This window comes from Nonomuraea sp. NPDC049714 (genome assembly GCF_044465295.1).
Classification (GTDB): Bacteria; Actinomycetota; Actinomycetes; order Streptosporangiales; family Streptosporangiaceae; genus Nonomuraea.
Genome location: NZ_JBITLM010000017.1, coordinates 167,936 through 222,085 on the forward strand (window position 1 = coordinate 167,936; position 54,150 = coordinate 222,085).

56 protein-coding genes, 1 tRNA gene, 3 pseudogenes and 1 riboswitch (2 of these 61 only partly in view) are annotated in these 54,150 nt (G+C 68.4%); of the genes and pseudogenes, 32 read left to right on the forward strand and 28 right to left on the reverse strand.

Translation table 11 applies throughout. From position 1 onward, the window contains the following. Positions 1 to 487 carry the 3' portion of an Fpg/Nei family DNA glycosylase gene (locus tag ACIBQX_RS44825; RefSeq protein ID WP_397015824.1) on the forward strand. 392 nt of this gene lie to the left of the window's left edge, so the window shows 487 of its 879 coding nt (coding positions 393–879); its start codon lies beyond the left edge, outside the window; the stop codon is at positions 485 to 487. 3 nt (positions 488 to 490) lie between these two features. Here the strand turns inward: ACIBQX_RS44825 and ACIBQX_RS44830 are convergent, their stop codons facing one another. Further along, positions 491 to 1,894 (reverse strand): MFS transporter, encoded by a 1,404-nt coding sequence (locus ACIBQX_RS44830; RefSeq protein WP_397015826.1) that lies wholly within the window; start codon positions 1,892 to 1,894, stop codon positions 491 to 493. A gap of 79 nt (positions 1,895 to 1,973) precedes the next feature. On the opposite strand from ACIBQX_RS44830, the gene ACIBQX_RS44835 reads away from it, so the two are divergent. After that, positions 1,974 to 2,411, forward strand: coding sequence for a winged helix-turn-helix transcriptional regulator (locus ACIBQX_RS44835; protein WP_397015828.1), 438 nt, complete (start codon positions 1,974 to 1,976; stop codon positions 2,409 to 2,411). Continuing rightward, the gene (locus tag ACIBQX_RS44840; protein ID WP_397015830.1) at positions 2,408 to 2,731 is read left to right on the forward strand and encodes a rhodanese-like domain-containing protein; all 324 of its coding nucleotides are present in this window, start codon (positions 2,408 to 2,410) and stop codon (positions 2,729 to 2,731) included. Before ACIBQX_RS44835 ends, ACIBQX_RS44840 begins: the two co-directional genes overlap by 4 nt. Positions 2,732 to 2,879: 148 nt before the next feature. Here the strand turns inward: ACIBQX_RS44840 and ACIBQX_RS44845 are convergent, their stop codons facing one another. Beyond that, positions 2,880 to 3,326, reverse strand: coding sequence for a hypothetical protein (locus tag ACIBQX_RS44845; RefSeq protein WP_397015832.1), 447 nt, complete (start codon positions 3,324 to 3,326; stop codon positions 2,880 to 2,882). Between the two features lie 1,097 nt (positions 3,327 to 4,423). Beyond that, positions 4,424 to 4,954, reverse strand: a pseudogene (xerC, locus tag ACIBQX_RS44850) (tyrosine recombinase XerC); the annotation flags it as partial. 663 nt (positions 4,955 to 5,617) lie between these two features. Beyond that, positions 5,618 to 5,730: riboswitch (TPP riboswitch) on the forward strand. On the opposite strand from xerC, the gene ACIBQX_RS44855 reads away from it, so the two are divergent. Then, positions 5,721 to 7,073: a purine-cytosine permease family protein gene (locus tag ACIBQX_RS44855; RefSeq protein ID WP_397015834.1), complete on the forward strand. Its 1,353-nt coding sequence runs from the start codon at positions 5,721 to 5,723 to the stop codon at positions 7,071 to 7,073. (Overlaps the previous riboswitch by 10 nt.) Here the strand turns inward: ACIBQX_RS44855 and ACIBQX_RS44860 are convergent. After that, positions 7,039 to 7,608 carry a methylated-DNA--[protein]-cysteine S-methyltransferase gene (locus ACIBQX_RS44860; protein WP_397015836.1) on the reverse strand — a complete coding sequence of 190 codons (570 nt, stop codon included), beginning with the start codon at positions 7,606 to 7,608 and terminating at the stop codon, positions 7,039 to 7,041. The genes ACIBQX_RS44855 and ACIBQX_RS44860 overlap by 35 nt on opposite strands. A gap of 142 nt (positions 7,609 to 7,750) precedes the next feature. Between ACIBQX_RS44860 and ACIBQX_RS44865 the strand changes: the two genes are divergently transcribed. After that, positions 7,751 to 9,574: a PAS domain S-box protein gene (locus ACIBQX_RS44865; RefSeq protein WP_397015838.1), complete on the forward strand. Its 1,824-nt coding sequence runs from the start codon at positions 7,751 to 7,753 to the stop codon at positions 9,572 to 9,574. Positions 9,575 to 9,716: 142 nt separating this feature from the next. Then, a complete protein-coding gene (locus tag ACIBQX_RS44870; RefSeq protein WP_397015840.1) occupies positions 9,717 to 10,148 on the forward strand; it encodes an ATP-binding protein in 432 nt (143 codons plus the stop codon). On the opposite strand, the gene yidC is transcribed toward ACIBQX_RS44870, so the two are convergent. The 3 genes from yidC to ACIBQX_RS44885 are packed head-to-tail and all read right to left on the reverse strand — an operon-like array spanning position 10,132 to position 11,211. Continuing rightward, positions 10,132 to 10,776 carry a membrane protein insertase YidC gene (gene yidC, locus ACIBQX_RS44875; protein WP_397015842.1) on the reverse strand — a complete coding sequence of 215 codons (645 nt, stop codon included), beginning with the start codon at positions 10,774 to 10,776 and terminating at the stop codon, positions 10,132 to 10,134. The genes ACIBQX_RS44870 and yidC overlap by 17 nt on opposite strands. Before the next feature lie 43 nt (positions 10,777 to 10,819). Continuing rightward, positions 10,820 to 11,041, reverse strand: coding sequence for a DUF6412 domain-containing protein (locus tag ACIBQX_RS44880; RefSeq protein WP_397015844.1), 222 nt, complete (start codon positions 11,039 to 11,041; stop codon positions 10,820 to 10,822). Beyond that, positions 11,038 to 11,211, reverse strand: a complete 174-nt coding sequence (locus ACIBQX_RS44885) for a hypothetical protein (RefSeq protein ID WP_397015846.1) — start codon at positions 11,209 to 11,211, stop codon at positions 11,038 to 11,040. The genes ACIBQX_RS44880 and ACIBQX_RS44885 overlap by 4 nt, the downstream gene beginning before the upstream one ends. Before the next feature lie 94 nt (positions 11,212 to 11,305). Here ACIBQX_RS44885 and ACIBQX_RS44890 point away from each other — a divergent pair, with 94 nt between their 5' ends. Further along, entirely contained in the window at positions 11,306 to 12,004 is a 699-nt protein-coding gene (locus ACIBQX_RS44890; RefSeq protein WP_397015848.1) for a response regulator transcription factor, read from the forward strand. Then, entirely contained in the window at positions 12,001 to 13,110 is a 1,110-nt protein-coding gene (locus ACIBQX_RS44895; RefSeq protein ID WP_397015850.1) for a sensor histidine kinase, read from the forward strand. The genes ACIBQX_RS44890 and ACIBQX_RS44895 overlap by 4 nt, the downstream gene beginning before the upstream one ends. Here the strand turns inward: ACIBQX_RS44895 and ACIBQX_RS44900 are convergent. Further along, complete coding sequence (locus ACIBQX_RS44900; protein ID WP_397015852.1) at positions 13,093 to 13,494, reverse strand: hypothetical protein; 402 nt, start codon at positions 13,492 to 13,494, stop codon at positions 13,093 to 13,095. The genes ACIBQX_RS44895 and ACIBQX_RS44900 overlap by 18 nt on opposite strands. A gap of 288 nt (positions 13,495 to 13,782) precedes the next feature. On the opposite strand from ACIBQX_RS44900, the gene ACIBQX_RS44905 reads away from it, so the two are divergent. The 3 genes and pseudogenes from ACIBQX_RS44905 to mptB form a co-directional block, all read left to right on the forward strand. Beyond that, on the forward strand, positions 13,783 to 14,130 hold the full coding sequence (locus ACIBQX_RS44905) for an STAS domain-containing protein (protein ID WP_189137419.1): 348 nt from the start codon (positions 13,783 to 13,785) through the stop codon (positions 14,128 to 14,130). Next, a complete protein-coding gene (locus ACIBQX_RS44910) occupies positions 14,127 to 14,855 on the forward strand; it encodes a glycosyltransferase family 2 protein (RefSeq protein ID WP_397015854.1) in 729 nt (242 codons plus the stop codon). Before ACIBQX_RS44905 ends, ACIBQX_RS44910 begins: the two co-directional genes overlap by 4 nt. A gap of 169 nt (positions 14,856 to 15,024) precedes the next feature. Beyond that, a pseudogene (mptB, locus tag ACIBQX_RS44915) lies at positions 15,025 to 16,107 on the forward strand (polyprenol phosphomannose-dependent alpha 1,6 mannosyltransferase MptB); the annotation flags it as partial. A gap of 466 nt (positions 16,108 to 16,573) precedes the next feature. On the opposite strand, the gene ACIBQX_RS44920 reads toward mptB, so the two are convergent. Continuing rightward, a complete protein-coding gene (locus tag ACIBQX_RS44920) occupies positions 16,574 to 19,153 on the reverse strand; it encodes a hypothetical protein (protein WP_397015856.1) in 2,580 nt (859 codons plus the stop codon). A 438-nt stretch (positions 19,154 to 19,591) separates the two neighbouring features. On the opposite strand from ACIBQX_RS44920, the gene ACIBQX_RS44925 reads away from it, so the two are divergent. From ACIBQX_RS44925 to serS, 3 genes are read left to right on the forward strand one after another with little or no spacing between them, the layout of a single operon-like run. After that, positions 19,592 to 20,881: a glycosyltransferase 87 family protein gene (locus tag ACIBQX_RS44925; protein WP_397015858.1), complete on the forward strand. Its 1,290-nt coding sequence runs from the start codon at positions 19,592 to 19,594 to the stop codon at positions 20,879 to 20,881. Next, positions 20,827 to 21,747, forward strand: coding sequence for a prephenate dehydratase (gene pheA / locus ACIBQX_RS44930; protein ID WP_397015860.1), 921 nt, complete (start codon positions 20,827 to 20,829; stop codon positions 21,745 to 21,747). Before ACIBQX_RS44925 ends, pheA begins: the two co-directional genes overlap by 55 nt. 41 nt (positions 21,748 to 21,788) lie before the next feature. Next, the gene (serS, locus tag ACIBQX_RS44935) at positions 21,789 to 23,051 is read left to right on the forward strand and encodes a serine--tRNA ligase (RefSeq protein ID WP_397015862.1); all 1,263 of its coding nucleotides are present in this window, start codon (positions 21,789 to 21,791) and stop codon (positions 23,049 to 23,051) included. On the opposite strand, the gene ACIBQX_RS44940 is transcribed toward serS, so the two are convergent. Then, entirely contained in the window at positions 23,044 to 24,423 is a 1,380-nt protein-coding gene (locus ACIBQX_RS44940) for a hypothetical protein (RefSeq protein WP_397015864.1), read from the reverse strand. The genes serS and ACIBQX_RS44940 overlap by 8 nt on opposite strands. Positions 24,424 to 24,626: 203 nt before the next feature. Beyond that, entirely contained in the window at positions 24,627 to 24,830 is a 204-nt protein-coding gene (locus ACIBQX_RS44945) for a cold-shock protein (RefSeq protein ID WP_043619750.1), read from the reverse strand. A 223-nt stretch (positions 24,831 to 25,053) separates the two neighbouring features. Between ACIBQX_RS44945 and ACIBQX_RS44950 the strand changes: the two genes are divergently transcribed. Further along, positions 25,054 to 25,860, forward strand: coding sequence for an HAD family hydrolase (locus ACIBQX_RS44950; RefSeq protein WP_397015866.1), 807 nt, complete (start codon positions 25,054 to 25,056; stop codon positions 25,858 to 25,860). Here the strand turns inward: ACIBQX_RS44950 and ACIBQX_RS44955 are convergent. Together ACIBQX_RS44955 and ACIBQX_RS44960 are read right to left on the reverse strand one after the other, a co-directional pair. Next, positions 25,851 to 26,366 carry a bacterial proteasome activator family protein gene (locus ACIBQX_RS44955; protein ID WP_397015868.1) on the reverse strand — a complete coding sequence of 172 codons (516 nt, stop codon included), beginning with the start codon at positions 26,364 to 26,366 and terminating at the stop codon, positions 25,851 to 25,853. The genes ACIBQX_RS44950 and ACIBQX_RS44955 overlap by 10 nt on opposite strands. 5 nt (positions 26,367 to 26,371) lie before the next feature. After that, positions 26,372 to 27,328: an NAD(P)H-quinone oxidoreductase gene (locus ACIBQX_RS44960; RefSeq protein ID WP_397015870.1), complete on the reverse strand. Its 957-nt coding sequence runs from the start codon at positions 27,326 to 27,328 to the stop codon at positions 26,372 to 26,374. 114 nt (positions 27,329 to 27,442) lie between these two features. On the opposite strand from ACIBQX_RS44960, the gene ACIBQX_RS44965 reads away from it, so the two are divergent. Beyond that, entirely contained in the window at positions 27,443 to 29,656 is a 2,214-nt protein-coding gene (locus ACIBQX_RS44965) for an AAA family ATPase (RefSeq protein ID WP_397015872.1), read from the forward strand. Position 29,657: 1 nt separating this feature from the next. Here ACIBQX_RS44965 and ACIBQX_RS44970 read toward each other — a convergent pair. Next, positions 29,658 to 29,744: transfer RNA gene (locus ACIBQX_RS44970), tRNA-Ser, on the reverse strand. Positions 29,745 to 29,795: 51 nt separating this feature from the next. Between ACIBQX_RS44970 and ACIBQX_RS44975 the strand changes: the two genes are divergently transcribed. Continuing rightward, complete coding sequence (locus tag ACIBQX_RS44975) at positions 29,796 to 30,122, forward strand: STAS domain-containing protein (RefSeq protein ID WP_397015874.1); 327 nt, start codon at positions 29,796 to 29,798, stop codon at positions 30,120 to 30,122. On the opposite strand, the gene ACIBQX_RS44980 is transcribed toward ACIBQX_RS44975, so the two are convergent. Beyond that, on the reverse strand, positions 30,105 to 30,950 hold the full coding sequence (locus ACIBQX_RS44980) for an NUDIX hydrolase (protein ID WP_397015877.1): 846 nt from the start codon (positions 30,948 to 30,950) through the stop codon (positions 30,105 to 30,107). The two genes, ACIBQX_RS44975 and ACIBQX_RS44980, sit on opposite strands and share 18 nt — an antisense overlap. Positions 30,951 to 31,197: 247 nt before the next feature. Between ACIBQX_RS44980 and ACIBQX_RS44985 the strand changes: the two genes are divergently transcribed. Further along, a complete protein-coding gene (locus ACIBQX_RS44985; RefSeq protein ID WP_397015879.1) occupies positions 31,198 to 31,491 on the forward strand; it encodes a hypothetical protein in 294 nt (97 codons plus the stop codon). A 107-nt stretch (positions 31,492 to 31,598) separates the two neighbouring features. On the opposite strand, the gene ACIBQX_RS44990 is transcribed toward ACIBQX_RS44985, so the two are convergent. After that, positions 31,599 to 31,940 carry a VOC family protein gene (locus tag ACIBQX_RS44990; RefSeq protein ID WP_397015881.1) on the reverse strand — a complete coding sequence of 114 codons (342 nt, stop codon included), beginning with the start codon at positions 31,938 to 31,940 and terminating at the stop codon, positions 31,599 to 31,601. 164 nt (positions 31,941 to 32,104) lie between these two features. Here ACIBQX_RS44990 and ACIBQX_RS44995 point away from each other — a divergent pair, with 164 nt between their 5' ends. Further along, positions 32,105 to 32,713, forward strand: coding sequence for a DUF4352 domain-containing protein (locus tag ACIBQX_RS44995; protein ID WP_397015883.1), 609 nt, complete (start codon positions 32,105 to 32,107; stop codon positions 32,711 to 32,713). Between the two features lie 128 nt (positions 32,714 to 32,841). On the opposite strand, the gene ACIBQX_RS45000 is transcribed toward ACIBQX_RS44995, so the two are convergent. Continuing rightward, entirely contained in the window at positions 32,842 to 33,225 is a 384-nt protein-coding gene (locus ACIBQX_RS45000; RefSeq protein WP_397015885.1) for a hypothetical protein, read from the reverse strand. Positions 33,226 to 33,426: 201 nt separating this feature from the next. On the opposite strand from ACIBQX_RS45000, the gene ACIBQX_RS45005 reads away from it, so the two are divergent. Further along, positions 33,427 to 34,461, forward strand: a complete 1,035-nt coding sequence (locus ACIBQX_RS45005) for a hypothetical protein (RefSeq protein WP_397015887.1) — start codon at positions 33,427 to 33,429, stop codon at positions 34,459 to 34,461. Then, entirely contained in the window at positions 34,458 to 35,366 is a 909-nt protein-coding gene (locus ACIBQX_RS45010) for a glycoside hydrolase family 43 protein (protein WP_397015889.1), read from the forward strand. The genes ACIBQX_RS45005 and ACIBQX_RS45010 overlap by 4 nt, the downstream gene beginning before the upstream one ends. On the opposite strand, the gene ACIBQX_RS45015 is transcribed toward ACIBQX_RS45010, so the two are convergent. The 7 genes from ACIBQX_RS45015 to ACIBQX_RS45045 form a co-directional block, all read right to left on the reverse strand. Beyond that, positions 35,367 to 36,764, reverse strand: a complete 1,398-nt coding sequence (locus tag ACIBQX_RS45015) for a hypothetical protein (protein ID WP_397015891.1) — start codon at positions 36,762 to 36,764, stop codon at positions 35,367 to 35,369. Between the two features lie 204 nt (positions 36,765 to 36,968). Then, positions 36,969 to 37,331: a beta/gamma crystallin domain-containing protein gene (locus ACIBQX_RS45020; RefSeq protein WP_397015893.1), complete on the reverse strand. Its 363-nt coding sequence runs from the start codon at positions 37,329 to 37,331 to the stop codon at positions 36,969 to 36,971. Positions 37,332 to 37,407: 76 nt separating this feature from the next. Then, entirely contained in the window at positions 37,408 to 37,893 is a 486-nt protein-coding gene (locus ACIBQX_RS45025; protein WP_397015895.1) for a hypothetical protein, read from the reverse strand. 286 nt (positions 37,894 to 38,179) lie between these two features. Then, the gene (locus ACIBQX_RS45030; protein WP_397015897.1) at positions 38,180 to 38,908 is read right to left on the reverse strand and encodes a M15 family metallopeptidase; all 729 of its coding nucleotides are present in this window, start codon (positions 38,906 to 38,908) and stop codon (positions 38,180 to 38,182) included. A gap of 63 nt (positions 38,909 to 38,971) precedes the next feature. Further along, complete coding sequence (locus ACIBQX_RS45035) at positions 38,972 to 39,214, reverse strand: hypothetical protein (RefSeq protein ID WP_397015899.1); 243 nt, start codon at positions 39,212 to 39,214, stop codon at positions 38,972 to 38,974. After that, a complete protein-coding gene (locus tag ACIBQX_RS45040; RefSeq protein WP_397015901.1) occupies positions 39,211 to 39,621 on the reverse strand; it encodes a hypothetical protein in 411 nt (136 codons plus the stop codon). The genes ACIBQX_RS45035 and ACIBQX_RS45040 overlap by 4 nt, the downstream gene beginning before the upstream one ends. A gap of 60 nt (positions 39,622 to 39,681) precedes the next feature. Next, positions 39,682 to 41,484 (reverse strand): MDR family MFS transporter, encoded by a 1,803-nt coding sequence (locus ACIBQX_RS45045; RefSeq protein WP_397015903.1) that lies wholly within the window; start codon positions 41,482 to 41,484, stop codon positions 39,682 to 39,684. A gap of 66 nt (positions 41,485 to 41,550) precedes the next feature. Between ACIBQX_RS45045 and ACIBQX_RS45050 the strand changes: the two genes are divergently transcribed. From ACIBQX_RS45050 to ACIBQX_RS45065, 4 genes are all read left to right on the forward strand, one after another. Continuing rightward, a complete protein-coding gene (locus ACIBQX_RS45050; protein WP_397015905.1) occupies positions 41,551 to 42,141 on the forward strand; it encodes a TetR/AcrR family transcriptional regulator in 591 nt (196 codons plus the stop codon). A gap of 122 nt (positions 42,142 to 42,263) precedes the next feature. Next, complete coding sequence (locus tag ACIBQX_RS45055; protein ID WP_397015907.1) at positions 42,264 to 43,382, forward strand: S1 family peptidase; 1,119 nt, start codon at positions 42,264 to 42,266, stop codon at positions 43,380 to 43,382. Positions 43,383 to 43,495: 113 nt separating this feature from the next. Beyond that, a complete protein-coding gene (locus tag ACIBQX_RS45060; protein WP_397015909.1) occupies positions 43,496 to 43,873 on the forward strand; it encodes a VOC family protein in 378 nt (125 codons plus the stop codon). Positions 43,874 to 43,885: 12 nt separating this feature from the next. Continuing rightward, the gene (locus ACIBQX_RS45065; RefSeq protein ID WP_397015911.1) at positions 43,886 to 44,254 is read left to right on the forward strand and encodes a VOC family protein; all 369 of its coding nucleotides are present in this window, start codon (positions 43,886 to 43,888) and stop codon (positions 44,252 to 44,254) included. 21 nt (positions 44,255 to 44,275) lie between these two features. Here ACIBQX_RS45065 and ACIBQX_RS45070 read toward each other — a convergent pair whose 3' ends face one another. Together ACIBQX_RS45070 and ACIBQX_RS45075 are read right to left on the reverse strand one after the other, a co-directional pair. Continuing rightward, positions 44,276 to 45,034 (reverse strand): PIG-L family deacetylase, encoded by a 759-nt coding sequence (locus tag ACIBQX_RS45070; RefSeq protein WP_397015913.1) that lies wholly within the window; start codon positions 45,032 to 45,034, stop codon positions 44,276 to 44,278. Between the two features lie 33 nt (positions 45,035 to 45,067). Further along, positions 45,068 to 46,237 carry a glycosyltransferase family 4 protein gene (locus tag ACIBQX_RS45075; RefSeq protein ID WP_397015915.1) on the reverse strand — a complete coding sequence of 390 codons (1,170 nt, stop codon included), beginning with the start codon at positions 46,235 to 46,237 and terminating at the stop codon, positions 45,068 to 45,070. A 129-nt stretch (positions 46,238 to 46,366) separates the two neighbouring features. On the opposite strand from ACIBQX_RS45075, the pseudogene ACIBQX_RS45080 reads away from it, so the two are divergent. From ACIBQX_RS45080 to ACIBQX_RS45105, 6 genes and pseudogenes are all read left to right on the forward strand, one after another. Further along, positions 46,367 to 46,664 (forward strand): annotated as a pseudogene (locus tag ACIBQX_RS45080) (VOC family protein). Positions 46,665 to 46,897: 233 nt separating this feature from the next. Continuing rightward, a complete protein-coding gene (locus ACIBQX_RS45085; RefSeq protein ID WP_397015917.1) occupies positions 46,898 to 47,329 on the forward strand; it encodes a hypothetical protein in 432 nt (143 codons plus the stop codon). Next, positions 47,310 to 48,329, forward strand: coding sequence for a GNAT family N-acetyltransferase (locus ACIBQX_RS45090; protein ID WP_397015919.1), 1,020 nt, complete (start codon positions 47,310 to 47,312; stop codon positions 48,327 to 48,329). The genes ACIBQX_RS45085 and ACIBQX_RS45090 overlap by 20 nt, the downstream gene beginning before the upstream one ends. Before the next feature lie 109 nt (positions 48,330 to 48,438). Beyond that, positions 48,439 to 48,681 carry a hypothetical protein gene (locus ACIBQX_RS45095; RefSeq protein WP_397015921.1) on the forward strand — a complete coding sequence of 81 codons (243 nt, stop codon included), beginning with the start codon at positions 48,439 to 48,441 and terminating at the stop codon, positions 48,679 to 48,681. 122 nt (positions 48,682 to 48,803) lie between these two features. After that, positions 48,804 to 49,436, forward strand: coding sequence for a DUF6879 family protein (locus ACIBQX_RS45100; protein WP_397015923.1), 633 nt, complete (start codon positions 48,804 to 48,806; stop codon positions 49,434 to 49,436). A 9-nt stretch (positions 49,437 to 49,445) separates the two neighbouring features. Continuing rightward, positions 49,446 to 51,743 (forward strand): tetratricopeptide repeat protein, encoded by a 2,298-nt coding sequence (locus ACIBQX_RS45105; protein WP_397015925.1) that lies wholly within the window; start codon positions 49,446 to 49,448, stop codon positions 51,741 to 51,743. Between the two features lie 28 nt (positions 51,744 to 51,771). On the opposite strand, the gene ACIBQX_RS45110 is transcribed toward ACIBQX_RS45105, so the two are convergent. Together ACIBQX_RS45110 and ACIBQX_RS45115 are read right to left on the reverse strand one after the other, a co-directional pair. Next, on the reverse strand, positions 51,772 to 52,686 hold the full coding sequence (locus ACIBQX_RS45110; protein WP_397015927.1) for an alpha/beta hydrolase: 915 nt from the start codon (positions 52,684 to 52,686) through the stop codon (positions 51,772 to 51,774). Between the two features lie 29 nt (positions 52,687 to 52,715). Beyond that, positions 52,716 to 53,312 (reverse strand): GNAT family N-acetyltransferase, encoded by a 597-nt coding sequence (locus ACIBQX_RS45115; RefSeq protein WP_397015929.1) that lies wholly within the window; start codon positions 53,310 to 53,312, stop codon positions 52,716 to 52,718. 130 nt (positions 53,313 to 53,442) lie between these two features. Here ACIBQX_RS45115 and ACIBQX_RS45120 point away from each other — a divergent pair, with 130 nt between their 5' ends. After that, a protein-coding gene (locus ACIBQX_RS45120; protein WP_397015931.1) for a GntR family transcriptional regulator crosses the window boundary here: on the forward strand, positions 53,443 to 54,150 show its 5' portion. Its footprint extends 384 nt past the window's final position; 708 of the gene's 1,092 nt are visible here — the first part of the coding sequence; its start codon is at positions 53,443 to 53,445; its stop codon lies off the right edge, out of view.

The window sequence follows — 54,150 nt, forward strand, 5'->3', positions numbered from 1 at the left end:
AAATCCGGATGATGTGCCGGGTGTCGCCGCGCTCGGCCCCGACCCGCTCGACGACTCCTTCGACGTGGCCGCGCTCAAGCGCATCGTGGGCGGAAACCGTACCCAGATCAAGGGTCTGCTGCGCGACCAGAAGGTGATCGCCGGCATCGGCAACGCCTACTCCGACGAGGTGCTGCACGCCGCGAAGATGTCCCCGTTCAAGATCGCGGCGACGCTCACCGACGACCAGATCGCCGACCTGCACGAGGCCATCATCACCACGCTGCGCGAGGCGGTGGAGCGGGCGCACGGCCTGGCGGCCAAGGACCTCAAGGCGGAGAAGAAGTCCGGCCTGCGGGTCCACAACCGGGCCGGGCAGCCCTGCGACGTGTGCGGTGACATGATCCGCGAGGTCTCCTTCGCCGACTCCTCGCTGCAGTACTGCCCCACCTGCCAGACAGGCGGCAAGCCGCTGGCCGACCGCCGCCTGTCCAAGCTGCTGAAGTAGCCCCTACACGCGGGCGGGCACCGGGGCGGGGGTCCGCGCGCGCAGACCGAAGGCGACGATGACCGCCGCGAGCAGCGTGGCCGTCACGGGCACCACCAGGGCGGCGCGCAGGGCGTCGATCCCGGCCGAGCCCCCGGTCAGCGCGGCCACGTTGACGGCGGTGACCGCCGACAGCCCGAGCGCGGCCCCGAACTGGAAGGACGTGTTGATCAGCCCGCCGGCCAGCCCCTGCTCGTGCTCGGCGATCCCCTCGGTCGCGACGATCGTCAACGGGCCGTAGACGAAGGCGAACATCAGCCCGATCAGCAGCATCGACGGCAGCATGGCCGCGTACGTCCAGTCCATCCCGACGCCCAGGAACAGCGCGAAGGCCACCAGCCCGGACACCAGGCCGCCGAAGATCACCCGGGCGTTGCCGAACCGGTTGACCAGCAGGGGCGTGAGGGTGGGCGCGAGGATCACGTCGGCGGCGGCGGCCAGCAGCGCGAGACCGGTCTGGATCGCCGACCAGCCACGCAGTTCCTGCAAATAGAGGGTGATCAGGAACTGGAAGCCGAAGAAGGCGGCGGTGAGCAGGATCGCCGCCAGGTTCGCCCGCACCAGCGGCCCGGATCGGAACACGCCGAGGCGGATCAGCGGCTCGGCCGAGCGCCGCTCGATGGCCACGAACGCCGCCACCAGCGCCAGCCCGCCGGCGAACGCGCCGACGGTCCAGGGCCAGCCCTCGGCCGGATGCTCCAGCCGTACCACGCCATAGACCAGCAGCATCATCGCGCCGGTGATGGTCACCGCGCCCGGCACGTCGAACCGGCCGCCGGCGGGCGGCGGCGCGGCGGGCTCCTTGATCAGCGGGACGGCGACGAGCAGGATCGCCAGCGCCAGGATCACCGGCGCGAAGAACACCCACCGCCAGCCGATGGCGGTCAGCAGACCGCCGATCACCAGGCCGAGCGCGAAGCCGGCGGCGGCCGTCCCCGCGTAGATCAGCAGTGCCTTGTTGCGCAGCCTGCCCTCGGCGAAGCTGGTGGTGATCAGCGAGAGCCCCGCCGGGGTCATGAACCCCGCGGCCACCCCGGTGACGAACCTGGCGACCAGCAGCACCCAGCCCTCGTTCGCGAAGCCGCCCAGCCCGGAGAAGACCAGGAACACGGTCAGCCAGATCAGGAACATCCTGCGCCTGCCCAGCAGGTCGGCCGCCCGGCCGCCGAGCAGCATGAATCCGCCGTAGCCCAGCACGTAGGCGCTGACCACGCCGCTCAGCATCGTGGTCGACAGGCCGAGGTCGGCGCGGATGGCGGGCAGGGCGACGTTCAGCATGGCGACGTCGATGCCCTCAAGGAAGATCGCTCCGCACAGCACCATCAGCACGCCCAGCGGGCGGCCTCTGAGTCGTTCGGCAGTAGGCATATCGGAAAACCCCCGGTTACGTTCTCGCATATCAGTTACCTCTTGTAACCGTCCACATCATGGGGCAGCATGAACAGACATGGAAGACGGCACTTCAAAGTCACCCGGTTACTGCGACAGCACCGTCCCCGACGACGACTACGACGTCCGCCAGTGGGACGTCAGGGAGGGCTGCGAGGTCCGGCAGATCCTGGACCGCGTCGCCGACAAGTGGTCGCTGCTCGTCATCGCCCTGCTCGACTGTCAGAGCCTGCGCTTCACCCAGCTGCGCCGCGAGATCGACGGCGTCAGCCAGCGGATGCTCAGCGTCACGCTGCGCCAGCTCGAGCGCGACGGCCTGGTGACCCGCACCGTCCACCCCGTGGTGCCGCCGCGCGTCGACTACGCGCTCACGCCGCTCGGCCGCACCCTGCACGAGACGATCAAGTCGCTGGTGACCTGGACCGAGCAGCACCAGCGGGAGATCGCCGAAGCGCGTGCTGCGTACGACTCGCGACGCGAGATGATGGAGGCATGACGGTTCCCGAAGTCGAGGCGCGAGACGTCCCCGCCGACGCATACCTCTTGGACGTGCGCGAGCAGGACGAATGGGTGGCGGGTCACGCCCCCGAAGCGGTGCACATCCCCATGACGCAGATCCAGTCCCGCCTCGACGAGGTGCCCGGCGACCGGACTGTTTACGTCGTCTGCCGGGTGGGCGGCCGCTCGATGCAGGTCGCCGCCTGGCTCAACCAGGTCGGCCGCGAGGCGATCAACGTCGACGGCGGCATGCGCTCCTGGGAGCACGAGAAGCGTCCGATGGTGAGCGAGACGGGTCAGCAGCCCTTCGTCGCCTGAACGAACTTGTCAGGATCGTGCCGTCATCGGCCGGTACTGCTTTAAGACGCAGGTCAAGGGCCACCCGCACGGTTGCGGATGGCCCCGCGAACTCGCCAGTGTCAGCAAGCCCTGTACGCCGACCAGCTGAAGCCCGAGCGTCAGCGGCTCAGACGTACTGGTTGCGTCGCCACTTGCCATCCTTGCAAACCAGGTGTTGGCCTCGTTTGTTGGAGATGCACACCCTTACGTAGACGAACTTTATGGACTTGGAGCCGGTGCGGACGAAGTTTCCAAAGTTGGTGCCGTGGGAGCCGCAGCTGGTGTCCTTCTTCCAGGCGCCGTACCCCCTGGTTCCGTCGGTGTGTATCCACTCAATCCGGGCCCGCACCCCATGGTTGTCAGCGGGACAGATGTCGCGCACCTTGAAGTTCCGAAAGATGACCTTCTTCCGGTTGACGAAGTCGACGGTCGTCTGGGCGTACCCGGCGCCGGCACGGTCAGGGTTTGACACGCGGGCGGAGGACACTCCGTCTCTCGCCTGCGCCGGGCTTGCCACCAGCAGCCCGCTCAACGCTGCGATGCCCAGCACGGCGCCCAGAATGCGTGTCTTCAACAGTCCTCCAGCAAGAGATGTCGCGGTTCGCCTTGGAGTGAACTCCAGCGCGCGGAGTGATCATTGCACTCGTCGGCAGCACTGTGGAATACGCCGGGAATACGCCTGGTCACCCGGAGTCGAGAGATGACTTCGGGCGAGACGGTCGGTCCGTACAGCCCCCGGTGGTGGCCGATCTAGGACGAATGGTGCATCATGGGGGCGCGAGCTGGGATGATCCCGGCTTCGTGTACCAACCCCCCGCGGGAGCTTGGGGCAACCAGGCTGAGAGGGTAGCTACTGCTGCTGCCGACCGCATGAACCTGTCCGGATAGTGCCTCTACGGCGCGTACTTCCGCTCCGGTGCAGGTCAAAGGCCACCCACGGGGTTCGTAGGTGGCCTCTTTGACCCTCGTACAGCTACGAAGTACAGCAGTAGGCCTCTAGGCTCTGCGCCTGCTCAACGAGAATGACCCCAGCAGTTGGGGGAGTCACTGCCAGGAGCGGTAGTCGCGAGGTTGCGGCGCTGAGTTCCCCCGCACCGATCTGTTCCGCGCACAGTCACTGGGTGTCCCCGGCGTCCCCGCTGACTCCGAGCGCGTGTTTGGTGCTCACGCCCCGTGCGCATCACACCGAACGGTCCTACGTAACCCTATACAGGTGATAGGGAGGGTTTTGCCAATGGAGTCCGCGCTTGCAGCGGTAGGCGTGCTCAGTGAGCGCTGTGTAAGCCGCATCGCCTGCCGCGCATTTCTTCAAGGTGCTGTAGGTAGCTACGCGGACATCTGCGCTGGCCGGGGATGCGCTGACGAACAGCGTCAAGCAACTCGCTCCTACCAGCACAGTCGCCGTCAAGAATCGCTTCATAAAACACCTTTCTCTACTTCGCCACATACGGGGGTGCGGCGAATTGTCTTGTGCCTCAGCTGAAACGGGCATCGGGTTACTCCGAAGTCGGTTCCACTACTGTTCTAGTAGGCGCCGGTATGTTTCGGGTATGTTGTGCCTGCGCGTCAGGCTCAGTTGCGAGACCAGCACCATCGTGGCCGTCAGGTGGCCGGGGGCGTAGGTCGTTGACGCTGGACGATGAGTTCCCTGCGCATCACTATTCGCGGTGGTCAGAGGCCTGGCTCCGGAAGGCCGTCCAGCGCTCCACCGAGTTTCCTCAGGGCCTCACAGGTGGCTTCGTCAGTAGCGTCGGTGTAGACCTCCATCGTCATTTTGATGTTGCTGTGGCGCAGAATCCGCATGGCTACGCGGGGGTGTACGTCCAGTGCGGCCAGCAGCGTGGCGCACGTCCCTCGGGTGCCATGGACGGTGATTCGGCGTATGCCCGATTTAGCGATGCGGGCATCGAATCGGGCGTTGAACTTGGTGGGGTCGAGGGCCTTGCCCAGGGGTGAGGTGAAGACCAGGCCGGTCTCCTGCCAACGCTCCGCAGCTTCCTCGCGGTCGTGGTCCTGTTGCTGCTTGTGGAGTCGGAGGGCGGCGGTGCAAATTCCCGGCAGGGGTAGCGGCGCCTCGGAGCCTTCGGTCTTCACGGCCCGTCGCAGGAGTTGGTCACCGACCCGTTGGAGTTGCTCGCCGACGTAAAGTTCGCCAGCGTCGAGGTCCACGTACTTCCAGTCGAGTCCGAGCACCTCCCCCTTGCGGAGCCCGTGTAATCCGCCAGTCGATTGGCTCTGCTGTCCGGTGTGAAGGGTGGAACGGGTCGGAAGAGTGACACGTCTTTCGCTCCGAGTGTCCTAGCGGATGATGTTGGTCGTGAACGCTTGATCTCATAGTGTGCGCCCTTCGTACAAGATCGGACAGAGATGAGAGCTACCCAAGCGTGACAAACCCGGTTGGAGCTCCGGCTGCCTCGCTGGCAGGGTAGGCGGTTCTAAGCTCTGGACTATAAGGATGCTGGCCGACAGTTTGTTCGAAAGGCTATCGGCTTGCACCTTTGACCTGCTGGTTCGCAACTTCGTGTTACGAAGAGGCGTTGGAGATCGGCTACTTCGCGGTGCCTTTGAAGGATGAGAAGCTCGGCAGGGGCTCGCTTTCGCGATGAGTGTCGACGCCCTCACTTGGCGGAGCTCGCGTGTAGCGGTGCGTTGCAAGAGAACACAACGCTGCATGTCCGCATGACCAGCATCAGCGTGCACGGTTGTACAGCCACCAAGTACAGCTACCGCCACGCACGTAGCTGTACTCCTGCGGACCTGCACGGACTCTCCCGAGGGCGCGATGGCAGCTACCCCGGTGGTGGCCGATCTAGGACGAATGGTGCATCATGGGGGCGCGAGCTGGGATGATCCCAGCTTCGTGTACCAACCCCCCGCGGGAGCTTGGGGCAACCAGGCTGAGAGGGTAGCTACTGCTGCTGCCGACCGCATGAACCTGTCCGGGTAATGCCGGCGTAGGGAGTGCGCGATGTCGCATGCCGTCCACGACGACGAAGTCCCCCTCACCCTCGAAAGCGCGGCGCCCAAGACGCTGGGCGTGCTCGACCAGGGCGCGCTCTGGGCCAACCTGGCCGTCAGCCTGCTGGGCTTCTCCGGCGCGCTGTTCCTGATCGACCCGCTGGGCGGCGCCCCGCTGACGCTGGCCGCCGCGCTGACCGCGACGGTCGTGGGCAGCCTGATCGGCACCGCCATGGTGGGGCTGTCGGCCATCCCCGGCACGCAGACCGGGCAGCCCGCGATGGTGCTGCTGCGCGGCCTGTTCGGGGCCCGGCTGTCCTACATCCCGACGGCGCTCAACATCATCCAGATGATCGGCTGGGGCGCGTTCGAGCTCTGGGTCATCTCGATGGGCGCGATGGCCATCTTCGGCGACACCGTCCCGTACGCGGTGTGGGTGATCGTCGCCGGGGTGCTGACCACGGTGCTGACCATCTGGCCGCTCGGCGCGATCAGGCTGCTGCGCCGCTACATCACCATCGCCGTGATCATCGCGCTCATCTGGTTCGCCGTACGGTTCCTCGGCGACGCGCCGCCGCAGACGGGCGGCAGCTGGACGGCGTTCATGCCCGCGGTCGACTACGTGATCGCGCTGTCGGTGTCGTGGGTGCCGCTCGCCGCCGACTTCGCCCGGCACTCCAGGTCCAGCCGGGCCGCCTTCACCGGGGTCGTCGGCGGCTACACGCTGGCCCAGGTCGCCTGCCTCGGGCTCGGTGTCTACGCGGTGGCCATCGCGGGGGCCGGGGCGGTGGCGGCCGACAGCACGGCGGTGTTCGTGCCCTTCGTGGCCGCGCCGCTGGGCGCGCTGTTCTTCGCCATCCTCGTGCTGCGCGAGGCCGACCAGTCCTTCGCCAACGTCTACTCCACGACCGTCTCGCTGCAGAACCTCATGCCGCGGGTCGACAGGCGGATCCTCAGCACCGTCATCGGCGTGCTCACCGTCGCCATCGCGCTCGTGGTCGACGTGACGTCCTACGGCGCGTTCCTCGGCCTGATCGGCGCGGTCTTCGTGCCGATGTTCGCGGTGCTCGCCGTGGACTACTTCCTGCTCGGCGGCTCGACCCGCTGGAACACCGCCGAGAACGCGCCCGCCCGCTGGTCGATGCTGCTGCCCTGGGCGCTCGGCTTCGCCGCCTACTGGCTGACCACCTCGACCCCCACGATCGCCCAGTGGGACGGGATGTGGGCCGCGGTCCGCGAGGCGATCGGCTTCACCAGGGAGCCGTGGATGAACGGCGCGCTGGGCGGAGCCATCGTGGCGGCCCTGGTCACGCTGGCGGTGGGCGCGCTCAGGCGCCGCGCGACTCGCGACGCTCGACGTTGAGCAGGTGGCGCTTGGCGGCCGCGCCTCCCGCGTAGTCGCCGAGCTCGCCGTCCTCCCGCACGACCCGGTGACACGGCACGACCACGCACACGGGGTTGGAGCTGAGCGCGTTGCCGACCGCGCGCAGCGCGCGCGGCCGGCCGATGAGCTCGCCGATCCGCTCCATGGTGGTGGTCGTGCCGTACGGGACCGCCATCGTCTTCTGCAGCACCGTGCGCGCGAACGACGTGGCGAGGGCCAGGTCGACCGGCGTGGCGAAGGCCCGCAGCCGGCCGGAGAAGTAGGCGTCCAGCTCCCTGCGCACCGGGTCCAGCCGCCGGGCGTCGGTGCCGATCATGCTGCCGACGTGCTTGGCGACGCGCTCGTACACGATGTTCTCGTCCTCGAAGCTGCACGAGGCGAGGCCCCTGGAGGTCACCGCGAGCACCAGCCGGCCGACCGCGCCGTCATAGGTGCCGAAGGCGACATCGAGCGGCCGATCGTCCCGATAGGTGTCGGACGTCACCCGCAGCAGGGCTTCGAGGTCGCCTGACATGCTTTCACCCTCTTCAGCCAGCCACGGAAATGCCGTGACCGCAGCGTATCGGACGGATCGCCCGGCATGAGCGCCACGCCACAGGCACTATGGAGATGTGGGGGACCTAAGGGCTGGGAGTGACGATGAGATAGCCCGCGCTGTGCTCGACAGCTCGCCCAACGCCGTGGTGGCCTTCGACAGGGACCAGAGTGTCCTGGTCTGGAACGCGGCGGCGGAGCGGCTCTTCGGCTGGACCGCCGAGGACATGCTGGGGCGCAGGGCGCCGATCGTGCCGGAGGAGCTGACCGCCGAGCACCACGCCGTGCTGGAACGGGTCCGTACCGGCGAGCAGGTCTCGCTGCGCACCAAGCGCGTGCGCGGCGACGGGGAGCTGCTCGACGTGCGGGTGGACATCAGCGCGCTGCTCACGGGCAGCGCGGTGGCCGGCTACGTCTGCGTCTACCACCTGGTCCGGATGGACGACGCCGCCAAGAACCGGATGGCGCGCCGGGCCAGGCTGGTGCGCCGGCTCACCGACGTGGTGGGCGACATCAACGCCGAGCTGGACCTGCCCGCCGTGCTCGAACGGATCACGGCCAGCCTCACCGAGCTCACCGGCGCGGACGCGGGCGGGTTCGTGCTCATCGACGGGGAGCGGCTACGGCTGGTCAGCACCTACCAGCTCCCGCGCACGCTGCAGGGCACCACCACCGACCTCCACTCCAGTCTGGTCGGCAAGCTGCTGCGCACCGGCAAGACCGTCATGCTGGAGTCACAGGGGCTCGACGGGCTGGTGTGGGCCGAGCTGAAGGGGCTGCACACGATCGCGCTGGGCCTGGCCGCCGTCGGCGGACGCCCGTACGGCGCCCTCTACGCGCTGTTCGCCAAGCGTAAGCCGGGGCATCTGGAGCTGGAGCTGCTGGAGCTGCTCGCCGGTCACGCGGGCATCGCGGTCGGCAACGCGGTCGCCTACCAGGACGCGGTGCGGCAGCGGGCGCACGAGCGAGCGGTGTTCGACGCCAGCGCCGACGGCATCGCGGTGCTCGACGGCGATGGCCGGGTGCTCAGGTGGAACCCGGCGGCGGCCGAGCTCACCGCCGTCTCCGCCGAGGAGGTCATCGGGCAGAAGCCGCCGTTCCCACTGCCCGCCCCCGGCGAGAAGCTCACCTTCCAGCTCGGCACCGGGCGCTGGCTCGACGTGGTCAGCGCGCAGATCGAGGAGACCGGCGAGCTGGTCGTCGACTTCCGTGACGTGACCGCCGCCAAGGAGCTGGAGGAGGCCAAGGACCTGTTCCTGGCCACGACCAGCCACGAGCTGCGCACCCCGATCACCATCGTGCGCGGCTTCGCCAGCACTCTGGACACCCGCTGGGACAAGCTGAGCGACGCCGAGCGGCGGTCGGCCGTGCACACCATCGCCGAGCGGTCCCGGTCGCTCGGGCAGCTCATGGACCACCTGCTGCTGGGGGCCAGGGCGGGCGCGGAGGAGCAGGTGGTCAGGGACGAGCCGTTCGACCTCGCCGAGCGGGTGCACGCGGCGACGTTGGGGCTGCCGGTGCTGTCGGACAAACATCGGGTCGAAGTGAGCATCGGCGCCGGGCTGCCGCAGGTGAGGGGGGACGCGCTCGCCACCGACATCGTCCTCGGGCAGCTGCTGGAGAACGCCTTCAAATACTCCCCCGAAGGGGGGCTGATCCGGGTGGCGGCCTGGTCGGAGAACGGCGGGGTTACCGTGGTCGTCGACGACGAGGGCGTCGGCATCGCGGAGCCGGACCGGGAGCGCGTCTTCGAGCGGTTCGTGCAGGTGGACAGCGGTGACCGCAGGAGGTTCGGCGGCGTCGGCCTCGGCCTCTACATCGTGCGCAGCCTGGCCAGGGCGCAGGGCGGCGACGTGAGCGCCCATCCGCGACCGGACGGAGGCACCCGGATGAAGCTCAAACTGAGGTGCGCATCTTCTATCGGATCCGACACACCGATGCGGTAACGAGGTGGTCACAGTTGAGCTGATCTATCGTCCGATGTGTACAAGCTGTGATCGAGATGCGGTTTCTGGGATCGAGTAACGGGGCATTTCGGTCGTACCGGGGAGTGTTCCCGCGGGGGGCACTGGGAGCGGGGAGGTGGGTGTGTCAAGCGTCGTGCTGCTGCCGTACGCGCCGTCCAGCGTCGCCGTTGCCCGCCAGCGTCTGAGCACTGACCTGCAGGATTGTGGGGTGTTCAGCACCGCGATCGACGACGCCGTCCTCGTGGTGAGTGAGCTGATGAGCAACGCGCTGAGGCACGCGCATCCATTGCCTTCAGGCATGGTGAAGGTCACCTGGATGCGCAGCGATGATCACATTGAGGTCGCCGTGAGCGACGGGGGCGCGGCGACCGAGCCGCGCGCGGGCCGCCCCACGCTGTCCTCGCTGGGCGGCCGTGGCCTCGGCATTGTCGAGTACGTCGCGGAAAGCTGGGGTGTGCGGCACGAAGGTGACACGACGACGGTGTGGGCGATCCTGCCCGCCCCTCATGGATCGATGAACGGGCAGGTCCACGCACTCAGAGAGGCCGGCTAGCCAGCACCGCTCGTTCGCCGGCCGTCCAGGCCGTGGAGACCAGCAGGTAGAGTCCCGCCGCCAGGGGGAGCACGGCGGCGGCGAGCACCGAACCGTACGGCAGCAGCGGCATGATCCTTCGCAGGAGCTCGGGCTGCTCCGCCGGGAGCGTCGACGTGATCTGCCGCGAGGTCAGCCAGGCCACCACCAGGAGCAGCACGATGACCAAGGCGAAGACCGAAACCGGCAGGCTGACCAGACCGTAATGAGCGATCACGCTCGCCACCTGCTGACCCAGCGGAGCCCCCAGAAGGTCATGGCCGACGAGCGCGGTCGGATGCGTGGCGACCCGGAACACCAGCCACATGACGGGAAGCTGCGCCAGACCCGGCAGGATCCCCGCGAACGGCGAGCTGCCCTCGGCGGCGAAGAGCGCGGACGTCTCCTTGGCCAGCCGCTGCGGATCACGCTCGAACTTCTTCCGCAACGCGCGCAGCTTGGGCGCCAGACGCTCCCTGATCCGCGCGGTACGCGCCTGACGGATGCCCAGCGGCAGCAGCAGGAGCCGCACGGCCAGGGTGAACAGCACGATCCCGAGAGCGGCGTCGCCGCCGGCCATGCCGATGACAAAGGTGACAAGAGAATCCATCGAGAGCCCATCTCACTCAGAGGTCAGGGCTTGACAGCCCCGCTTAACCGGAAGCGGGGCGTGACGATGGAGCTCGTGAGCGCGGCCGTCCCGCCGCGTCGGGATCGCGCTGGCGCAGGAACGCCGTACGCCGCGCGTAGACCAGCGGGAAGCCGGCCGGCTCACCGCCGACGACGGGCAGCAGCCTGGCGGCCCAGGAGGCCAGCAGCAGGACCGCCATCATCGTCACGGCGATGAGCCACGGATCGAACAGGAAAAGCGTCACTGGGATGAAGACGACCTGCTGACCAGGGTGACCGCGATGAAGACGAAGAGAGCGACCACCCCGATGATGAGCGCGATCTTCAGCAGCCCCAGAACCATGGGAATGATGAACGTGAACAGCACGAAGAGCGCCAGCACGGCACCCAACACGAGCATGATGACTCGACTCATGGAGCCACCGTACGTCCTGACACCTAGATCCGCGAGGCTTACGAACCCATGACGTGGGTGTCGATCGAGCCGGGCCGCGCCGTACCGTGAGGTCGTGAAGACCCGCATCCTGGTCGTGGACGACGACCCCACCGTGTCCGAGGTGGTCGCCCGCTATCTGGAGCGGGACGGACACGAGGTGGAGTGCGTCGGGGACGGCGCGGAGGCACTGCGCCGGGCGCTGGCCCGGCCGCCCGACCTGATGGTGCTCGACCTGATGCTGCCCAAGATCGACGGACTGCAGGTGTGCCGGAAGCTCAGGGAGCGCTGGCCGGTCCCGGTGATCATGCTGACCGCGCTGGGCGAGGAGATCGACCGGGTGGTGGGCCTGGAGACCGGCGCCGACGACTACGTGACCAAGCCCTTCAGCCCCCGCGAGCTGGCACTCCGGGTGCAGTCGGTGCTGCGCAGGGCGCGTGGCGCCTCCGTCACCGGAGGCACCGGGGTGCTGCGCGATGACGACCTGGTGGTCGACGTGGGCGCGCACGAGGTGCGGCTGGCCGGCGGCGAGGTGATGCTCACCGCCCGCGAGTTCGACCTGCTGGCCTACCTGATGCGCAACCCGAGGCAGGCCTTCAGCAGGGCCGCGCTGCTCGACCAGGTGTGGGGATGGTCCTTCGGCGACTCCTCGACCGTGACCGTGCACGTCAGGCGGCTGCGGGAGAAGATCGAGCCGGACCCCACCGAGCCGCGCAGGATCGTCACGGTCTGGGGAGTCGGATACCGGTACGAACCGCTTGAGGGCCCGGCATGACGGACGAACTCGGCATGATCGTGGCCGTCACTGCCGGGCTCGGACTCCTGGTGGCGGCCCTGGGCATCGGGGCGATGTGGTGGCTGCGCACCCGGTCGATCGGCGTGATGCTGGCCGTCGTGGTGGTGGTCGCGGTCGTCGCGACCCTGGCGGGCGTGGTGGCGATCACCATGAGGATGATCATCGAAGGCCCGGCGAGGGACATCGTGCTCAGCGTCGTGGCCGTGGGCGGCCTGGTCGGGCTGGGCGTCGCCTTCGTGCTGGCCCGGCGGGTGGTGGGGGAGAGCAGGCGGCTCGTCGCCGCCGTGGGCGAGCTGCCGTTCACCGCGCCCCGCAAGCTGCCGGCCGAGCTCCAGACGATCGCCAACACGCTGGAGGAGGCGTACGCACGCGAACGCGCCCTGGAAGGAGCGCGGCGCGAGCTCGTCGCCTGGGTCAGCCACGACCTGCGCACGCCGCTGGCCGGGATGCGCGCCATGGCCGAGGCCCTGGAGGACGGCGTGGTGACCGACCGCGAGACGGTCGGCCGCTATCACGGCCAGATCAGGCTGGAGGTCGAACGTCTGTCGGCCATGGTCGACGACCTGTTCGAGCTGTCCAGGATCCACGCCGGGGCCCTGCGGCTCTCGCGGGCCCGGGTCGGGCTGTCGGACCTCGTGGCCGACACCCTGGCCGGGGCCGAGCCGCTGGCCAGGGCCAAGGGAGTGCTGCTGACCGCCGAAGCGACCGCCGCGGTGCCGGTGGAGGCCGACGCGGGCGCGCTCAGCCGGGCCCTGGGCAACCTGGTGATCAACGCGATCAAGCACACGCCGTCGGACCGCTCGGTCGTGCTGCGGACACACGTGGACCAGGGCATGGCCTGCCTGTCGGTCACCGACTGCTGCGGCGGCATCCCGGACGAGGACCTGCCACGGGTGTTCGACGTGGCGTTCAGGGGTGAGGCGGCCCGGACCCCGACGGCGGACGGCGGGGCCGGGCTCGGCCTGGCGATCGCTCAGGGCATCGTGGAGGCGCACGACGGGATGATCGGCGTGGTCAACGACGGGCCCGGCTGCCGGTTCGAGATCCGGCTGCCGCTGGACGACCCATCAGGCCGACTCCGGTAGGGGAGACTCCTGGCTTGCTCCGAACGACTCCGACATCGCACGAAATGTCGGGCAGGGCCAGCGCCACATGCAGCTCCGGCACCGCAGGATCGGATGCGCGGCGTCGCTGGTGATGCCCCCCGCGTCGCGCGGCTGGTGCAGGTCCAGCAGCCGGAGCCCGAGCTCGGAGAACCTGAGCAGCTCGTCGCGGGCGCCGGCGAGGAAGTCGAGGTCCTCGCCGGCCAGCTTGGCGCGGACGGGGACGTACCCCTCGTGATTCACCAGGGCGCGCAGGCGCTCGGCCTCGTCATGCCAGGGAGCGGCTTTCTCCGTGCGGATGAAAATGGCCTCCAGCTGCTCGCGGAGCCTCTGACGCTGAGGATCTTCGGCTTGGTCTGTGTTCATCGGTGATCGGGCCCACGAATCTCGCCCAGCCCCTCCTCCTGAGTGAAGTGGTGACCGGCGCGGAGGCGCCGGCGCCGGTGTCACAGTGTCAAGCTTCGCGTACTCTCCGTCTCCGTGATGCCGAAACAGGGACTCTCATCGCCGGATCGCTACCAGGGGCTCCCGATGGCAAAATGTGTCGCCAGGTCACGCCAAGAACCGGTCGTTTCGCCTCGTCGCTTCATACCCGTCGTTCTCCTATCGGCGTGACAACGTGACCCGAGGCCGTCTCGCCGCTAGCCTGCCCATGTGGAGCTCAAGGTCTCGACTCGATCACATGCCGGCCATGCACTCGTTGCGATCACCGGCGAAATCGACCTCTATACGGCACCCCACCTGCAGTCGGAGTTCACCCGCCTGCTGCAGGAAGGGCCCAGCCGCGTGGTCATCGACATGTCCGCCGTGGATTTCTGTGACTCCACGGGGATGAACGTGCTGCTCTCAGCACTCAAACGGATGAAGGAGCAGGGAGGCGCGCTCGACGTGGCCGCCCCCCGTCCCGCCGTGCGCAAGATCCTTCAGGTGACCGGCCTGGACTCGGTGTTCACCGTGCACGATGAGGTGCCGCAGGAGTTCCTCATCACCGAGGGCTCATGACGAGTCCTGACACAGCGGTCGTCATACCGGCCAAGAACGAGGCCGATCGCATCGGCCTCACGGTCAGGTCCGCGCTCGCCCTGCCCGGCGTCGACCTCGTCGTCGTGGTCGACGACGGCTCGACCGACCAGACGGGCAAGGTCGCGCGGGCCGCGGGAGCCAGGGTCGTACGCCACAGCCGCAACCGCGGCAAGGCCGCCGCCATGGAGACCGGCGCGGAGGCGGTCCGGCTCCTGGACGCCGACACCCCGCGCCACCTGCTCTTCCTGGACGCCGACCTGGCCGGCACCGCTCAGGCCGCGGCCCCCTTAGTCGAGCCCGTCCGCGCCGGCGAGGCCGACATGACCATCGCGGTCTTCCAGACCCGGGTGAAACTGGCCGGCCACGGCATCGTGGTGCGCCTGTCCCGCGACGGCATCCGCCGCGCCACCGGCTTCCAGGCGTCCCAGCCCCTCAACGGGCAGCGCTGCCTCACCCGAGCCGCCTTCGAGGCGGCCCGGCCGCTGGCCCACGGGTTCGGCGTGGAAACCGCCCTGACCATCGATCTGCTGCGCAAGGGGTATCGGATCGCCGAGGTCGAGGTCGAGATGGCGCACCGTGCCACTGGGTCTGACTGGCGGGCCCAGTTGCACCGCGCCAAGCAACTGCGGGACGTGGCGCTGGCGCTGGCCAGCCGCGAGCCGGTGGTCGTCGAGAACCTGGCCAAACTACGTCCCAGACGCTGACGGGCTCGGGGGCGGGCGGCTTGGCCTTGTCGGGTTATCGGCAGGGAGGCGGTTATCCACAGGCTGGGGATCGGCGGCCGAAGCCCGGTGCGGAGTGTGCTGGAATTTGCGGGTGACTTCCGAGACGCGGAGCGACAGACTGCCTGGCCGGCTCGTGGCGCCGGCCACGGTGTTGATCGGCGCCTCGATCACGCTGACGATCGCCCTTGGTCTGCTCGGCCCGTCAGCCATGATCCCAGCGCTGGGAGGCCCGGGCTGGCACCCGCCCTACTCCCTGGACGCCCACCCTCACCCCTACCTGGCGGTGGCGATGGCCGCCGCCGCACTCGTCCTCGGCGGTCTCGGACTGCTGGCGGCCCTGACGGCGCTCCCCGCAGCGGCCACCTCCGCCCGCCTGCCCCGCATGCTCGTGATCGCCGGCAGCCTGGCCGCCGGTCTCCTGGCGTTCCTGCCCCCGGCGGGGTCAGGCGACCATCTCAACTACGCCGCCTACGGCCGCATGGTCACCCTGGGCCTCGATCCTTACACTCACGGCGCGCACACCCTGCCCGGCGACCCCATCGCCGACGCGGTCGAAGCGCCGTGGCGCGAGGAGCCCAGCGTCTACGGTCCCGTGGCAACGGCCGTGCAGGCCCTGGCCGCCTGGATCGGCGGCGACTCGCTCCGGCTCACCATCTTCGTCCTCGCTCTGGCCAACGCCGCCGCCTTCATCGCCACCGGCCTGCTGATAGACCGCTTCACGAGAGCCGACCCGGCCAGGCGCACGCGGGCCGCCCTACTGTGGACGGCCAACCCGCTGCTGCTCTACCACCTCGTCGCGGGCCTGCACGTGGACACCCTGGTCATCGCCTGCATGGTGGCGGCTCTCCTCGCCAGAGGACGGCCTGCGGCCGGAGGAGCGCTGCTCGGCCTGGGGGTCGCCCTCAAGCTCAACGCCGGGCTGGTGGCTCTCGGACCGGCCTGGGAACTACGCCGCCGCCCGGCCCGCCTGGCACTGATGGCCGGGGTCGCCTTGACGGTGGTGGCCGTCGGCTACGCCATCGTCGGACCGGCCGCGCTCGAACCCGTGACCCGGACGAGCAAATCCGTCTCCAACGCCTCGTTCTGGAAACTGGTCCAGGGCTGGCTGCAGTCACTGGTCGGCACGGGCAGCGCCTACCGAGCCGAGATCCAGATCGGCTCCCTGCTCGTCCTCGCCCTCGTAGCCTGGTCCCTCTTCCGCCTGACCACCCACCGCCAACCCCTCACCGCCAGGCTCTTCACCTTCGGGGCCCCACAAGGCGCCGTTGAGCGCCCGCTGGGCGGCGATCCCGAGCACCCGCCAAGCGGGCACCGGCAAGCCCAGACAGGTGCCAAGGGGGCCGGCAGCGCGGCGGCGGTCGGCCGTGTAACGGTCGCATCCACCTCCAAGGTGCCTGACCCAGCTCTTCGGCAGGCGGACGGGGTGCGTACCGACAGGGGGTCTGGGGGCCGGGGGCGCCTTGGGGGCGGCGGAGGCGGCGGTGGCGATGAGGCGACGGTTGTGGCCTTGGTGCTGGTGGTCGCCTACCTGTTCGCCTCGCCGTACGTGCTGCCCTGGTACGACGGGCTGGCGTTCGGGCTGCTGGCCCTGGTCGCGGCGTCCGCCGTGGACCGCTTCATGGTCCTACACCTGATCGTGCTGTCGCTGGCCTACCTGCCCGCGCGCGTCGCCGGGCAGCCGCCGGAGCTCGAATGGCTCAGGACCGTCGTACGGGGTGAGCTGGCTCCGTGGGCGCTGCTTGCGTTGACGGCGGCTCTGGTGGCGTGGACTTGGCGAGCTGCAGGGAGCGTACGCAAGCGGCCAGGGTTAGGGGCACCGCGACCGTGAGCGCCATCGACGGGATGGCGATGCCCGAGTCGTTCATTAGGAAGCCGATGAAGGCGCAGGTCAGGGCGCCGATCAGGCCTGCGCGAAGTGCGGGGGCGAGCGCGTAGGTCTGGCCGAGTGCCGAGGCGCCCCAGCGGGAGGGCCTGTTGAGCACCAGGAAGAGGAAGGCCAGCGCGACCAGGGAGAGGAGCGTCAGTGACCAGTTCCCGACGGTTACGCCCACCATCGCAGTGAACTTACGGACGACGACGGTCAACGCCTGACCGTCGATGACCTGTTGCACGAAGGTGCCCAGGTGGGTGCGCTGTGTTGCGGGGCGCAGCCAGTCGAACAGGGCGATGGCGCTGATGAGCCCGCCTCCGGCCAGGCCGACCAGCAGCAGCTTCACCACCGAGACGCGGCGGCCGGAGAGCAGGATGAGGAAGACGGCCAACCCCACCACGAACGCGGGCACCCCGCCGAAGTCCGCGCCCCAGGAGGGCCATCCGTCCGCGAACACCGCCAGACCGCCGTACAGGCCGCACACCAGCATCGTCACGAACCTCGACGTACCCCTGCCCGTCAGCCACTGCGCGACCCCGGCCAGGCCCAGGATGGTGCCGGTGGCGTAGATGGCGAAGGCGATGTTGCTGAAACCGTAGAACCGGCCGCCGGTGACGGGCTCGTACCCGGAGACGGCGTTGACCTGAAGGGTGGAGCCGGTCATCACATCGACCAGCATCGAAACGGAGGTGACGGCCGCGACCACGGTCAGTGGGCCGAGCACGTGCGTACGCCAGGGGCCGGCGAAGGCCAGGGCGGTGATGAGGCCGGCGATCGCCAGGATGGTGACGATCAGGGCGGTCATCGGCGCGGGCAGGCTCCACCAGGGCACCAACTGCGCGAGGAACGTGGCGACGGCGATGCCCCCGCTCACCACAGAGACCACCTGCACGGCCACCAGCAGTCGAGAGGCGCTCGCCACGTCGAACCCGGCCCGGTTCGCCGGGAGGTCGGCCCTCTCGGCGTGCGGCTGAGTCCGGTTGTCGACTCCGTTGCCGTTGCCGTTGCCGTTGGGCGAAGTAGCGGGCTCCGTCGGCTGTGCTGGGCCCGTGCTCTTGTGGGAGTCAGTGAGCCCTGTTCCAGGCACTGGACTGGGGCTTGAGGCTGTGGGGTCTTCACCGTGTGCCGGGCTGGTGCCGGACGCGGTGGGGTCTTCTGCGTCTCTGCGGGGGATTTCCTGTGTGGGGGTGGGGGCTGCTGGTGGCGGGGCGGATGGCGTACTGGCTGGTGAGGAGGATGCGTCGCGGGCGGGCGTCGGGGAGGCGGCGCGGCGGCGGCGGAGGGCCAGTGCGGCGAAGGCGTAGAAAAGGAGTTGGACCGTCACGAATATGGCGAAGAAGGGGCCGCGGACCGTGACGAGGACCTGGCTGGCCAGGTCGGCGTCGGCCAGTTCGGTGACCGTGTCGATGGGCGGGGCCGGGGTGGCGGCGGATTGCCACGCGCGGCCGACGACCTGGGGTGCGGGTTCGGCGCCGGCCAGCTGGATGGTGGTGGCGGTCAGGTCGGGAAGGGTGACCAGGGCGTCCTGGCGGGTGGAGGTTGCGGTCAGGTGGCCGTGGCCGTACGGGCGGCCGGTGGCGGACGGGCCGACGGCGATGGCGACGTGGAGGTGGGCGCCCGGGGTGACGTCCGAGACGCCCGCTACCAGGACCGTCGTGTCGGCGGGGAGGGTGGTGAGGAGGGCGCCGATTCGGTGGTCGGCCGCTGCGACCGCTGCTTGGCGGGTGGTCGAGGGCATGGAGGTGGGGATGCCGTACTCGTCCTTGGGTTGTTCGGCCCAGGCGTTGGCGAGGTCGGGGGCCTCCATGACGATCAGGGTGTAGCGGGCCGGGTCGCCCAGGGCCTCAGGCTCCGTGGCGTATTTGGCGATATTTCCGGATTTGTCGGCGGCGGCAAGGGCTGCTCCTGGGCCGATCGCGGCCACCGTTCCGCCGGAGTCGGTGATGGTTTGGCCGAGTGTGCCCAGCTGGGCGGCGTACCCGGTGGTGGACTGGTGTGTCACCAGGTCGCGCCAGCCTGGGATCGCCGCGCCCTCGCCGTTGGGCTGGGGGGTGGGGGTGGCCTGGCAGCCCTTGCCCGGTGTGCCGGCCCGTTGGCCTGCCGACACGGTGAGCCAGCCGCCGACGGGGCAGGTGATGCCGCGGCCCTGGGGCGGCACGGTCCGGGTGGACATCGAGGCGGAGCCGCCCTGGGTGACGAGCTTCCAGACGTTCGGGGTGCGGGACCGGTGGATGTCGCTCCACACGAGGCCGGGCACGCCGACGAGCGCCACGCGGCCCTGGCCTGGGGCGGTGAGGCTCTGGGTGAAGGTGCTTGAGCTCTGGGTGGCGGCTGAGGCGGTGGCTGGGGTGGGGATGCAGAGGACCGTGAGCATCATGGCCAGCAGCAGGGAGGTGAGGGTGCGCATGGCTGGGCGCCGCACTTGTTGCGCCGGACTCCGCCGTACCTTGTGCCCGCCGTACCGGCGCCTGAGAGGAAGGGCGCTTCGCTGCAGAATGTGGGTGGTTGGCCTGAGAGGAAGGCCGCTTCGCCCAAGGCCGGTCCCCCTGAGGGGAAGGGCGGTGAGCCTGACAGGAAGCGTGCTTCGCCCAAGGGCGGTTCGTCTGACGGAACCGGTGCTTCGGTCAAGGGTGGTTGGGGTGGTGGGGAGGGTGGTTGAAGGTTGGGTGAGGGGTAGCGGGGGCCGTGGGATGGCGTCGGAGGCAGCGTTGGCCGATGCGCCGGTAAATGCATGGGCGGCGGTGGGGGGTGGGGTGGTGAGCGCGCCGGAGGTGGCTTGCGGCATGTGCGGATCCCCCAGTGTTAGCGCGCTCGACAAACAACAGCCACGGTAACGTGCCACACCGTGACAAGTGTCGAGGCGCCGGTGAAGCGGCGGCAGTGGTGGGCGTGGGCCGTCGTGGTGCTGGTCGTCGCCGCGGCGGTGGCGCCGCTAGTGCAGCAGTGGCTGACGAACCCGGACGACCAGCGCCTCGTCGACCTCGACGTTTACCGTACCGGCGGGCAGATGCTGCTTGAGGGCCGGCCGGTGTACGACTATTTCACCCCTGCCCCGCAATTGCTGCCGTTCACGTACCCGCCGATCGCGGCGATGCTGGCGGCGCTGCTGGCGGAGATGTCCTGGGGGACCGCGCAGTGGGTGTGGACGGCGGGGATCTTCCTGGCGCTGGCCGTGGCGGTGGGATTCTCGTTCAGGCAGGTGCTCGGGCGGCTCGGGCGGTACGCACCGTGGGTGTTCGCGTTCCTGATGGTCGCCTGCACCTACCTGATGCCGATCCGGGACCAGGTGCGGTTCGGGCAGGTGGACATCCTGCTGGTGGCGCTCTGCCTGGCCGACTGCGTGGCGAGGCGGCCGTGGTGGCCGCGCGGGTTCCTGATCGGGCTGGCCACGGCGGTGAAGCTCACGCCGGGCGTCTTCCTGATCTATCTGCTGGTGACGCGGCAGTGGCGGACGCTGTTCATGGCGTCGTTCGTGACGGCGCTGCTGACGTTGCTGCCGTTCGCGGTGGTGCCGCAGGACGCGGTGGACTTCTGGTTCGGGGCGCTGCTGGACTCCGAGCGTTTGGGCGCGAACGCCGCCACCACCAACCAGTCGATGCGCGGGATGCTCATCCGCCTGTACATGCCCGACGCGCTGACGTCGGTGATCTGGCTGGCGTTGGTGGCGGTGGTCGGCTGGTACGGATTCCGCGGCGCGAGGGACGCCTATCTGGCCAGGGAGCCGCTGAGAGCCGTCGCGCTCGTGGGGCTGATGGCGGTGTTGCTCTCGCCGGTCGCCTGGATTCACCATCTGGCCTGGGTGGTCGTGGTGCTGGGCGCGATCGTGGGCGACGGGCGGGATCCGGTCAGCCTGCGGGTGGCCGCGGGGGTGTGGCTGTATTACGTGGTGCCGGTGCCCTGGTGGGGGGTGGCGTTGAAGGCGGCCGAGATCCCGGTCGTCAGCCCGGTCCTCGGCAAGATCGTGCAGAACGGCTTCGGGCTGGGGGCGCTGGCCCTGGTCTGGCTGCTGGCTCACTGGCTGCCGAAACGGGCGGCCCGAAAACCCGACACCACGCGTCAACCTGCGGATACCCTGGACGCATGCCCAGAATCTCGTATCTCGGACCTGAGGGGACCTTCACCGAAGAGGCCCTGAGGCTCCTGGAGCCCGGCGCCGAGCAGCTGTCCTGCGCCAACGTCACCGCCGCGCTCAACGCCGTGCGCAGCGGGGAGGCCGACGGCGCCGTCGTGCCGCTGGAGAACTCCCTTGAGGGCGGGATCACCACCACGCTGGACGAGTTCGCCTGGGGCGAGCCGTTGCTGATCACCGCCGAGCTGCTGCTGCCGGTGCGGTTCTCGCTGCTGGCCAGGCCGGACACCGAGATCGGGCACATCAAGCGCGTCTACACGCACCCGGCGGCGATCACGCAGTGCCGCGCCTTCACCAGCCGCGAGCTGCCGGACGCCGTCGTGGTGTCCGCGCCGTCGACCGCGGCGGCGGCCCAGGAGGTCGCGCTGCCGGGCTCGCCGTACGACGCGGCGATCGCCGCGCCCATCGCGGGCGAGCACTACGGGCTGGTGGAGCTGGCGGGTGACATCGGCGACCGGGCCGACACCGTGACCAGGTTCATCAGGGTGAGCAGGCCGGGCGCGCTGCCTGAGCCGACCGGGTCGGACCGGACCACGCTGGTCGTCTTCCTGGCCGACGACCATCCGGGCGCGCTGCTGGAGATGCTGACCGAGTTCTCGGTGCGCGGCGTCAACCTGAGCCGGATCGAGTCGCGGCCCACCCGCGACGGCATCGGCCGCTACTTCTTCCACTTCGACTTCGAGGGCCACGTGGCGGACGCGCGGGTCGGCGAGGCGATTTCCGGGCTGCGTCGCATCTGCGCCGAGGTGCGCTTCCTCGGCAGCTATCCGCGTGCCGACGGCGTCGCTCCCCAGATCAAGAGGGGGACGGCCGACCCGGACTTCTCCGAGGCGGGGCAGTGGCTGGCCAGGATCCGGGCCGGACAGGTCTAATGCGGGAGCGGGCCGCCGGTCAACGCCGGTAGCCTTTCCTTGTGATTGACCTGCGTACCCTTCGTGAGGATCCCGACCGGCTACGGGCGTCGCAGCGTGCCCGCGGTGAGGACGACTCCATCGTCGACACGCTGCTTGGCCTTGAGGAGCGCCGCCGTTCGGCGCTGACCTCGTTCGAGACCATGCGCGCGGAGCAGAAGAGTCTGGGCAAGTCCGTCTCCCGGGCGCAGGGGGAGGAGAAGGCTTCGCTGCTCCAGCGGGCCAAGGACCTCGCCTCGCAGGTCAAGTCCGCCGAGGCCGAGGCCGAGAAGCTGGCCGGTGAGCTCGACGAGCTGCTCCAGACGGTGCCCAACATCGTCGAGGAGGGCACGCCGCCCGGCGGCGAGGACGACTACGTCGTGCTGGAGACCCACGGCGAGCCGCGGGTGTTCGACTTCGAGCCGAGGGACCACCTCGACCTGGGCGAGCGGCTCGGCGCCATCGACATGGAGCGGGGCGCCAAGGTGTCCGGCTCCCGGTTCTTCTTCCTCAGGGGCGTGGGCGCGCGGCTGCAGCTCGGCCTGCTCAACATGGCCATGCAGCACGCGATCGAGCGCGGCTTCATCCCGATGATCACGCCGGTGCTGGTCAAGCCGGAGACCATGCAGGGCACCGGCTTCCACGTCGCCCACGACAAGGAGATCTACCGCCTCCCCGACGACGACCTCTACCTGGTCGGCACGTCGGAGGTGGCGCTGGCGGGCTACCACGCCCAGGAGATCCTCGGCGGCGACGAGCTGCCGCTGCGCTACGCCGGCTGGTCGTCGTGCTTCCGCCGCGAGGCCGGCTCCTACGGCAAGGACACCAGGGGCATCATCCGGGTGCACCAGTTCGACAAGGTCGAGATGTTCTCCTACGTGCGTCCCGAGGACGCCCACGAGGAGCACCAGCGCTTGCTCTCCTACGAGAGGGAGATGCTGGCCAAGATCGAGGTGCCGTACCGGATCATCGACACGGCGGCCGGCGATCTCGGCATGTCGGCGGCGCGCAAGTTCGACTGCGAGGCGTGGATCCCCACCCAGGGCCGCTACCGCGAGCTGACGTCCACCTCCAACTGCACCGAGTTCCAGGCCCGCAGGCTCGCCGTCCGCTTCCGGGACAAGGAGGGCAAGCCCCAGCACCTGGCCACGCTCAACGGCACGCTGGCCACCACCCGCTGGATCGTCGCCATCCTGGAGAACCACCAGCAGGCCGACGGTTCCGTGGTGGTGCCCGAGGCGCTGCGCCCCTTCGTCGGCCTGGACGTGCTGGAGCCCGTCAAGTAGACCCGCGTACGACACGCTGACGTGCGCTCCTGCGCAGCGTCACGAGCCCGCCGACCGCGGACCCGAGGCCGAGCAGGAGCGCCAGCGTGAGCGCCGTGCCGTAGCCGTCGATCCAGCCTTCGCCCCAGCCTCTGAAGGGCGCGGCGACGGCGATCCCGACCAGCACCCCGGCGGCCAGCGCGTTGACGACCCCGCGCGAGCCGAGCCGCGCGTCGGGGACGAGCGAGGCCGCCATGACCACCGAAGTGATCATGAGGACCGCGCCGGTCAGCCCCAGGAACGCCGCCACGGGGCTGTCCAGCAGGTACGGCCCCGCCAGCAAGGCCACGGCCCCGATGCCGCTCAGGGCGACGATGAGGCCCGGCCGGGTGCGCCGGGGGGACGACGGCACCGACGGCACCGCCTGGGCGGACAGGCCCGCGAGCACGGTCCACAGCGCGGCCAGCGCGGCCGTCCACATCTCGCCGCCGGTGGGCCGGGCGGGCCCGGTCAGCGGCACGGCCGCGTCCTCCGACAGGGTGAGCCCGCTGAAGCCGAGCCGGCGCCACCGCCCGTCCACATCGCGTACGGCCACGCCGTCAGGACCGTTGGCCACGACCACCACGTGCCCACCTCCCTGCCTCGGCTGGACGGCCAGCGAGGACGAGCGCAGATCCGCGGCCGACAGGGCGTGCTCCAGTGCCTCCACCCGCTCCGGCGGCACCTCCCAGGAGACGGTCCAGGTGTTGCCTGCGTCGTCGGACTGCATGACGCGCATGAGATCGTCAGCGATCGAGTAGCAGCGCTCCGGTGCCTTCGGCACGCACGCCGCCTTCTGCGCACGCCGGCCCTCGTCCTCCGTCGGCAGGGCCGTGGGGCGCCACGTCCTGCCGCCGTCATCAGAGATGAGGTCCGGGCTGCCGAAGTCGCTGGAGACGACGACGGAGCCCTGGTCCACGACGACGGACCGGGCGGCCGGCGGCGCGGGTGAGGCGCCGGTGGCGGTCACGGAGAGTACGGCCAGCGGCAGGATGACGAGCACTCCCCGGCGCCGCGGGTCTGGCCTGAGAGTGCGCTGCCGTACCCACCAGGCGAGCCCGAGCGCGGGCAGGGCGAGCAGGTCCGTGTAATCGGCCAGGACACGCGATGGGCCGGCGAGGGCGGTCCAGGCTAGGGAGGCGGCCTCCGCGCCCGTCTCCGTGGCTTTCACGAGCGTATAGAGCGCCCCAGTGAGAATGGTGGCGGCCAGGTCGGCGCGACGGCCCAGCAGGAGGGCCACCAGAGGAGGCGCGACGACCAGACCGGCGACGTCACTGACTTTGCCGGTGACGAGTCCGGGCCACGCCTCTTTGAGCAGGTGGTCGTTGAGCAGCAGCACGAACAGCGAGACCACAGTTACGGGGTGGCATAACCACGCATATCTCATATGTGGCTTGATGGGGGGAATGCATGGCAGGTTCACTGTCCGTGTGAATCGAGTCACAGTCGTGACAACAAGCGGTCAATACGAGACAGGTTGTCCCAAAAGAGTGCCCGGTAAACGCGAAAGGCCGGAGTCCGCTGGAAGCGAACCCCGGCCAGTCTCGCCGTTACAGGTCAGATAGCACGGACCTGGGAGGCCTGCGGCCCCTTCTGGCCCTGTGTGATCTCGAACTCGACCCGCTGGCCGTCTTCAAGGCTGCGGTAGCCGTTGCCGACGATCTCGGAGAAGTGCACGAACACGTCCGGCGCACCGCCGTCCGGGGCGATGAAGCCGAAGCCCTTCTCAGCGTTGAACCACTTGACGGTTCCCTGAGCCATAAAAGCTCTCCCTCAGGATGTGAATCTATGGGACCCACACCTCGTGGGTCCCGGTGTGTCGTACAGCAAGCACCCCGGGGTGGCTCAGACAAACTCATGCTGGTATTCACTACGGGATCGCTAATACAACGCCACCACATCTAACACCATTCTGCCGCGTTGGTGTTCCTCTCCCTAGGAAGATTTCTGGCCGGTGGCATCACCGGGCAAACTGGAACCTGTTATGCACAGCCTTCCCACGCCCCGTCTTGTGGCCACCGACCTGGACGGCACCGCTCTGCGTACCGACGGAACGGTGTCTCCCCGCACGGCCGCGGCGTTCGCGAAAGTCGAGGAATTCGGCGCCATGCTGGTCTTCGTGACCGGTCGGCCGCCCCGGTGGATGGGCGGTGTGGCGAACACGGTGCGTCACCGTGGCGTGGCCATCTGTGCCAACGGCGCGCTGGTCTACGATTTGCACAGCGAACGGATAGTTGAATCTCACCTCATCGACGTACAGGTGCTCGAGGAAGTCGTCGCTCAGCTTCGAGCGAACGTCCCCGAGCTCGCCTTTTCGGTCGAGTACGAAGGTGGCTTCGCGCATGAGTCGGAATTCCGGCTCGGGAGCTGGGACCGCAAGGCCACGGCGGGGGCCCTGCCGGTCCGGCGGACGCTCACCTCGCGGCCCTGCGCCAAACTGCTGGCCCTGCACCCGGAGATGGGGCCCGACGAGCTCCACGCCACCGTGCACGGCCTGGTGGGCCACCTGGTCACCGCCACGCACTCCAGCGGCAAGGGGCTGATCGAGATGAGCGCGCGCGGGGTCACCAAGGCCACCGCCCTGGCCACCCTGGCCGAACGGCACGGGATCAAGGCGTCACAGGTGGTGGCCTTCGGTGACATGCCGAACGACCTGCCCATGCTGAGCTGGGCAGGCACGTCCTACGCGGTCGCCAACGCGCACCCCGGCGTGCTGGCCACGGTCGATCACGTGACCGCGGCCAACGACGACGACGGCGTCGCCCGGGTGCTCGAAGAGCTCTACAGGTAGGGGCCGGAGCCGCCGGGAGGCCGCGGCTGCTCCTCGCCGTGCGGCACGCCGGGCAGCGCCCTGCGCATCTGCTCCAGCTGCGCCCTGGCCGCCATCTGCTGCGCGAACAGCGTGGTCTGGATGCCGTGGAACAGCCCCTCCAGCCAGCCCACGAGCTGGGCGTGCGCGATGCGCAGCTCCGCGTCGCTGGGCGGCGCGCCGTTCTCCTCGGTGAAGGGCAGCGACAGCCGCTCCAGCTCCTCGACCAGCTCGGGCGCGAGGCCGTCCTCGAGCTCCTTGATGGAGGACTCGTGGATCTCCTTCAGCCGCTTGCGGCTGGCCTCGTCGAGCGGGGCCGCGCGGACCTCCTCCAGAAGCTGCCTGATCATGCTGCCGATCCGCATCACCTTGGCGGGCTGCTCGACGAGGTTCGTGACCGACCGCTCATCGTCGCCGTTATCGCCCTGACCTTGGAAGTCCGGGCCCACCACCACGATGTGGGGGGTGTTGTTGTCCTCAGCATTCATACGTCTCACCGTACTAGCAGGATCTTCCCGACGTGCTCCCCTGAATCAAGCATTCGATGAGCTTCGGCCGCCTGCGACATCGGCACCTCGGCGTAGACCACAGGACGCACCGCACCCCCGCTGACCAGCGGCCAGACCTTGTCGACAGTGCTGCGCACGATCGCGCCCTTGTCGTCGACCGGCCGGGCGCGCAGCGTGGTGCCGTGCACCGTCAGGCGTTTGGCCAGCAGCATGCCCAGGTCGAGCTCGGCCTTGCGGCCGCCCTGCAGCCCGATGACCACCAGCCGCCCGCCGGCGCGCAGCGCCCTGATGTTCTGCGCCAGGTACTTGGCGCCGATGATGTCGAGGATCACATCGGCCCGGACCTTCTCGGAGAAGTCCTCCTGGTGATAGTCGACGGCCTCGTCCGCGCCGAGCGCCAGGACGCGCTCGGCCTTCTCCGCCGAGCCGACCGTCGCCACCACCCGTGAGCCGAGCGCCTTGGCGAGCTGCACCGCGAACGTGCCGATCCCGCTGGCGCCGCCGTGCACGAGCAGCGTCTCGCCCTTGCGCAGCCTGCCGGTCATGAACACGTTGGACCACACCGTGCACGCCGCCTCGGGCAGCCCGGCGGCCTCCACCAGCCGCACTCCCTGCGGCACCGGCATCACCTGCTGCCAGGGCACGGCTACGCGCTCAGCGTAACCGCCGCCCGCCAGCAGGGCGCAGACCTCGTCGCCCACCCGGAACTGCTCGACGTCCGCGCCCACCTCGGCCACCACGCCGGAAGCCTCCAGCCCCGGGTACGGCGACGCGCCAGGAGGCGGGTCATAGTGGCCGTTACGTTGGTGCACGTCGGCCCGGTTGACCGCGGAGGCCGCCACCTCGATGACGATCTCACCCCGCTCCGGGCGAGGATCGGGCACCTCGCGCCACTCCAGCACCTCGGGCCCGCCACTGCGGGTGATCTCGATGGCTCGCATGAGACCAAGGTAACGGGGCAATGAAGTTGTGGGTTGGCAGGGCTACTCTCAAGTCTTGACGTTAACCTGCGAGAGAATTTGCTGCCCCTTTAGACCCACCCGAGGGGGAACACGGTGGCAAGGCACGATCGAGAAGAATCGCTCGAGGAACAGCTAGCCTGGCTTGACGCGATCAAGGAGACGGAAGAAGTCCCGGTCAAGGTCAGTGCCTCGTCCGCGCCGGCCGACGACTCCGTCGCCTCGCCGTACCCTCAGGACCCCTGGGCGTCGGTCCCGCAGCATGACGCGCCGCCCCCGCCGCTGTTCCGCGCCGCGATCGACTCCGTGTACGGCGCGGCGGCGCCCGAGCAGGCGCCCGAGCAGGCGCCCGGGCAGGCATCCGGGCAGGCATCCGAGGCGGAGAGCGAGGCCGGTGAGTGGCCGGACAAGGCCGCCGCCGAGGACCGGCCCGCCTTCAACGCGAAGCTGACCTTCCTGGACCAGCCGGCTCCGAAGGACGAGCCCGTCGTCAAGGACGAGCCCACCACCCCGCCGACCAGCCTGGGCCCGCCGACCAGCTTGGGTAAGGCGGCCGAGGACGCGTTCGTGGCGCCGCTCAGGCCGCTGCCTCGTCCCGACGACACCGACACGTACTCGATGCTGCCCCTGCCCGGCCAGGCGAAGCTCGAGGAGCAGACGGAGGAGAACCTGCCGTGGCCGCTGCCGCCCGAATGGGCGCGGTCGGCGGAGGCGCCCGGCGAGGCGGCCGTACAGGAGCAGGCGCAGGGGGATCAGGCCGAGCAGGACACCGGGCCGCAGGAGGTCATCGGGCGGGCCGAAGGGCTCAGGGCTGAGCCGCTCGCCGAGACGCCGCCTCCCGCCGCGCCGCAGCGGCCTGTGGACGAGCCACGGCACATCTTCGAGGAGCCTCGGCGGCACTTCGACGAGCCGCGCCGGCCTTTCGGGGAGCGCCCCGCCGAAGCGCCCCAGCGCCCCGCCGGCGCGCCCCAGCGCGCCTTCGACGAGCCCAAGCGCCCGGTTTTCGACGAGCCGCAGCGGGCTTTCGACGAGCCTGAGCGGCCGATTCGGCCGTCTTCGGACGAGCGCGCCCTTGATGAGGCCGAGCGGCCGTTCGGGGAGCCTCGGGAGGACTTCGACGAGCCCACGCCTCCGTTCGGCAACTCCCCACGGACCTACGACAAGCCCAAGCGTCCGCCCGTCGAGCCTCAGTGGCCCGCCGACGAGCCGCAGCACGCTTTCGGGCAGCTTCCACCGGTCTTCGACGAGCCGCAGCGTCCGGCCGTCGAGCCGCGACACCGCCAGGCGCCGGAGTTCCAGCGCTCGGTGGAGCCGCGTCACCGCCCGGCGCCGATCCCCGTGTTCAACGCCCCGCCTCGCCCGCCGGTCACCGGCAGGCCGAGCGCCGACAGCCTCGACCCGGAGACGCTGCTGCGCGGCCGCCGCAACGCCCCGTCCAAGGGCTGGCGCCGGCTGATCTTCAAGGCGTCGGGCGGCTGGATCAAGCCGGGCGAACCGCCCGAGGTCAGGCGCCGCCGCGAACTGATGACCAGAGCGCGCACCCCGGTGGCCGCCGGTCACCACCGGGTGGCCGTACTCAGCCTCAAGGGCGGGGTCGGCAAGACCACGACCACGGTCGGCCTGGGCGCGACGCTCGCGCACATGCGCGGCGACCGCGTCATCGCGATCGACGCCAACCCCGACCGGGGCACGCTGTCGGACAAGCTGGTGCTGGAGACCTCGGCCACCGTGCGCGATCTGCTCAACGAGCACGAGCAGGTCAAGAGGTACGTCGACATCAGGGCGTTCACCTCGCAGGCCCCGTCACGGCTGGAGGTGCTGGCCTCCGACCGCGACCCGTCGGTGTCCGAGGCGTTCAGCGGCGCTGATTACCAGGCCGTGTCGCAGGTGCTGGAGAACTTCTACTCCATCTGCATCACCGACTGCGGCACCGGCCTGCTGCACTCCGCCATGGGCGGCGTGCTCGGGCTGGCCGACCAGATCGTGCTGGTCAGCTCGCCGTCCGTGGACGGCGCCAGGGCCGCCTCGGCGACGCTCGACTGGTTGGAGGCCCATCACTACGGCCATCTCGTACGTGAGGCGACCGTGGTGCTGTGCAGCGTCAGGCCACGATCGAAGTCGGCCGTGGACATCAAGAAGCTGGAGGCCCACTTCGCCGCCAGGTGCCGTGCGGTGATCCGCGTGCCGTACGACCCGCACCTGGAAGAGGGCGCGGAGATCGACCTGGACCGGCTGCAGGAGTCCACCAGGGAGGCGTATCTCCAGCTGGCCGCCTATGTCGGCGACGGGTTCGCCGGAACCCAGGAGTGAGCGGAGGGTGTGGGATTCGAACCCACGAGGCCATCGCTGACCTGGCCGCTTTCAAGGCGGCTGCACTCGTCCACTATGCGAACCCTCCAGTGCGCACACAACGATAGCGGCTGTGGTGGCACCGGTGTACGTTCAAGTGGTGGCGGATCTTAGCTTCGAGGTTCTGCGTGCCGAGGAAACCGTCACCGTGCGCCTGGACGGTGAGCTGGACAAGGTCGCCGCTCCGGCGTTCAGGGAGCGCCTGGGCGGGCTGTCGGCAGATGGCCGGCTCGACGTCGTGATCGACGCGAGCCGGTTGACCTTCTGCGACTCCAGCGGCCTGTGGGTGCTCGTCGAGCTGCAACGCGGCGTCGCCGAGCACGGCGGGTCGGTCACGCTCACCGGCGTGCACGGTGTTCTCCAGCGCGTGCTCGACGTGACGGGACTCAAGGCCGTCTTCGACGAGGTGTTACCCGCTCAGCTGTGACAGCAGCCACTTCGGGCCGGCGGTCTCGGCGCCGAGCGCGCTCACCCGCTCCTTCAGCCCCCGGTCGGCGGTGACGACGAGCATCCGCTCCCACGGCCGGGCCCGCTTCACCACGCCCACGATCGCGTCGTCGCCGCTGCCCGTGGCCGCCACCACCTGAATGCCCGGGATGTCCGGCACGCCCTTCGCGGCGCCCTCGACCACCGCCACCATGCGCGGGTACCACTGCACCAGCGTCGGATGCGTCAGCCTCATCCCCGCCACCGATCGCAGCAGCCGGGTGGCCGCGCCCTGCCGGTCGTTCCACCACCCTTTCTCGGCCTGGGCGCCGACGATGTTCGCCACGTCCAGCACCACGGACTCCGGATTGATCGCGAGCTGGACCTTGTCCCACGTCGCGGCGAAGCCCGGATGCAGCACCCGGTCCGTGATCTCGGGCAGCGGCAGCCAGCACAGCTCGTCGCTCTCGCTGTTGGCGCACACGGCCGCCAGCAGCCTCGCCGACTCGGCGATCACCGTCTCGAACGCCCACCCGCCATGATCGTCACGGTAGACGCCCTGGACGCGGAGGCCGTCGGCACCGAGCGCCGCCTCCTCGCGGGCCTCGCGCAGCGCGCTCGCCACGGCGTCCTCGTGGCTGTCGCGGGCGCCGCCGGGCAGCCCCCACGTGCCGCCGTGATGGCTCCACAAGGCGCGTTTCTGCATGAGCACGTACGGGGTGCCGAGGTCGTCGTGGTGTACGGCGAGCAGCCCGGACGCGCCGTGCACCCCCCAGTGCCGGTGCCCCTGGGCACACTCGGTCCAGCCGTCGCCGTCCTTGTCCGCCATGCCGTGATCCTCTCAGCCGCCTCGCCGGAGGTCCTACCCTCGCCGTTGGGGGACCCGTACCTCCTGTGACCGTACCCACTGACGGCCGGGATGCCAGGGTCGGCGGCCAGGTCTGGCGTCACGCGCCCCTTGCCACCCATCCGTTGACCTGACGTGCCTTGAGGACGGCGCCTGGGCTCGACTGCTGGAGGAGATGTAGGTTGAACGACTCGGTCGGACCGGGAGCGGGGGCTGGTACAAATGGGGCATGAGCGAGTACGTCGGACATCCCCCACAGCCGAACGTGCCGTCGACCCGGCGTGTCTACAGTCGGAGGTACCGCGTGTGGGCCCATGTGCTCCTGTGGACGCCGATCGCGCTCACGGTGGTCGGTGTCGTCCTCGGCCTGGGGCTGCTCGCGGCCGCTGATGCCGACTCGACGTACAGCTCGTCCGCGCTCGGCTACCTCGGCCTTGTCGTGTGGGGCGGCCTCGCGATCCTGTCGCCGGTCCTGCTCGGGTCGTTCATCACCGGGCTGGTCATGCTGATCCGCGCTCGCTGATCCGCGTGCGGATCCGCACGCGCGGCTGAGATCGCGGCCGGCCTCGACCTGCCCCAGGCCGGCCCTCTGGACGGTGTCGCTGATCCGTGGTCAGGTTCGCGGTGGCGTCACCCCGGGGCGCCGCCGAAGCTGATCTCGTTGCCTTCCGCGTCCCGGTAGATCACCTTGGTCACGCCGCCGTCGTACGTCTCGCGCTCGGTGGGCTCGATGCCCCGCCGGGCGATCTCGGCGACCCGGTCGTCCAGGTCGTCGACGAACGACAGCACCAGGGCGTTCCCCGCCCGTTCCGGCTCCTGCACGATGTAGATGTACCGGTTCTCGGCCACCTCCCACACCGCCTCGATGTCGTTCGGCAGGAAAGACGGCTTCCTGCCGAAGAACTGCTCGTACCACGGCAGCGCCGCGGCGTAGTCGGTGACGGGGATGCCGGCAAAGAGGTCCAACGCCATGTCGTTCTCCGGATGTGTTCTCGATGTGTTGCTGATACCGACTTCGGCGGCGTCGGAAAATCATCGGTGAGCTCGGTGTCAGTGGACATGCGGTGGTGTTACGTGTCAACCGGGCGCATGCTTGGGGCGTCCCACCGGGCAATCCCTCTACGACTGGAGTCGTGGTGGGACTGCCGCTCCTGCTCCTGGGCGGGTGCGCCGCCGTGGTGTTGGTGCTGGCCGATGCTGGACAGAGGGCTGTGGTGACGGAGGCTGATCCGCCTGCGCAGGTCGTGCCGTCACGTCAGCCGGAGTCGAATGCCGTGCCGTCGGCGGAGCCAACGGAGGACCCTGAATCAGCGGCAGAGGCCCAGCCGTCCACTGCGGCAGTCGGAGGAGCGCTCACACTTGCGGGGATCGATCCAGGGCTGAAGATGACGGTGACGCTGACCAAGGTGGTGAATCCCGCCACTCCGGGTCAGTACTCGAAGCCGAAGACGGGCAACAAGCTGGTCGCCATCGAATTGACACTGGCGAATTCCGGCCAGGCGGTGTACGACGACGCTCCGACGAACGGCGCGACGCTGATCGACGGCGAAGGTCAGCAGTTCCGGCCTACCTATTCCGACGTGGGGGAGGGGCAAGCGTTCGGCGGCACCTCGACGATCAACATGGGCGATTCTCGTAAAGGTGTGATCGTGTTCGAGGTGCCGGAGTCGGCGCAGCCGGCCAAGTTCCAGTTCGCGTTGAACAGCGGGTTCGCTGATCAGAAGGGCGAGTGGGCGCTCAGCTGAGAGCGTTGAAGCCTCGCCTGAAGGTCGAGGAGATCTTGCGGCGGCCCGGTCGATGGGGCGCCCGGTCAGGCGGACTTCCTCAGGCCCGCCTGAGGAAGTCCGCCTGACCGGATCGCCGGGAAGGGAGGTTACGGTTCGAGGAGGATGGAGTTGATCGGTGAGAGGTTGACGCGGTAGGTGCCGGGGTTCATACGCGGGCCGCAGTTCTGGCCGCCGTAAGCCGTGCAGAGTCGGAAGCCGGCTCCTCCGGTCTGGTTGTTGATGATGAGGCGGGTCCCGAACACGTTGCTGAAGTTGTAGGACCCGTAACGGAAGTACATCGCCGGCCGGCCGTTCTGTGTGGCGTCCGGGTAGACGCACACGTTGCCGGAAGGGCAGGGCACCGCCCTGACCTGGTGTTGCCCTGTGGAGGCGACGGCGGGACCGGCCGACAGGGTGACGGCGACCGTGGCGGTGGCCGCGAGCGTGGCGAGCGTTCCGCGAAGCGAAGGCCGGCGGTTCTGGTTGCGCATCTTGCTGCTCCTTGTCGTGCATGAGGTGGTCGTGCATGGGGTGGGAATCGGGGGACCGGGTGGTCGCATCCCCCGTGAGCATCAGCAAAATGGCGCGGTCGTGCTGTCCAACAGGGGCGCGGACAGACTCGGCCAGAACAATCCAGGCCGGAGCCACGCTCGGACACGTTGAGTAGCTGCGCGTACACTCTTGGCTATGGGATGGTCAAGCGTGGACAGGCGGCCCAGGCCAGGAGCAGGCAGGGTCGAGGGCCGGTGAACGGGGACCTGGACGGTGGCAGTGATCTTCGGTCAGGTGGCGCGTCCGCGGTCGGGGCGGTCAACTCCCACGAGGACCTGGTGAAGCTGCTGACCGAGGAGTTCGCGCGGGCGGACGCTTCGCTGCGGGAGCTGCAGGCGCGGGCGGACCGGGCGGGCGGGACCCGGCTGCCGCGGGCCACCTGCGCGGACATGCTGGCCGGGCGGCGCTTTCCCAAGAAGGCCGTGATGATGGCGTTTCTGAGAGCGTGCCGGGTTCCTGAGCAGCAGTTGCCCGCGTGGGAGCGGGCGTGGGAGCGGGTGCGGATCGCGCACCTGTCCACCGCGGCGCCTACGGAGCCGGACCACACGGTTGCCATCGACCGTGCAGCCCATCAGGGACCGATGCCGGACACCGTCGTGCCTCCCGCCTCGCATCGGCGACGACGGACGCCCCTCTTGGTGCTGGCCATGCTCTCCGTGCTCGCCATCTCGGCGGCCATCGTCGCCGGCGGCCTCTGGGGCAGGCCGCGCACCATCACCGACGACGGCCGCGCCTTCGGCCCCGGTGGTTCGAGCCGCTTCACCGTGAGCGTCGACCCGGCCAACACCGGCGTGCGGCTGATCCGTCTCCTGGACGCCAACGTCCCCCAGCAACGTGCCGCCATCACCGTGAACGGAGCTCCGGCCGGAGAGTGGAAGCCGTTGCTGGGCAGCGCCGGGTGGGGCTACCAGAGCGCCGACCTTCCGGCGCGTCTGACGGCCGGCCGTAGCTCGCTGACCATCGTCAACACGTTCGTGTCGTCGCTCTGGGACTTCAACGAGTTCCGCTACGTCGTCCAGCACCAGATCAACGGCGCGTGGTCGACGGCTGACACGGTCGACATCGGTCCTGGCCATACCGACAGTGAAGCCGCGCACGATTACCACATCACCGGCCAGACCTTCCGCGGCAGCCGTACCTTCTCCTATTCGGAAGCAGGGGAGAGCATCGAATGACCTGGCCACTTCCCCTTCTGCTGACGGCCGTGCTCATGGCGGCTCCCGAGGCCGTCATCGCCACCGACTTCCCCGACCCGGACGTGATCCAGGCCGGCTCCACGTTTTACGCCTACTCCACCAGCAGTTCGGCGGGCGTCATCCCGGTCGCCGACGCGCCCTCGGCCACGGGACCGTGGACCGTTCGCGGGGATGCCCTGCCCGTCAAGCCGTCCTGGGCTGCCGACGAGGGCGGATTCTGGGCGCCCGACGTCTCCCGGCGTGCGGACGGTCGATACCTCATGTACTTCGCCGCCCCGATCCGCGAGCCGGGCCCGAGGTGCATCGGCGCCGCGCTCTCGGACGGACCGCTCGGTCCGTTCCGTCCCCTGGGCGACGGCCCTCTCGTCTGTGACACGGACGAGGGCGGCGACATCGACCCGGCGAGTTTCACCGACACCGACGGCAGGAGGTACCTGCTCTACAAGAATGACGGGAACGCGTTGGATCCCAAGAAGCCCACGATCATCTGGCTGCAGGAGGTCCGCGCCGACGGGGTCACGCTCGTCGGCCCCCGCAGAGAGCTGATCCGCAACGACCGCGAGGACGAAGCCGGCATCATCGAAGCACCCGTGCTCGTCAAACGCCCCACTCAGTACGTGCTCTTCTACGCGGGCGGCGCGTACCGCAGCAACGGCTACTTCACCGGCTACGCCGTCTCCCCTTCGCTGACGGGCCCCTTCACCAAGGCCTCGCAGCCGCTGATGACGACCCTCACCCTCGGCGAGGCGGTCCAGGGCCCCGGCGGCGCCGACGTGCTCGGCGACCACATCTTCTTCCACGGCTGGGTGGGCGAGGCACGCTGGACGTACAGGGCGGATCTGGGCTGGGCGAACGACCGCCCCGTCGTCGGCGGGAGCCCGTGATCATCCGGCGGCGTACAGCTTGGCGATGCGCGCGCCGAGGTCCGCGCCGTAGTTCTGGTGGTAGACCTGGGCGGAGCAGTGGACCGGGCCGCCCTGCCGTACCAGGTCGGCGGTCCAGTTGACGGCGTTCTCCACGCCGGGGTCGTTCAGCTGCAGGCCGGTGGCCGCGATGTCGTCCACGCGCACGTCGACGTAGTAGTTGCTCACGCCTTTGCGCTCGTACAGCCGCCACTGCAGCGTCGCGCTCGTCGCTCCGGTCAGCCTGGCCGTCAGGTCGACTGTGGCCTTCCGCCACGAGGACGGATCGGTGGCGGCGTCCTGCTCCCAGACCACCTTGCCGTTGAGGAGGAGCTGCTTCATGTGATAGCCGGCCGGACTGCCGGTTTCGCGGTTGTCCCGATGCCAGAAGCTCACCGTGTGCTTGGGCGCGCCCGGCGTGAGCTGAACCTTCCGTGCGGCGCCGCACCACATCCCGGCCTTCGTGGGCCCCTTGTCCTCGACGACGAAGCTGAGCCGTCCCCGGCCGGTGCGGGCGAGATTGTCGGTCACGGGCCGCGTCCACCCGGTGTCACGGGACATGAAGGGCAGCTTGTACTGCACGACCCCGGCCAGCTCGCCGGTGCGAACGAGTTCGAGCGCCTTCTTGGTGACCGCCTCGACGTAGGCCACTGTCGGCTTCAAAGCGGTGCGGCTCAGCGGATGGGCGTACGGCATCAGGTAGATGTCGGTGTCGGGCAGGCGTTCGGCCAGCTGCTTGACCTGGGCGGACAGGCTCCACGTCCATGCCGTGTCCCGGACCGGCTCGTCCCGGAAGGGGAAGATCACGCCGTCCAGCAGCGGGGCCTGCTCGGCGACGAACGCGTCGGTGAACTGGCTGTAGTAGACCGTCGGGATGAACTTGAAGGACGGGTTGATCGCCTCGGCCGCCGCACGCATCTGCTTGACGTACGCCGGGGTGAACGTCTTGAGATCGAAGCCGTAGTCGTCCACGGTCCAGCCGACCAGGTTCGGGTGGTTCTTGGAGAGAGCGGCGAGTTCACGAGACCAGGCCACGTAGTCGTGCTTGTAGGGCCGGGAGAAGCTCGCCTGGCTCGGTGCGTACACGGTGACCCACACGTCGATCCCGGCGGCCGCGGCGGCCGGCAGGAACTCCTTATGCAGGTCGTCCCAGTGATCGTTGCCACCGGCCAGCGGGTAGACGTAGGTGTTCACGTTGAGAGCCTGCAACCCCGTGATCATCGCCTTGGTGTCCATGTGCCTGATCCCGTCACCTCGCGGCTCCTCCTCCCGGATGAGGTTTCCCGCAGTCCCCGCCACACCAGGGGCAGCGGCGTGGGACACACCGGGGAGCATCGACAGCAGCAGGGCAACGACCACTACGAGCACAGAACGGGGCACGATGTTCCTTCGACACGATCCGTAGGCGAGGGATCGCCAGCGTAGGGATCGCCGGTATGTCGCCGGTATAGCGTTCCGCGCCTGCTATTTCCCGTCCGCGCGAGGATTCAATGTGCCTACGTGCACGACCTGGCGCGGCGCGGGCCGAGCCAGGTCGCGATTAAGCCATGCGAAATCAGGAGATCAGCGGCTCCGGGAAGGGCTTTATGGCATACGCCAAAGCTGGTAGATCCGCTGAAAAGCCGGTCCGATCGGCGTGCCGTCACCGTGCGTCTGCGAGGTGACCACGACCCATTTATCAAATGTCTGAGTATGGTAGGTCCCGTTGCTCTCCCAAGCGACCTGGACCCTGTTGTTTCCCATCGAGAGTCGCCTGACTCCGTGGAGTTCGTAAGCGATCGTCCCCGGATTGGCGAAGCACGTGACGCCGCCTTGGTGCTCGACTACGACGAGATCCGTGCGGTTGTTGCACTCGGTGATGTTCGTCGCGGGCGCGGCTGCTGCGATGGCGAGGGGTAAGAGGAACGCTGCGGATGCCGTAACGACGGCTTTCTTGAAAACTTTCACAGTGCACTCTTTCGATGCCGGTCGCCGGGTGAGCACGGGCCGACGTGCTCTGTGCTGCCTCCGCCTTGGTGCGGGGTTACCGGCAATGCGAGTTGAAATATCCCCTCAGGTCGTCGCGCGAGATGAGGCCGTCGGCGGCAGATCTGCGCTGACCGTAGACGTCCATGTCGTCGAACCAATGACTTCTTCCCACCTTGTCCGCAGCCTGCTGCAGTAGGGGGGACGCGCCATTCCTACCAGCTGCGGCGGCCCGCAGATCCGTCCTACTCACCAGGCCGTCCCTGTTGCCGATCGCCGCCGCCACATCGACCGCATCGAAGTCCGTATAGACAATTCTCAGGGCGGTACAGCTGCCCATCGGCGTGGTCGTGGAGGCTTGGGCGGGGGCGGCGGCGAGGCCGAGGGCCATGATGCCGGCGGTGGCGGCAGTAGCGGCAGTGGCGAGAATCTTCCGCATTTCCATCGTTTCCCTTGTCTTGTTGTTATCCGCACTCGGCGGTTTTGCAGTGTTCGATGCAGGGACGACACGGGAAGTTCGGCGGAAAAATGCGACATAGATCACGCAACTATAGGCTCGAAACGAGTCACAGCAGGTCACAGCCGTCGTGCGTACGGTGGTGGGAAGATGCGCCGGGACGGTCTGGCCAGCAGTGACACGATCTGGATACGGCCGACGTCGGCGAGCGCCTAGGACCGGCTCGCACACTCCTTGGGCCTCAGCGGGGGCGGCAGCGCAGTTTGGCAGGACCTTTCAGGTCTTCAGCGTGGCGAGGGCGCGCTCGCCTAGTGTGCGGATGCGGCGTGGGAGCGGTTGACGTCCTGTCACATCGCCATCATCGCCCCAGCTCTCAGCCGCCGCCCTTGCTGAAGTGCTGGTAGTCCTTGGTGCCGGCCCAGTCGCCGCCCCATTCCCAGCCGACCTGCTGGAAGGCTCGGACCACCCGGTCGCCCGGATTGATCACGCCCTTGCCTTTCACGGGCCGTTCCGTGTACTTCTCGGCGTTCTTGTGGGCGGTGTCGCCGTCGGCGGTGACGTACGGGTTCTCGCGGGGGTTGATGTCGATGGCCTCGCCATAGGCATGGTTCGACCAGTTGCCTGAGCCGGTCGCGCGGCGGCAGTTGAAGGCCGAGGTGTTGTCGGCCTCGATCGAGTCGAAGTCGTCGGCCTTGTAGGCGTCGACCAGCTTCATCTGCCGGATCGGCCAGCGCCAGTCGTACAGCTTCTCGAAGACCTGCACGATGTCGTCGGTGACGGTCTTGCGGACGACGAGCTCGCCCGTGTGAGGCTGGTTGTCGAAACCCCAGTAGGACATGGTGATCAGCCGCAGGTCGCGGTAGTGGACCGGGCATCCCTCACGCCAGGAGTGGGGCAGCTGGTCCCGGGTGACCTTGGTCACCTTGGCCTCGAACTCGGGTGGTTCGGTCCGGGCCGGGGAAGGCGTGGGAGCGGTAGTGGTGGGTGTGGCGGGCATCGTGGGCGAGGCTGGTGGGCTCTGCTCCGAGGACGCGGCCGGCCCCTGCCCGCCGCACGAAACGGACGCGAGCACCACGAACGCCATGGCGGCAGCACGTTTCATCTGGCCACCATATGCCACGTCTTTCCAGGTCAAGCCGTTACGGGTCCGTACGGCACGGCTTTTCTACGAGTCGGCGGCGGAGTGCTTGCCCCGGGTGGTGAGCTCGCGCAGCGCGTCGGCCGCGTACAACACGAGGGTGACGAACGAGAGCCCCGCGAGCCCTCCGCCCACCCACAGGTTGTTGACCGTCGCGGCCGTGTAGGAGGCGCCGGGAGGTTGGTAGCCGACCACGAACGGCGAGGCGACCAGCCACAGGCCGGCCAGGAACAGCAGGACGAGGGCGCAGACGCCGAGCCGGGCCTTCACCGGTTCTCCTCCGTCCCGACCAGCGGAGCCGACCCGTTCCGGCGGCCGGGACGGTGGTTCAGGTCCTCGCGCAGCGCCTCGACGAGCGGTGCGAGCAACGTGGCCAGCTCGGAGGAAGACGTTTCAGGGGAGGGGGCGGCGGGCGGGGGCGTGGGCGCGGGCTCGGGCTTGCGTGCCTCCACCAGCCCTCGCGTGACCAGCTCGTCCCGGATGGCGATGACGAAGGCGGCCACCCCGGCGAGTGCGACGACGGCCACGCCGAGCCCGGTCCAGAACTGGGAGGTGGTGGCGCTGGTCCAGGAGGCGTTCTCGGGCTGAGTGCCCAGGGCAAACGGTGCGATCATCAACCACAGCCCGGCCATGAAGGCCAGACCTGCCATGACAGCGCCCATGAAGGTGCGAATCATCGGGGAGTCCCTCCGGTCACGAAGTCACGAACACGAAGTCACGAGCACGAGGTCGCAGGGTCATGAGGTCACGAGGTCTTTCCGCGGTGGCGCGGCCTGTTCGATCAGCGCACGGGAGGTGGGGCGCAGCACGTTCTGCGCCACCGATCGGGCGCGTTCGCGCTCAGGGCGGTCGTCGGGTGGCGCCATCCTGGCCACGGCGGTGAGCAGCGCCGACGGCCGGTCGCCGACCCGGTCGACGCGCTGGGCGACGAGTTCGAGCAGCAGCCCGGCCAGGACGAGGTCCTCCTTGGACGGCGGAGGCGGCGGAGGCGGAGGTGGGGACACGGGAGCGGCCTCCGGGCTGCCTCGCAGCGGCAGTTCCTTGAGGAAGAGCACCGCCAGGAAGCCGAGCACCGCGATCGGCACGCCCACCAGGAAGACGGTCTCCAGGCCGCGGGTGAACGACTCCAGCACGATGGTCCTGACGGCCTCCGGCAGCCGGTGGATCTCCTCAGGACTGCCCAGGGAGACGGCCCCCTCGGGCAGGGTGAGGCGCGCGGCGCGAGCCAGCTCGGCCATCTCGGAGGTGAGCCGGCCGTTGAGGATCGCGCCGAACGCGGCCACGCCCATGGCCCCGCCGAGCGCCCGGAAGAACGACACGCCTGAGGTGGTGGAGGCCATGTCGCGCACCTCGGAGCCGTTCTGCGCCGCGAGGATCAGCATCTGCATGGTCAGGCCGAGCCCCAGGCCCAGCACGCCCAGGTCGAACCCGATGAGCAACTCGGTCGAGTCCACGTGCAGCCGTGACAGCAGGAACAGGCCGACGGTCACCAGCGCCAGTCCGGCCACCGGGAAGTGCTTCCATCTCCCGGTCCGGGTGACGATCTTGCCGGAGGTGATGCTCGCCATGAGCATGGCCACCACCATGGGCAGCGTCATGAGCCCCGACTTGGTGGGGCTCATCCCCTTGACGATCTGCAGGTACTGCGGCATGTAGATCAACACGCCGAACATCGCGACACCGACGAACAGGGAGGCGGTGCCGGTCAGCAGGAAGGTGCGGTTGCGGAACAGGCGGGGCGGCAGGATCGGGTTGGCGGAGGTGCGCTCGGCGAGCACGGCCAGGGCCAGCGCGAGCAGGGTGATCGCGCCGAGGAAGTAGCTCCAGGGAGAGTTCCACGCGAACTGCTGCCCGCCGAGGGTCAGCAGCAGCATCAGGGCGCTCGCGCTGGTCGTGATGGCGGTGGCGCCCCAGATGTCGATCGTGGTGTCACGCTTGACCACGGGCAGCTTGAGCACCCGCTGGATCACCACGGCCGCGATGATCGCGAGCGGCACGCCCACGTAGAAGCACCAGCGCCAGCCGAGCCAGTCGGCGTCGACGAGGAACCCGCCGAGCAGTGGCCCGATGACGGTGGCGACGCCGAAGACGGCGCCCATGTAGCCGGAGTAGCGGCCGCGCTCGCGAGGCGAGACGATGTCGCCGAGGATCACCTGGGCGAGGGCCGACAGACCACCCACCCCCAGACCCTGTACGGCGCGGGCGGCGATGAGCTGCCCCATGTCCTGCGACAGGCCGGCGAGCAGCGAGGCCCCGACGTACAGCCCCAGGGCGGTCTGGAACAGCAGTTTCCTGCCGAACACGTCCGAGAGTTTGCCCCACAGCGGCGTGGACACCGTCATCGTCAGCATGGTCGCCGACGCCACCCACGGGTACTGCTCCTGCCCGCCGAGCTCTCCCACGATCGTCGGCAGGGCCGTGCCCACCACGGACGTCGAGAGCATCGAGGTGAGCATGGCGAGCATGAGGCCGGCCATGATCTTGAGAATCTCGCGGTGTGTGTACTGCCGCTGCGCCACCGCGACACCACATCCCCTCATTTACTGACTCGCCCTAGGAGTATACGCTCGTTTACTAGTCGCGCGGCAAGTAGATATATTCCTCACATGAAGAGCGAGGCGATCCCGAGCATGGAAGGCCAGCTAGCGGACGCGGTCAGACCGCGGGACCGCGAGGCCACCCGGCAGCGACTGCTGGCGGCGGCCAGAGCGCTGTTCTCGGAGCACGGCTACGAGCACGTGACGGTGCGCATGATCGCCGCCGAGGCGGAGGCCAACGTCGCCCTGGTGGGCCGCTACTTCGGCTCCAAGGCCGGGCTGTTCGGCGAGGTCCTGCAGGGCGAGCCCACGATCCGCCGCATCCTCGACGGCGACCCCGAGGGCCTGGCCGGACGCCTGGCGGAATACGCCGCCAAGCGCATGAACCACGACCCGAAGAGCCGCATCCTGCGCTCGCTCGAACACTCGTCCCAGGACTCCGAGGTCAAGGCTCTGGTACGTGAACGCCTCCGGATGGCCTTCGTCGAGCCGATCGTCGAGGTGCTGGGCGACGACCCCGAGGCGCATGCCCGCGCCCGGATGGCCACGATGCTCTTCCTCGGCATCGGCAGCATGCGCCGCACGTTCGGCCCCGAACCGGCCACGCCCGCCGACGTCGCTCGGCTGACCGCCATGTTCGAGGTCTGCCTTCACGGCTAGTTCCGGTCACGCCACAGTGCGTCGTGCCGTGCGACCATAAGACCGAAATAGGGGTCGTTTGGGAGCCTCTCAGGTTGCCTACCAGCCGTTAACTTGACAGCACCCCCCTTCAAGGAGTGCACATGTTGGGTAAACGCTGTGCGCTGGTAGGCGCCACCATCGTGGCCTGCCTCGCAACTCCTCTCCACGCCGCCATGGCCGACCCGGCCCCCCAGGCGGACCCGTCCACCCCACCCGCGGTGATCGACGCGCTCGAACGCGACCTCGGGCTCAACGAGCAGCAGGTCGTCACCCGGCTCGCGAACGAGCGGCGCGCCGCCGCCACCGAAGCCGGCCTGACCACCTCCTTAGGCGCGTCCTACGGCGGAGCATGGCTGAACGCCGACGCCTCCAAGCTCATGGTGGCCACCACCGACGCCTCAGCCACGGCCGCCATCAAGTCCCAGGGCGCCGAGCCGGTCGTCGTCTCGCGTACGCTGGCCCAGCTCAACGGCGTCGTGGAGCAGCTCGACCAGGCCTCGGAGAAGAGCCAGGGCGCGGCGCTGTGGTACGTCGACGTGACGACCAACACCGTCGCCGTCCTCGCCGCCACCCAGGAGGCCGCCGACGCGCTGGTCGACGTCGCGGGCGTCGACAAGAGCGCGGTCAAGACGGCCGCGACCACCGAGACCCCCAAGCCGTACATCGACATCATCGGCGGCTCGCCGTTCTACATCGGCAACAGCCGGTGCAGCGTCGGCTTCTCCGTGACCCGCGGCAGCACCCCCGGCTTCGTCACCGCAGGTCACTGTGGCACCCAGGGCGCGCGGACCACCAACCCGACGGGCACCTTCCAGGGCTCCTCGTTCCCGGGCAACGACTACGCCTGGGTCGCCGCCCCCGGCAACAACCCCACCCCGTACGTACGCGGCTCCGGCGGCTCCCGGGTGACTGTCACCGGCTCCACGCAGGCGTCGGTCGGCTCGTCCATCTGCCGCTCCGGCTCCACCACCGGCTGGCGCTGCGGCACCATCCAGCAGCACAACGCCACCGTGACCTACCCGCAGGGCAGGGTCAGCGGCCTGACCCGGACCAGCGCGTGCGCGCAGCCGGGTGACTCCGGCGGCTCGTTCATCTCGGGCAGCCAGGCGCAGGGCGTCACCTCCGGCGGCTCGGGCAACTGCACCGTCGGCGGCACGACGTACCACCAGCCGGTCAACGAGATCCTCTCCACCTACGGTCTGACCCTCACCAGAGGCTGACCCCGTACCTCTGACGCAGCGTGTCCGGCACCGCGCCGGGCACGCTGCGATGAGTTTCGGCCGGCCGCCGAGTCTCCATGGTTGACAGCACGTCGACCGACAGGAGGAACGGTATGAAACGGCCAGTTCTGGGCAGCATGCTCCTCGCGAGTACCGACCCCAAGCGCCTGCGTACCTGGTACGTCACCGCGCTGGAGCCGGCGGAGAACGCCGATGTCGCGGCTTACGGGGTGCTCAGGTTCGGAGATTTCCACCTGTTCATCGACACGCGGGCGGACGTCGGGGACAAGAATCCGGAGCCCGGCAGGATGATCGTCAACTTCGATGTGCCGGACGCCCGTGCCGTGGTCGCGCGGATGAACGACCTCGGCGTGACCTGGCTGGCGGAGCTCGAGGACCGCGACGGCAGCCTGTTCGCCACCGCCATCGACCCGGACGGCAACTACGTCCAGATCATCGAGCTGAGCGAAGCGCACCGCGCGGGCATGTGAAGGGGGTCGATCATGTTCGGCACGACCAGGGCGTTCAGCGGGTTCTCCGTTGACGACATCGCCGCGGCCAGAGCGTTCTATGGCGAGACGCTCGGGCTGAAGGTGTCGGAGGAGAACGGCATGCTGACCCTGCACATCGCCGGAGACCGGGACATCCTGGTCTACCCGAAGGACAACCACACGCCGGCCACGTACACCGTGCTCAACTTCCCCGTCGACGACATCGACGCGGCGGTGGACGAGCTGGTGCGGCGAGGGGTGCGCTTCGAGCGCTACGAGGGGATGGACGCCGACGAGAAGGGCATCTTCCGTGGCGGGGGCCCGCTGATCGCCTGGTTCACCGACCCGGCGGGCAACGTCCTGTCCGTCCTGCAGGAGTAGCGGTCCCCCAGCGCTGACGGCCTAGGACAGGGCGGTCTCCGACGGGCCGGTGCAGGCGATGCGCCGGTACCACTCGTTCGACAGCATCTGGGCCCGGGCCGGCTCCGGCAGAGAAGTGATCATGGTCATGGACGCGCCGCGCTCCACCTCGGACGCGTGCGCGTGCATGGCCGCCCACTTCCGCTCGGCCCAGGGCGCGACGTCGAGATGGGTGGTGACCTGGTCATCCGGGAGGCCGGGCAGGCTCTGGCCAGGCTGCGGAGGCGTCCCGAACACCGCCTCCCACTGCGCCGCCACGACAGAGCGCGGCACCGTCGACAGGTAGAGGGCCCGCGCCCGCCACGCGTCGCCCGCTTCGGGGTAGAGCTGGTCGTACCCCGCCGCCTCGACCGCGGCCATGGTGACCCGGTGTGCGTGGATGTGGTCGGGATGTCCGTACGAGCCGTATCCGTCGTACGTGAGCAGCACATCGGGTTTGAAGTCCCTGATGTGCTCCACCACCCGGCCCACGACCTCGTCCAGAGGCACGTCCACGAAGCGGGGGCGGCCGGACGCGGACGCCGGGTTGCGTGCGTCGGCGTAACCCAGCAGCCTGGGCTTGCCCGCGCCGAGAATGTCCAGCGAACGCTCCAGCTCCCCGGCCCGCACGGTCCCCTCGGCCCAGGTGCACGTCACCACTGCCGTCCTGGCGCCCTCGTCGGCGTAGCGTGCCAGGGTCCCGCCCGTCCAGATCGCCTCATCGTCCGGGTGAGCATGGACGGCCATGACAGCTAACCCCACGACGAATCCTTTCCTGGCATGAGCCGCTGCCCCTCAGCGGGCTCTCCCGCCGACCGGCGCCTCGCTGGACAGAGAGGCGAACAGATCCTCCCACAGCGGCATCACGACCTCCGGCGCGTAATCGTGTGCGGTCACGGCCGCGGCGGCCCCCAGTCGCCGGCGCAGCTCGCGGTCGCCCATCACCCGCCGCAGCGCCGCGGCCAGCGCGTCCACGTCTCGGGGCGGTACGAGCACTCCGTCCACCTCGGGAGTCAGCACGTCGGCGGGTCCCGTCGGGCAGTCGAACGCGACCACGGGCAGGGCGTGGCCCATCGCCTCGATCATCGCCATCGGCAGCCCCTCGATCCGTGAGCTGAGCGCGTAGATCGACGCCCGCGCCAGCTCGTCGTGGATGCGGTCGCTGCGGCCCATCAGCCGGATCCGGTCACCCAGCCCGCTCGCCGCCGCCTTGGCCTCCAGCCGCTCCTTGTTCGGACCCGTACCGAAGATGCGCAGCCGCCACTCCGGATGGTCGGCCGCGGCCTCGGCGAAGGCGTTGATGAGCATGCCGAAGCCCTTCTGCGGCACCAGCCGGCCCACCGCGATCACCACCGGCTCGCTCTGGTCGGAGTGCTCGCGCCCGGCCATGTGGACCGCGTTGGGAATGCGCACGATCCGCGTACCGGGCAGCGCGTCGCGATATTCGGTCCGGCTCGTCTCGGTGAGCACCACGACGGCGTCGAAGCCGCCGTAGTGGCGGGTGATCTGCTCGCGCACGGGGGTGGGGTAGGAGCCCAGGTTCATGTGGTCCTGGGCCACCCTCTTCACGGTGGCGGGGGTGCGGCGCGCCGAGATGAGGTTCAGCGCCGGCCGGGTGGTGACCAGGATGCCGTCATCGAGCGAGGAGACGTAGTCGATGACCGCTTGCTCCACCCGTTCGGTGAAATATCCGGCGGCGAACTCGCCGTACGGCACGATCTTCCCCCGCGCGCGCCGCCAGACCTTGCGCGCCAGCGAATCGGCCGCCACCCCCTGACGCTGGTCCACCAGCGCCGACAGCTTCACCCGCGCGTCGATGGCGAACTGCGCCGCCGTCCGCCGCCGCACCACACTGACGATCTCCACCTCATGCCCGGCGGCCGCCATGGCATTGGCCTGATTGACCACCGTACGGATGGTGCCGCCCATCCCGTAGGCGTGCAACAGCATGTATCGGATCTTCATCCCGAGCACCTCACGCCGCGCAGGCTACCCATCCCACCTGGCAGTTCCCTGGCAACCGGAGTACGCCGGCTCTTACCGGTGATCCGGATGCGACAGCCGATGCGGTGGCGCTCTGGCAGACTCCCGCGCATGGTCTCGATGGTGCAGAACGTGGCGATCGACTGTGCGGACGCTTACCGGCTCGCCCGCTTCTGGAGTGAGGTGACCGGCCGTCCCCTGCATCCGCAGGACAGGCCGGGTGACCACGAGACCCAGGTGATGCTCCTGCCGGAGGGTCCTGTGCTGCACTTCAACCAGCGCGGGCTGGGCCATCCTCGCCGACCCTGAAGGAAACGAGTTCTGCGTCCTGCGCAGCGAATCCGACCGCGCCGCCATGCGTACGGGCTGCACGTTCGCCTCGGACGACGAGGGTCCGTGGATGCCGTGACGAACCGGGAGCCGTTGAGCATCCCGAAGGGTACGCCGATCGCGTCGCCCGATAGGTCGCTGCAGCAACACGGCTTCCTCGATATGAAACGTTACTCGCTGATTTCTTTCAGGAAGGTAAGCCCGGGAGCACAAGAAGTCCTCAAATTCAATCGTGACTGATATAAGAAAGCCAGTTACATTGAATTTCGACCGTCGTCGCGTCATCTGACCTGTCGAGCCGCAGGGAGGGGCATGGCCGAGGACATAGCACAGTTGGTCACCGACCTGTCGCCCTACGTCTCAGCGGCCGTGGCAGCGTACGGCGTGAGGGTGCTGGAAAAGGCCACGGACGACAGCGCCGAAGCCGGCGTCGCGTGGGGACGCAGGATACTCCAGCGGATCTTCGGTACGCGAGAAGAGGATGCCCCCGGACCCATTCAGGATCTGGCCGAGCGGCCCGATGATGCTGATCTTCAGGCGATGTTGTGTGCCACGATCGGCAAGGCTTTACGGCAGGACGACGAATTGATCCAGGAAATTCGTACATTTCTGGCAGTCGCAGCAAGTCAGGGGGCGTCACGAGCCGCTCTGACCGTCACCGCCTCGGCCGCTGATCAGGCACAGCAGGCGGTGCAGGGGTCTGGGTCGCAGATCAATACCTTCCATGCGCCGGGAAGTGGGTGACCGCGTTGTCACGCCATTCATCGCATCTCCGATCAGTTGGCGGGTGATGGCCATACCTGAATCAATGACCTTGCTTTCCGGCACAGCGCGTCGATGGCACTCCTTGGACCCCTTACTTCCTGACGCCGCTGTCGTGCGTGAACGCGGCGGCTTTGAATGGGTCGCAGCTCCTGGCCGGGCGGGATCGCTGCTTTACCGGACTCATCGGCTGGAAGCCACCGACCTGGGGTCGATATGGCGTGAGCCGTGCACTGCGACGATGGTGCCGATGGTCGGTGACGGCTCACCGCGCGAGCTGGATGATCTGCTCCGGTGGTGGCGCGAGGCAGCCGGTCCCGAGCTCGGTGAACGCCTATCGACAGGCGCAGCCTATATGTGGTTACCCAGCAGAGACACCTGGGCTGTTCCCACGCTGCACCGTCACGGATTTCAGCCGCACACGATGCTCGTGGTCCGTGACTACATCGGGAGGCACCCTCCGCCGCTACCGTCCGATGGACTGAGGATATGTCCTGCCACGCTCGACCATGCCGAAGACGTCATATTCTTATGGCAAGAGGTGATCGCCTACGATAGCCAAATCGGCATATGTCGTGATGGTGAGCAGACGGCGGCAATTCTACGCCAGGCGACGTTCGAGCTGCTCGCCAGGCGAGAGCAGGCCATATGGATGGCCGAGCTGCGTGGTGTTCCCGTCGGGCTCTGCGTGGTCGATCTACCCGCATACTGCGACGGCGTCGCCGCCTATGTCAGATGCGATGGTCCGGCCTACATATCTGCTTTCGGGATAAGAAGTGACCAGCGCGGCAAGGGAATCGGCCGTCGTCTGGTGGCTCACGTGCACGCGCTCCTGGCCGCTGCCGGCCACAGGACAATACTTCTCCATCATGCGGTCATGAATCCGCTGAGCGCTCCGTTCTGGGCGCGATCAAAATACCGGCCCTTATGGGCCGTATGGCGCCTTCCAGCACCTGAATGGCGAGGGCGGAACTTCACCTGAAAGGCGTCGTTGCTGACTCTACGTAAGCTTTGTATGGCTGTTCTGGAAAAAGGTTTCATGTTAACGTAACCATATCTCGCATTCCGACGAACGCGAACTCGGAGGAACTATGTTTAAAAGACGTATCGGTCCGCATCCCCACGAAGGCGACGGGAACGGAAGCGGCGCCGCCAACAGTTGTCCCGACATCTGGGAGCTGGACTCGGGTGATTTCGCGATCATCGGCACAGACCAGACCGCGCATCTACGTCCACATCTGCCATCGGACGCATTTCTTGATCCCGGAGAAGGCATCGTAGTACTTCCCCGGCAGGTGCTCGTAAAAGCGCGCGAAAGCATTCCGCTGGAGTAGGCCCTGCCTCCATGTCCCAGATATTCGATGCCGGCGCACCCGCATCGTTAAAGTGACGTGCGCTGGCGGAGCATCGGTCCAGCGGTCCACGTAGAGCTTTCGATCGGGAAGAGGCGGCATTTATGGCGCTGTATCCACCCACCAAATACCGCCGATTGAGCATCACGGCCGGCGGTGTAGATGATTTCATGAAGTTCTTCACAGGTCTGCGCACAAGCTGGGTGAAGATTGAATTTCTCCAGGAGTACGATGAGTCAGGATTTGCCGGGTACGACGCCTTCAAGAACGGAAACTACGACGAGGCGGCTACTCTGGTGCGTGAGATGGTCATGGGTCAGCGGGAGCTCTATGGCTATGCCGCCGAGCACAAAATCTCCATGACTCGAATACGTGTATGCGAGCTGCCTCTGAGTCCCTATCTGAAGCATTACGAGTTCGCGGCCTACCTGGCGGACATCGAGTGCGGAGAAGACATACGTCTGGTAAGGGCGGCCGACGTCAGTCGCCTCCTGGACGATACTGGTATGTCTGACTTTGTATTGTTCGACCACCGACGGGTGATCGCGCTGATCTATGATCTGCATACCGGCTCATTGCGAGAAGCGCGCCTGGTGGAAGACACGGAACTCGTCCGGGCTTACTCGGCGGTGGCTGATGAGCTCACGAGGGTGTCCGTGCCCATGCTGCAAAGCTCAATATATCTGGATTCTGTCGGCCGATCATTCGAGACGGCCAGATGCTCTCCCGGACAGTGAAGGCAAGAAATGCAGGACGAAGGCGGTGTCGTCGAAGGTCCGCATGACGGATCGTCGCAGCATCTTACTGTCCAATCCTCGCATGCGCTGAACCGGGCGCAACAAGCGGCGCAGCAATCCGGTATTCAGTACAACATCTTCATCGGAGCCGCGCAGGCGCGCTCAGTGGCCGCCACGGCACCACCGATAGTCGTCCCCCAGTTGAAGATCGCCTCTGAAACTCTACGCGGCCGCGCCGACCTCCTGGAATACGCAGGCGGATTCATCGGCACGGCGCGGCCCGGCGCCACCTCCGAGCCGAGGGTGACGGTTCTTTACGGTCTCGGTGGCGTGGGCAAGACCACGCTCGCTCTGGAAATCGCTCACCGGGCGATCCAGAACCACCACAAGGTCTGGTGGATTCCTGCGGACGAGATAGAGAGTATGCGATCCGCGCTTTATGCGCTCGCGTTCTCTCTCGGCGCGCAAGACGAGGATTTCGATCACGCGCATCCCTCTGACGTCCTGTGGCGGTATCTCAACTCCCTGGATCATTCCTGGTTGCTCGTCATAGACAACGCAGACGATCCAGCAGCTCTCGGAAGCTCCAGCGGGGGTATCCAGCAGGGGACCGAGTGGTTGCGACCGCCGGCCGTTGACAGGAACGGCATCATCATCTCCAGCCGTAACGGCAGGCCAGAGCGCTGGGCGTCATGGATCCGCATGTGCCACGTCCCTCCGCTCACCCCGGAGGCGGGCGCGAGGATTCTTGTCGACCTCGCCCGTCACGCAGGTGACGAACAAGAGGCGATATCTCTGTCCGCTGCCCTAGGGGGAGTGCCGTTGGCCCTTGAGCTCGCGGGCCGCTACCTGGCGTCAGCTGCGACGGACCCCTTCCCCGGAGAAGACACACTCAGATCTTTCACTGCGTATCAGGTCAACTTCGATAGACGACTGGGACATGTGGACATGCCTGTAGAAGGGTCAGGGGAGTCGGCCGGCAGTAGACGCGCACTGACAACGACATGGGAGATTTCGCTCGACCTGCTCGAGCGTCAAGGTCATGACCTGGCCAGGCCGCTGCTCCGGCTGCTTTCGTGCTGTGGTCTGTCACCCGTTCCGTACCGAGTCGTCATCAGGCCGGAAGCCCTGGAGGGCAGCGAGTTGTTCCCCCAGCCGACGGCACAGCGAATAGGGAGCTCGTTGCGAGCGCTCGATGGCCTGGGGTTGATCTCGATCGATCTCGTTCCGCGGATTCACGAGCAGACCGATGATGCGGGCACGTGGGAATCCCGCTTGACCATGCATCCGCTCGTGCGCACAGTCACCCGCCAGAACATGCATAGACAGGGCGTGCTGCAGGCTTACCTGGCTGTTCTCGCCACGACCATGGACAAGGTATCGGCAGAGCTCGACCCGAATAATGCCTACCACTGGCCCAGGTGGTCCATCCTGGCGAGCCACTGCACGGCCCCCCTCGAACTGATAGGGCAGCTGCAGATCCGCGATGCCGACCTCGTCCGCACCTTCCTGCGGGCGGCGGAGAGGTCGGCATGGTACAGATACATGGCCGGTCAGTACATGCAGGCTTCCATTGACTACCAGTTGCTCCTTGATGCCGCCGAAAGGGCCCTGGGTGCGGTCAGCGCCGAAGCCCTGTCGATCAGCAACAATCTTGCGCGATCCATCCGAGATGGTGGAGACAATGCGCGAGCACAGGCCATGCTTCGCACGCTTGTGGCCACCGCCGACGCCTCTCTCGGCAGTGAGCATCCGACGGTCCTCAGTATTCGTCTGAACCTCGGCCGCACGCTGAGAGAAGGCGGGCAGGTGACCACAGCGGAATCCGACTTGCGAGCCCTGTTGGACGATGACCGCCGGGTGCTCGGCGAATTGCACGCGGACACGATAGCCACAGCGCTGAACCTCGGGGTCTGTCTCCGCTTGCAGAGCCGCTTCGACGAGGCCGAAGTCGTATATCGCCAGGTTCTGTCCGACTGGCGGCAGGCCCACTCCGCGGCCGAGCTCACCACCTTGGACATCCGATTCGAGCTGGCGGAGACCATGCATCAAAAAGGAGATCTCGCGCAGGCCGAGTCAGAACTGCGGGACCTGCTTGCCACAGCGTCGGGAGTCTATGGCGAAGCCCACCCCAACACGCTGATCATCAGGCACGGTCTCGCGGGTGTGCTGAGGTCGTCGGGGCGGCTGGAGGCCGCCAACGTGGAGTTTCGCGAGGTGCTGCGCCTGCAGCGCGGCGAACTCGGGCCTGAGCACCCGCTGTCCAGGGCCACGGAAGCCGCACTTGAGGACCGAGGGACATCCTGATCCAGGACGGGTCCGGGCGTGCCGTGCGTCAGCGGGTGAGGAGGTCGGTGAAGATTTCTACCAGGTCGGGGTGGTCGAAGGGGCCGACATGGGGTGCGGCGACGCTTCGTACGTCCGTCGGGTTGTCGGGAGTGAGGCGATCGGCCTCGGCGATGAAACGGTCCTGTAGGGCGGGTGGGATCAGGCGGTCGAGGGTGAAGCGCACGTAGGTTCGGGGGATTCGGCCCCAGGTGTGCGCTTCGCCGCGGGCTTCGGCGATGGGGATGGTGGCGGTTTCGTCCGGCTCCAGCATGTTGAGGAGCCTGCTCACGGCTTCGTCGGTGAAGTCGCCGGCGAGGCACTGCTTGACGGCGTGGAAGACCGCCGGGTCGGCCGAGCGCCAGTTGAGGCGGTTGACGCCCAGGAGCGCTGGGTCGGCCACCTTCGCTGCTTCCACCAGGGGGAGGAGGCTTTCGGCGTTCTCCGGCGTGGTGAGGTAGGCGGCCAGGTTCGGCAGGTCCACGCAGCAGTACGCGGCGAGGTAGACGACCCGGTCGAGCAGGTCGGGGATGGCGTTGCCGACTCTGCTCACGGTGACGCCGCCCTGGCTGGCGCCGGCGAGGATCACCGGTCCGTGGCGGCGGGCGCGGCGGACCACGTCCACGACGCGTTCGACGTAGTCGTCGATGGTGATCTTGGCGAGCGGTGACGGTTCGGTGGCCAGTGCCTGGAGGTCCTGCGGGGCCTGGTACGCGCGGGGGTAGAACGCTTCGTCGCCGTGTCCCGGGAGGTCGACGGCCACGCTTCGGTGGCCGCGCAGGGTGAGCTCGCGCATCAGCCCCGAGGCCCAGGATGACGAGGAGTTGGTGCCGTGGACCAACACCAGCGTCGGCGGGCGCCGATCAGGGTGGTGATCGGAGGTCAGCGGGGTGCTGCCGGTCTCTGCTTCGTGGTTCGCTGTCATCGTCGTTGTCTCCTTGGATTCGTCGGTGGTCAGTGGCGGGGGTGGCGCCACATCGGCCACAGGGGAGGGCTGTCGGCGACCTGTACCGGTTCGCCGAGGTTCTCGAAGCCGTGCCGCAGGTAGAGGGCGCGGCTGCGGGGCGAGCTCGCCTCCAGGTAGGCGGGGAGCCCGTCGGTGTCCGCTCGCGCCAGGCGGTGCCGCAGCATCGCCGAGCCGAGTCCGGCGCCCTGCCGGCCGCCGACCACGCCCATGCAGGGGAGGTAGAGGTGCGGTTCGCGGTCGGGGTGCCGGTGAGCGAGCGCTTGTCCTAGCGTCTGCAGGCGCTCGCCGTGCTCGCCGAAGTCCGCGTCCGATGCGGGACGTTCGTCGTGGGCCGGCTGGCCTGCGGCCAGCGCCAGCCACACCGAGGCGCCCTCGTGACCGTCGGTCAGGTAGGCCTCGGCGGCGGAATGGGCGAGCAGGGGGCGGTAGAACTGCGCCTGGAGACGACCCCGGTCAGCTGCTTCGGGGAAGAGCCAGCACGTGAGGGGGTCGTTCATGAACGCCTCGGTGAGGACGTCCAGCACTGTCTGCCGGTCCGCGTCACCCGCCTGCCGTACGGGTGCGTACGGTGTATCTAGTGTCATGCGTACATCGTATTGATACGCCGAGAAAATCGCGATTTATCAGCCAAAAAAGTGCACTAGTGGACTGGGAAATGAACTAGTACACTTGTGTCAGGTAGAACGACAGCACCAAGGAATCGAGGCGCCACCCATGCCGTCGTCAACGCAACGGCCGGATCCGCCTTACCGGCGGATCGTCGCGGAGCTCCGTGCCCGGATTCTTACCGGCGACCTGCGGCCAGGCGATCGCATGCCCTCCATCCGGCAGATCGCGCAGCGGTGGGGCGTCGCGGTCGCCACCGCGACCAGAGTGATGGCGACGCTCCGCGACGAGGGGCTGGTCGAGGCGAAGATCGGCTCCGGTACGTTGGTCAGCGCACGCGCGGGCCAGAAGCAGCCGGCCGGAAGCACCACCCAAAAGCCAGCCGGAAGCACTCAAAAGCCGCCCGACGGCATCCCCGAGCAGTCCGACGGCGTCCCCGAGCGGGCCGGCAGCGTCCCCGAGCGGGCCGACGGCATCGCCAAGCCGGCCGGCAGCGTCGCCAAGTCGGCCGACGGCGTCCGCAGGCAGGCCGACAGTGCCCCCAAGCAGGCCCTGAGCCGTGACCATGTTCTCCGCACCGCCATCGCGATCGCCGACGCCGAGGGGCTCGCCGCCGTGTCCATGCGGCGGCTCGCGGCCGGGCTCGGCGTCGGTCCGATGTCGCTCTACCGGCACGTGGCGCACAAGGACGAACTGGTGACGCAGATGGTCGACCAGGTCTTCGGCGAACCAGAGCTCCCCACCCCCGGCCCGGAGGGGTGGCGGGCCAAGCTCGAACTGGTCTCCCGCCGGCAGTGGGAGCTGAGCCGGCGGCAT

What these genes read in the sequence shown, in the direction of transcription:
- ACIBQX_RS44830 (WP_397015826.1), bottom strand. Translation starts at nt 1,894, where the DNA reads ATGCCTACTGCCGAACGACTCAGAGGCCGCCCGCTGGGCGTGCTGATG.
- ACIBQX_RS44835 (WP_397015828.1), top strand. Translation starts at nt 1,974, where the DNA reads ATGGAAGACGGCACTTCAAAGTCACCCGGTTACTGCGACAGCACCGTC.
- ACIBQX_RS44840 (WP_397015830.1), top strand. Translation starts at nt 2,408, where the DNA reads ATGACGGTTCCCGAAGTCGAGGCGCGAGACGTCCCCGCCGACGCATAC.
- ACIBQX_RS44855 (WP_397015834.1), top strand. Translation starts at nt 5,721, where the DNA reads ATGTCGCATGCCGTCCACGACGACGAAGTCCCCCTCACCCTCGAAAGC.
- ACIBQX_RS44860 (WP_397015836.1), bottom strand. Translation starts at nt 7,608, where the DNA reads ATGTCAGGCGACCTCGAAGCCCTGCTGCGGGTGACGTCCGACACCTAT.
- yidC (WP_397015842.1), bottom strand. Translation starts at nt 10,776, where the DNA reads ATGGATTCTCTTGTCACCTTTGTCATCGGCATGGCCGGCGGCGACGCC.
- ACIBQX_RS44885 (WP_397015846.1), bottom strand. Translation starts at nt 11,211, where the DNA reads ATGAGTCGAGTCATCATGCTCGTGTTGGGTGCCGTGCTGGCGCTCTTC.
- ACIBQX_RS44895 (WP_397015850.1), top strand. Translation starts at nt 12,001, where the DNA reads ATGACGGACGAACTCGGCATGATCGTGGCCGTCACTGCCGGGCTCGGA.
- ACIBQX_RS44900 (WP_397015852.1), bottom strand. Translation starts at nt 13,494, where the DNA reads ATGAACACAGACCAAGCCGAAGATCCTCAGCGTCAGAGGCTCCGCGAG.
- ACIBQX_RS44910 (WP_397015854.1), top strand. Translation starts at nt 14,127, where the DNA reads ATGACGAGTCCTGACACAGCGGTCGTCATACCGGCCAAGAACGAGGCC.
- ACIBQX_RS44920 (WP_397015856.1), bottom strand. Translation starts at nt 19,153, where the DNA reads ATGCGCACCCTCACCTCCCTGCTGCTGGCCATGATGCTCACGGTCCTC.
- pheA (WP_397015860.1), top strand. Translation starts at nt 20,827, where the DNA reads ATGCCCAGAATCTCGTATCTCGGACCTGAGGGGACCTTCACCGAAGAG.
- ACIBQX_RS44945 (WP_043619750.1), bottom strand. Translation starts at nt 24,830, where the DNA reads ATGGCTCAGGGAACCGTCAAGTGGTTCAACGCTGAGAAGGGCTTCGGC.
- ACIBQX_RS44950 (WP_397015866.1), top strand. Translation starts at nt 25,054, where the DNA reads ATGCACAGCCTTCCCACGCCCCGTCTTGTGGCCACCGACCTGGACGGC.
- ACIBQX_RS44955 (WP_397015868.1), bottom strand. Translation starts at nt 26,366, where the DNA reads ATGAATGCTGAGGACAACAACACCCCCCACATCGTGGTGGTGGGCCCG.
- ACIBQX_RS44960 (WP_397015870.1), bottom strand. Translation starts at nt 27,328, where the DNA reads ATGCGAGCCATCGAGATCACCCGCAGTGGCGGGCCCGAGGTGCTGGAG.
- ACIBQX_RS44980 (WP_397015877.1), bottom strand. Translation starts at nt 30,950, where the DNA reads ATGGCGGACAAGGACGGCGACGGCTGGACCGAGTGTGCCCAGGGGCAC.
- ACIBQX_RS44985 (WP_397015879.1), top strand. Translation starts at nt 31,198, where the DNA reads ATGAGCGAGTACGTCGGACATCCCCCACAGCCGAACGTGCCGTCGACC.
- ACIBQX_RS44990 (WP_397015881.1), bottom strand. Translation starts at nt 31,940, where the DNA reads ATGGCGTTGGACCTCTTTGCCGGCATCCCCGTCACCGACTACGCCGCG.
- ACIBQX_RS45000 (WP_397015885.1), bottom strand. Translation starts at nt 33,225, where the DNA reads ATGCGCAACCAGAACCGCCGGCCTTCGCTTCGCGGAACGCTCGCCACG.
- ACIBQX_RS45005 (WP_397015887.1), top strand. Translation starts at nt 33,427, where the DNA reads ATGGTCAAGCGTGGACAGGCGGCCCAGGCCAGGAGCAGGCAGGGTCGA.
- ACIBQX_RS45010 (WP_397015889.1), top strand. Translation starts at nt 34,458, where the DNA reads ATGACCTGGCCACTTCCCCTTCTGCTGACGGCCGTGCTCATGGCGGCT.
- ACIBQX_RS45030 (WP_397015897.1), bottom strand. Translation starts at nt 38,908, where the DNA reads ATGAAACGTGCTGCCGCCATGGCGTTCGTGGTGCTCGCGTCCGTTTCG.
- ACIBQX_RS45040 (WP_397015901.1), bottom strand. Translation starts at nt 39,621, where the DNA reads ATGATTCGCACCTTCATGGGCGCTGTCATGGCAGGTCTGGCCTTCATG.
- ACIBQX_RS45045 (WP_397015903.1), bottom strand. Translation starts at nt 41,484, where the DNA reads ATGAGGGGATGTGGTGTCGCGGTGGCGCAGCGGCAGTACACACACCGC.
- ACIBQX_RS45050 (WP_397015905.1), top strand. Translation starts at nt 41,551, where the DNA reads ATGAAGAGCGAGGCGATCCCGAGCATGGAAGGCCAGCTAGCGGACGCG.
- ACIBQX_RS45055 (WP_397015907.1), top strand. Translation starts at nt 42,264, where the DNA reads ATGTTGGGTAAACGCTGTGCGCTGGTAGGCGCCACCATCGTGGCCTGC.
- ACIBQX_RS45060 (WP_397015909.1), top strand. Translation starts at nt 43,496, where the DNA reads ATGAAACGGCCAGTTCTGGGCAGCATGCTCCTCGCGAGTACCGACCCC.
- ACIBQX_RS45065 (WP_397015911.1), top strand. Translation starts at nt 43,886, where the DNA reads ATGTTCGGCACGACCAGGGCGTTCAGCGGGTTCTCCGTTGACGACATC.
- ACIBQX_RS45075 (WP_397015915.1), bottom strand. Translation starts at nt 46,237, where the DNA reads ATGAAGATCCGATACATGCTGTTGCACGCCTACGGGATGGGCGGCACC.
- ACIBQX_RS45085 (WP_397015917.1), top strand. Translation starts at nt 46,898, where the DNA reads ATGGCCGAGGACATAGCACAGTTGGTCACCGACCTGTCGCCCTACGTC.
- ACIBQX_RS45090 (WP_397015919.1), top strand. Translation starts at nt 47,310, where the DNA reads ATGCGCCGGGAAGTGGGTGACCGCGTTGTCACGCCATTCATCGCATCT.
- ACIBQX_RS45095 (WP_397015921.1), top strand. Translation starts at nt 48,439, where the DNA reads ATGTTTAAAAGACGTATCGGTCCGCATCCCCACGAAGGCGACGGGAAC.
- ACIBQX_RS45100 (WP_397015923.1), top strand. Translation starts at nt 48,804, where the DNA reads ATGGCGCTGTATCCACCCACCAAATACCGCCGATTGAGCATCACGGCC.
- ACIBQX_RS45105 (WP_397015925.1), top strand. Translation starts at nt 49,446, where the DNA reads ATGCAGGACGAAGGCGGTGTCGTCGAAGGTCCGCATGACGGATCGTCG.
- ACIBQX_RS45110 (WP_397015927.1), bottom strand. Translation starts at nt 52,686, where the DNA reads ATGACAGCGAACCACGAAGCAGAGACCGGCAGCACCCCGCTGACCTCC.
- ACIBQX_RS45115 (WP_397015929.1), bottom strand. Translation starts at nt 53,312, where the DNA reads ATGACACTAGATACACCGTACGCACCCGTACGGCAGGCGGGTGACGCG.